The organism is Streptomyces sp. NPDC005784 (assembly GCF_042871525.1).
Lineage (GTDB): Bacteria > Actinomycetota > Actinomycetes > Streptomycetales > Streptomycetaceae > Streptomyces.
In genome coordinates, this window is record NZ_JBIAIQ010000005.1 from 1 (window position 1) to 56,686 (window position 56,686).

Here is a 56,686-nt window from a genome sequence, read left to right on the forward strand (position 1 = left end):
CGGCGTGCCCGGATCATCAACGCGGACGCGGAGTTGCAGGCGTCCAAGAAGCTGGCCCAGGCCGCCGAGGTGATGTCGGAACAGCCGGCCGCACTGCAACTGCGCCTGTTGCAGACGGTGGTGGCCGTCGCGGCCGAGAAGAACTCCACACTCGTCCTGCCCTTCCCGGTGGAACTGCTGCGCTTCCTGGAACGGGCGCAGTCGGGACAGCCGCCGGCCGTGCCCGAGCGGGCCCCCGATCCCCGGCAACCCGCCGTCCCCGGGCCGGTGCCGGATCCCCAACCTGCTGTTCCTGAGGGGGCGTTGGCTTCTCAACCCGCCGTTCCTGAGGGATCGTCGGCTCCTCAACAGGCATCCGTGCACCAGGAGTCGGCCGACCTTCAGCGGGCGGCCGGGCCCGAGCGGTCGGCCGCGCCCGAGTAGTCCGTCGGCCCGAGCAACCGGTGCGGGAGCAACCGCCGCCCAGGGAAACCTCCTCGAAGTCGACCCCATGGAGGGTCGATATCAAGACAGGCCCAGGCCTCGCGGGCCGCGATGGCGTGACGCGTGCGCGGTGTTTGCTGTGCGAATCCACGGGGCGTGACCACGCACAGTCAGGGCGTAGAGCACGTACGGCTGTTGTCGTATCCGCGTCCTGAAGTCGACCTTGTGTGTTCCCTGTGCGCCTCGGAATAGTGGGCGGGGAACAACTGGCATGGACGCGACGGTACGGACTTTTCCACCGTGCTCGGAGCCCATGTCCGGACGCCTTCCGGTCCCGGAGGTCCCCACAACCTCCCGGACCGACCCCCCCACAGGAGGACGTGAGTTGAAGCACCGACGTATATCCAAGAGGCGTGCCCTCGTGACGGGTGCGGGCATCACCGCACTGGTCGCCGCCGGAGTCACCTTCCAGACTGCGAACGCGAGCGAGGTTCCGAAGGGCTCCGCGCCGCACACCCTCTCCATCACGGCGGCCGGAAAGCTCGCCTCGACCCTCGGCGAGGCCCTGGGCGCCGACGCGGCGGGAACGTACTACGACGCGAAGTCCCGCCACCTCGTCGTCAACGTGCTCGACGAGACCGCGGCCGACGCCGTCAAGGCGGCCGGCGCCAGGGCCAGGCTCGTCGAGAACTCCCTCGCCGAGCTGACGAGCGCCCGCACCACGCTCAAGAAGGACGCGACCATCCCCGGTACGTCCTGGGCGAGCGACCCGGAGACCAACAAGGTCGTCGTCACCGCGGACCGCACGGTTTCCGGGACCGAGTGGGCCAGACTCACCAAGGTCGTCGACGGCCTCGGCGCCAAGGCGGAACTCCGGCGCGCGAAGGGGGAGTTCAAGCCCTTCATCGCCGGCGGTGACGCCATCAGCGGTTCCGGCGGGCGCTGTTCGCTCGGCTTCAACGTGGTCAAGGGCGGGCAGCCGTACTTCATCACCGCCGGGCACTGCACCGAGGCGATCTCCACCTGGTCGGACTCCAGCGGCAACCGGATCGGCACGAACGAGCAGTCCAGCTTCCCGGACAACGACTTCGGCCTGGTCAAGTACACGGCGACCGTGGACCACCCGAGCGAGGTCGATCTGTACAACGGCTCCACGCAACCCATCACCAAGGCCGGGGACGCCACCGTCGGCATGAAGGTGACCCGCAGCGGCTCCACGACCCATGTGCACGACGGCACGGTCACCGGCCTGGATGCCACGGTGAACTACGGCAACGGCGATGTCGTCAACGGACTCATCCAGACCGACGTCTGCGCCGAGCCCGGCGACAGCGGCGGCTCGCTCTTCTCCGGCGACACCGCGATCGGCCTCACCTCCGGTGGCAGCGGCGACTGCACCGCGGGCGGCGAGACCTTCTTCCAGCCGGTGCCCGAGGCGCTCTCGGCCTTCGGCGCCCAGATCGGCTGACAGCCTTCCCGGTCTGGCCTTCCCGGTCCAACCTTCCCGGTCCAACCTTCCCGGTCCGGCCTCCCCGGGAAATCGGAGCCCCGCCCCCACGTCCTCCGCGGGGGCGGGGCTCCCGGGCTTTCCCGGCCGTGGGAGTCGAACGCCGAAGGGGCGTCGACGTCGGCGGTCCGCGTCATGTCCCACGGTCCGGGCCGTCCGGTGTTTGCGCAGGTGGGACAGGTTCGAACGGACATCGCACAAGCGTTCGAGAATTGGTCTATGGTGGGGTTGAGGTAGCTGGGAACAAGTGTTCGAGAGCCGTAAAGGTTCACAGGTCGGGAGGTGTGTGTGCCGGGATTCACGCATCTGCACACCGCCTCCGGGTTCTCCCTGCGGTACGGGGCCTCGCACCCGGAGCGCCTCGCCGCGCGCGCCTCCGAACGGGGTATGGACGCCCTCGCGCTCACCGACCGGGACACCCTCGCGGGCTCGGTCCGGTTCGCCAAGGCCTGCGCGAAGGCGGGCATCCGCCCGCTGTTCGGCGTGGATCTGGCGGTCGGGGAGCCCGAGCCCGCACGGGGGGAGCGGCGCCGTACTCCGGTGCGCGGTGGTGCCTTCATCGATGAGTCGACACCCCGGGTGACCTTCCTTGCCCGGGACGGCGCGGCCGGCTGGGCCGACCTCTGCAGAATCGTCACGGCGACGCATGCGGGCGGCCGGGAGGGCGGCCCGCCGCTGCTGCCCTGGCCGGACAACCACGCCGAAGGCCTGACCGTGCTGCTCGGCCCCGACTCCGACGTCGGCCGCGCACTCGCCGCGGGCCGCCCCGACCGCGCGGCCGGGCTGCTCGCGCCCTGGCGGGAGGTCTACGGCGACGCCCTGCGCCTCGAAGCGGTCTGGCACGGCCGTCAGGGCACCGGCCCCGGCTCCCTGCGGCTGGCCGCCCGCATGGTCGGCTTCGCCGCCGAGCAGCGCGTGCGTCCCGTGCTCAGCAACGCCGTCCGGTACGCCGACGCGGGCCTCGGCCCGGTCGCCGACGTCCTGGACGCCGCCCGCCGGCTCGTTCCCGTCGACCCCCGGCGCGAGCTGGACTCCGGCGAGGCCTGGCTCAAGGACGAGGCCGCCATGCTGGGTGCCGCCGAACGGATCGTCGAGGCGGCGGGCTACCGCCGTGACACCGCGCACCGGCTGCTCGAACAGACGCGGGCCACCGCCGCCGCATGCCGTGTCGACCCCGAGGACGACCTCGGCATCGGTGGCGTCCACTTTCCCGAACCGCATCTCGTCGGCGCGGACCGACGCACCGCCCAGCGTGTCCTGACCTCCCGGGCGGCGGCGGGCATGGTGCTGCGCGGCTATACCGGCCGGCGCGCGTACTGGGAACGGATGCACCACGAACTGGACATCATCGCCCACCACAACTTCGCCACCTATTTCCTGACGGTCGCTCAAGTAGTGGACGACGTACGGGAGATGGGCATCCGGGTCGCGGCACGCGGTTCCGGGGCCGGTTCCCTGGTCAACCACCTCCTCGGCATCGCGCACGCCGACCCGGTCGAGCACCGGCTGCTGATGGAACGCTTCCTGTCCAAGCGCCGCCCGGTGCTGCCCGACATCGACATCGACGTGGAGTCCGCGCGCCGTCTGGAGGTCTACCGCGCGATCATCGGCCGGTTCGGCACCGAGCGGGTCGCGACCGTCTCCATGCCCGAGACCTACCGGGTCAGGCACGCCATCCGCGATGTGGGCGCCGCCCTCTCCCTGGACCCGGCCGAGATCGACCGGATCGCCAAGGCCTTCCCGCACATCCGCGCCCGGGACGCCCGCGCGGCCATGGCCGAACTCCCCGAACTGCGCGAACTGGCCGGGGAGAAGGACCGGTACGGCAAGCTGTGGGACCTGGTCGAGTCCCTCGACGCCCTCCCGCGGGGCATCGCGATGCACCCGTGCGGAGTGCTCCTCTCCGACGCCTCCCTGCTCGCCCGTACGCCGGTCATGCCGACCAGTGGCAAGGGTTTCCCCATGTCGCAGTTCGACAAGGAGGACGTCGAGGACCTCGGGCTGCTCAAGCTCGATGTGCTGGGCGTGCGGATGCAGTCCGCGATGGCGCACGCGGTGGCCGAGGTGGAGCGGGCCACGGGGGACCGGCCGGACATCGACGCGGTGGCGCCGGGCGACCAGGCGACGTACCGGCTCATCCAGTCCACCGAGACGCTGGGCTGCTTCCAGATCGAGTCGCCGGGCCAGCGGGACCTGGTCGGACGCCTGCAGCCCGCGACCTTCCACGACCTCGTCGTCGACATCTCGCTCTTCCGGCCGGGGCCGGTCGCCGCCGACATGGTGCGGCCGTTCATCGAGGCGCGGCACGGCCGGGCGCCGGTCCGCTATCCGCACCCGGACCTGGAGGGGCCGCTGAAGGAGACGTACGGAGTCGTCGTCTTCCACGAGCAGATCATCGACATCGTCGACATCATGACCGGCTGCGGGCGCGACGAGGCGGACCGGGTGCGGCGCGGGCTCTCCGACCCCGAGTCGCAGGGGCGGATCCGGTTCTGGTTCGCGCAGCACGCGGCGCTGAAGGGGTACGACGCCGAGACCGTCGCGCGCACCTGGGAGATCATCGAGGCCTTCGGGTCGTACGGCTTCTGCAAGGCGCACGCCGTCGCCTTCGCCGTCCCGACGTACCAGTCGGCGTGGCTGAAGGCCCATCACCCGGCTGCCTTCTACGCCGGGTTGCTCACGCACGACCCCGGGATGTACCCGAAGCGGCTGCTGCTGGCGGACGCGCGGCGGCGCGGGGTGCCGATCCTGCCGTTGGACGTGAACAGGTCGGCGGTCGGCCACCGTATCGAACTGGTGTCTGAATCGGTGTCTGTATCTGCTGCCGGTGACGGCTCTGGCGACTCCGCCGATTCTGATGGCTCCGCCGGCTCCGCAGACTCTCCCGGTCCCGGTCCCGGTCCCGGTTCCGCCGGTCGCTGGGGCGTCCGGCTGGCGCTCTCCGACGTGCACGGCATCAGCGAGGCCGAGGCCGCGCGGATCGCGGACGGGCAGCCGTACGCCTCACTGCTCGACTTCTGGGAACGGGCCCGGCCGAGCCGACCGCTCGCCCAGCGGCTCGCGCAGGTCGGCGCGTTGGACGCGTTCGGCGCCAACCGTCGTGATCTGCAACTGCACCTGACCGAACTGCACCGCGGCTCCCGGGGCGCGGGCGGCGGCCAACTCCCGCTGTCCGGCGGGCGGAACACCGCCTCCGCCGGGCTGCCCGACCTGTCCTCGGCGGAGCGGCTGAGCGCCGAACTGGGCGTGCTCTCGATGGACGCCTCACGCAATCTGATGGACGACCACCGCGCGTTCCTGGGGGAGTTGGGCGTGGTAACGGCGCGTCGGCTGCGCGAGGCGCGGCACGGTGAGACGGTTTTGGTCGCCGGCGCCAAGGCGGCCACCCAGACCCCGCCGATCCGCTCCGGCAAGCGGGTCATCTTCAGCACTCTGGACGACGGGACGGGCCTGGTCGACCTCGCCTTCTTCGACGACTCCCACGACGCCTGCGCCCACACCGTCTTCCACTCCTGGCTGCTGCTCGTGCGCGGAGTGGTGCAGCGCCGCGGACCGCGCAGCCTCAGTGTGGTGGGCGCGGCGGCCTGGAACCTCGCCGAACTGGTCGAGCTGCGCACCGAGGGCGGCCTCGACGTGGTGGCGGCGCGACTGGCCGAGCCCGCACCGGAGAGGCCGGAGAAGCCGGGGGAGTCGGGCCGCCCGGGGGAGCCGCGGCGGCCGGGAACGTCCGGTGCCGGTGATCCGGCCGGGGCCCGGACGATCCGGATGCCCACGGGGTACGAGATGCACCCCTGGGCCGATCTGCGCCCCGCGGGCGAGGGGCCCGCGGGAGGAAAGAAGTTGTGGCACCAGAGTCCGGGGAGTGCGGGATGACCATCCTCTGCGTACGTTTCCAGCTGCCTCCGCTGCACGAGGCGGCCCTGCCCCCGCTCCTCGGCGTTCTGGAGGAGTTCACCCCTGTCGTCGAGGCGCTGCCACCCGACGGCGCACTGCTCGATCTGCGGGGCGCCGAGCGGTACTTCGGGCGCGGTGCCGTCGGGTTCGCCTCGCTGATCCGGGTGCGGACACTCGCCCTGTACGGGATCGACTGCGCGATCGGCGCCGGGCCCGGACCGATGCTCGCGCGGATGGCGCTGCGGGACGCCGCACCCGGGGTGCCCCGAGTGGTGCCCGAAGAGCCGGACGCCGTAACGGAGTTCCTCGCCGGCCGGCCCGTCGCCGCGCTGCCCGGCGTCGGCGGGGCCACCGCCCGCACCCTGTGCGAGTACGGCCTCGACACCATCGGCAAGGTCGCGGCCGCGCCCCTGTCCACGCTCCAGCGCCTCACCGGCGTCCGGGCCGGCCGCGAACTGCACGAGAAGGCGTCCGGCATCGACCGGGGCCGGGTCGTACCGAACGCCGCCTCACGATCCCTTGCCACCGAACGCCCCTTTCAGCAGGACGAGTTGGACCCCTCCCGGCATCGCCACGCGCTGCTCTCCGCGACCGAGGAACTCGGCCACCGGCTGCGCGCCCTGGAACAGGTCTGCCGCACGCTGACCCTCACCGTGCGCTACGCCGACCGCTCCGCGACCACCCGCAGCCGTACCCTCAAGGAGCCGACCGCCCACTCCTCGACGCTGACCGACAGCGCGTACCGCATGTACGAGGCGCTCGGCCTCCAACGCGCCCGGGTGCGTGTGATCGCCCTGCGCGCCGAGGGCCTGACCCCCGCGGCGCAGGCCTCCCACCAGCTCACCTTCGACCCGGTCGACGAGAAGATCCGCCGCATCGAGCAGGTCGCGGACCGGGCGCGGGCGAAGTTCGGCCCACACGTGATCGGCCCGGGGACGCTGGCCGCCTGACATCTGCACGGGGGCGGGCGGCTCTGCCCGAAGGCGGTCTCCCGTCCCGCCTTCCCGGCGGACCCGTATCGCCCCTCCGGGGAGGCCTAGTTGGCCCAGGGCGGGGTGAGGACCGAGCCGTCGGCCAGTTCCGCCCGGAGGCCGATGGAGGTGGTGACCCAGGAGAGCGCGGTCTCCCGGGTCGGGTTCTCGATGCCGAGGGTCGCGCCCGGGGTGATGATCACGGTGTCGCCCGCGGTGATCCGCTCGGTGATGCCGTCGAGTGTGACCAGCAGCTCGCCGGAGAGGAGAAGAAGGATCTCCTCGCGGTTGACGGTGTGCACGGGGGCCTGATGCCCCGCGGGAATCTCCGCGCGCCAGGCGCACAGCTCCTTGCTGCCGCTGCGCGGAGCGGCGTACGAGACGAAACGGGCGCCGTGGATCTCATGGACGACGGCTTCGGACGAGCGGACGACGGGCACGGGTGCCTCCTGGGTCGACGATATTTGGTCAAGCAGCTTGACCAATGACTCAGGAATATAGTCAAGCAGGTTGACCAAATCGTCAAGGGTGTTTCAATGCATGCGTGCAGAACTCCGAGGCAATGGCCCTGTCCGCCGCCCTGCTCGCCACCGCCGGTGAGCTGACGCAACGTATCCACAACGGCGTGGTCGCCCGGGGATTCGAGGGGCTGCGGCCCGCGCACGGCTTCGCCTTCGCGCGGCTCGCGCCGGACGGGGCGACGGCCACCGACCTAGCCGCCCATCTCGGGGTGACCAAGCAGGCCGCGAGCCAGCTCGTCGAGGAACTCGTCCGCAAGGGGTATGTCGAGCGGCGGCCGCATCCCGACGACGCGCGGGCCAGGCTCGTCGTACTGACCGAGCTGGGGTGGGCGTGCACCCGTGCGGCGGAAGAGGCCGCCGCGGATGCCGTGCGGGCATGGGCCGATGTGCTGGGAGAGGGCGAAATGCGCGCGTTGTATACGCGTTTGGTGAGCATCGCGCCCTACGGTCCCATCAGGCCCGCCTGGTGACGGTCGGTCGACCAGGACAGTCGTTCCGGTTATCACTGCAAGTTTTTACTGACGCGTAACTTCACACTTCTGCTACTCGACCGTAACTTGACGAGTGAACAGCATCCTCGTGATCCGGATCACAGGGCGTACACCCCCACAACTCCCTTGAGCCGCAAGGAGATCACTCGATGCTGCCCTGGAAGCGAGTGCTCAGACCCCTGGCCGCGCTGCTCCTGACCGCCACCGTCGCGGTCATCCCCGCCGCCACAGCACACGCTGATTCCGCCCCCAGCAGTGGCTGGAACAACTACTCCTGCAAGCCGTCCGCCGCGCATCCCCGCCCCGTCGTCCTCGTCCACGGGACCTTCGGGAACTCCGTCGACAATTGGCTGGCCCTCGCGCCCTACCTGACCAGCCGCGGGTACTGCGTCTTCTCCCTCGACTACGGGCAGCTGCCCGGCGTCCCCCTCTTCAACGGCCTCGGCCCCATCGACCAGTCGGCCGCACAGCTCCAGGTCTTCGTCGACAAGGTGCTCGCCGCGACCGGCGCCGCCAAGGCCGACCTGGTGGGCCACTCGCAGGGCGGCATGATGCCCCGCTACTACCTCAAGTTCCTCGGCGGAGCCGCCAAGGTGAACGCCCTCGTCGGTATCGCCCCCGACAACCACGGCACGAACCTCAACGGACTCACCAACCTGCTCCCGTATTTCCCGGGTGCCGAGGACCTGCTGTCCACGGCGACTCCGGGACTCGCGGACCAGGTCGCCGGCTCCGCGTTCCTGACCAAGCTCAACGCGGGCGGTGACACCGTCCCCGGCGTCCACTACACGGTCATCGCCACCAAGTACGACGAGGTGGTCACGCCGTACGAGTCGGAGTTCCTGAGCGGATCCGACGTCCACAACGTCCTGTTGCAGAACCTGTGCGTGCTCGACCTCTCCGAGCACGTGGCCATCGGGATCTTCGACCGGATCGCGTACCACGAGGTGGCGAACGCGCTCGACCCGGCGCACGCCTCCGCCACCACCTGCGCGTCCGCGTTCAGCTGACCGGCTCGGCGGACCACTCGCCCCTGGTCGTCCGCCCGAGCATGTCGGCGTGATCGTTCGTCCGTCCGCGTTCCGGCGTATGCGGAACGCGGACGGACGAGCACGCCGCCGGGGGCTGTCCGGCCTGAGCCGCCGGTCAGCCCCCGGAGTCGTCCTTCCTAGCGCCCGCGCCGGCTGTCCGGCGTCGCGCGCCGCCGCACCGAGGCGAACAACGCCGCGGCACCGAGCGCCAGAGCGGCGGAACCGCCGATCGCGAGGTACGAGGTGGAGGAGTCGCCGCCGGTCTCGGCGAGACTCTCGGAGGAACCCGCGGCCTCCGGCAGGTTCCCCGCTGACTCCGAAGTGGCCTCGGCCGCCCTGGCGTCCGCAGTGGTCTCGGTGTCTCCGGAGACCCCGGCGGTTTCCGCGCTCGCGGTCGGCTCCGCCGACGTACCGGAGTCTTTGTCACCGTGGCCGTGGTGCTCCACGGTCGACTTGTCGCTGCCGTCCTCGATCTGTTTGTCGGACGGCGCGGAGGCGCTCGGCGCGGGAGCCGTGTTGCCACCCGCACCCTTGCCGCCACCCGCGTCGGCGCCGCTGCCGCCGAACGCGACATCGGAGCACGAATAGAAGGCCTCCGGGCTGTCCGAGCGCTGCCAGACCGCGTACAGGAGCTGCTTGCCGGAGCGCTCCGGGAGGGTGCCGGAGAAGGTGTAGAAGCCGCCCGAGGCCGCCGGGTCGGTGACCGTCGCGACCGGGTGCGCCAGGTCCAGATCGCCCCAGGCCGGCGGCTGCGACGGGTCGTACCCCGCCTTCGTGATGTAGACCTTGAACGTTCCCTTGTGCGGTGCGGTCACCCGGTACTTGAAGGTGTACGAGCCGCTGCTCACCCTCGTCGCGGGCCAGTCGGAGCGAGCCAGGTCGAGTCCCTTGAACTCGGCGTTGCCGGCGCTGCACAGCTTGCCGTCCGGGATCAGCTCCTGGTGCCGCCCGTTCGCGTCGCCGATGCGGATGCCGTTCCAGTCGTAGAGCGCCTGGGTGCCGCCTGCCGCGACGGCCGCCTTGCAGGCATTGGACCTGGGGTTCTCCGGACCCTCCGCGTAACACTGGGACACGCGGCTCACCGGGTCCCCCATCGAGCCGTGCGCCGAGGCGGGCGCGGCGGCCAGCGCGGACAGGGCGAGCGGGGCGATGCCGAGGACGGCGACGCCGGCGGCCTTGCGGCGTGCGGACATGGGGGAACTCCTCGAACGGTCCTGGCGCGTGGGGTGAGTCCCGCACGGCGTTCCGTGCAGGGATCCCATGCCGGGATCCCGTGGGGGGGGTGATCAGAAAGCTAGCCTCAAGAAGCCGTGGAATCGCCTGCTGGAGGCGGGTGATGGAGATCCTTATGGCGCTGTTAAGGGAGTGCTGAGACTGCGCTCAGGTAGGTAGCGTGCCGGACATGAACGAGACGTCCGAGGAGTTCGGGGAGACGCCCGAGGGGTTCGGAGTGCGGGTGGCCGTCGCTGCCGACGTGCCCGTCGTGAAGGCCGTGATCGACGCCGCGTTCCAGCCGTACGTCGAGCGCATCGGGCTCGTTCCGATGCCCATGGAGGCGGACCACGCGGCGAACGTGGCGGCGGAGCAGGTGTTCGTCACGGGGGATCCGGTGACGGGGCTCGTGGTCGTCGAGGAGCGCGCGGACCATCTGTATCTCGACACCATCGCGGTCCGGCCCGATGCCCATGGCCGGGGCATCGGGGGACGGCTGCTGCGATTCGTGGACGCTCACGCGCGTGCGCTCGGGCTGGACGAGATCAGGCTCTGCACGAACGCGTTGATGTGGGAGAACCAGAAGATCTACCCGAAGTACGGGTACGAGGTGACCGAGCGGCGCGCGGACGGGCCGTACGACCGGATCCACTACCGCAAGCGGCTGGCCTGACGGCGCTCACCGCAAGCCGTGTACGCCGTGGGGCGCGGCGGCTCAGCCGTCCGGCCACCAGGTGCGCGCGATGTCCTTTCGGACCTCCGGGCGCTCGGCGGGGCGCTCGTCGGGCTCGTCCCGTACACGGCGGGAGTCCGACTTCCTCAGGGGCTTCTGCACGGTCACACGGCGCATGGCTGCCTCCTTGCGTCTACCGGATTCCGCGGTTGTACGGAGGTAGACCCTTTCGGGGAGAGTTCCTCATCGGTCGCGATCTGTCTGTGGCGGCGGTCACCCGTCGGCTGTCCTTGGTGGGCACCCGTCGACTGTCAGTGGTGGGTGTCACTCTGGAGCGCATGGTGAGCAACAGTGGCATGAATCCGGGGTCGGGCGTCGACTGGGACGCGGAGTCCGCCACCTTCGACGAGGAACCCGACCACGGTCTGCGCGACCCCGTGGTCCGCGCCGCCTGGGCCGCCCGGCTGGGGAGCTGGCTGCCCGAGCGGGCCGGCGACGTGCTCGACGTCGGCTGCGGCACCGGCAGTCTGTCGCTCATCGCGTCCGAGCGGAGGCACCGGGTCACCGGGGTCGACCTCTCGCCCCGCATGATCGACCTCGCCCGCGCCAAGCTGGCCGGACGTGACGCGGTGTTCCTCGTCGGTGACGCGTTGGCACCGCCCGTCGGCGAGCAGCGCTTCGACGTCCTGCTCAGCCGCCATGTGCTGTGGGCGCTGCCCGATCCCGAGCGCGTGCTGCGGCACTGGCGCGGACTTCTGCGCCCGGGAGGGCGGCTGGTGCTCGTCGAGGGTGTGTGGGGGACCCTGAGCCCGGTCGGCATATCCGCCGAACGGCTGACCGGCCTGCTCCGGCCTCTGGTGTCCGATGTCGCCGATCTGCGCGTCGAGCCCTTGTCGGCCGACGCGCGGCTCTGGGGGCGGGACGTCGACGACGAGCGGTACGCCGTGGTGGCCGACTTCTGAGCGGGCGCTCCGAGCGGACGCTTCGGGGAGGGGGCGCCACTCTCTGGGAGCGGCGGCCCCGTGAGCGGGGCTCTGGAGGGGGCTCTGAGCGGGCGGCACCGCGGGCCGACGCCCGCCCGCGGTGGCGCCCGCCCGCGGTGGCGCCCGCCCGCGGTGCCGCCCGCCCGCGGTGCCGCCCGCCCGCGGTGCCGCCCGGGCCGACGCCGCCCGGGGCAAGGCCGCCCTTGCGGCAGCACAGGCCGGCGCCGCCCGCCGTGTCGGTACCTACGCCAGCAGTGCTTCGAAGCCGCCCTCGCGGGCCAGGTGTTCGAGTTCGTCCAGTGCCTTCTCGGCGGCGGCCGCGGCAGCCGGGTCGCTGGCAGCCAGGCCGCTCTCCGCGAACTCGTCCTCGTCCAGGCGCAGTACGTCCGTGCCGTCGGCCGAGAGCCACAGGTCCAGGTCGAGATCCTCGACGATCAGCCGGCCTGCGGTGACGGTGGCCGGGCGGGTGATGTCGCAGTACCAGCCCTTGCGTACGCCCGCGGCGTCCCGGACCTCCTTCACCGCGTACCAGCGGTCCCGCCAGTAGTACTCGGTGAAGACATCGCCCTTCTCGAACCGTACGAAGCCGAAGTCGCGGACGGTGTCGCCCGCCCACGGCGCGCGCACGACCACCCGGGTGCCGTCGTCGGCGAGCAGCTCGGCCGGGTAACTGATCTTCGTGCGGCCTGCCTTGACGAGTACGACCTCCAACGAGCCAGGCGTGTCAGCCGAGGTCACGGACATACTTCACCTCCGTTGCGCAGATTTCGTAACCGAACCACTTGTTGATCGCCAGCATCGGCCCGTTGCCGGCGTCGTTGCCCGTGAACGCGTCCGTGAACCCGGCCGCGCGGGCCCGGTGCAGGGAGTGGTTCTTGGCGAGTTTGGCGAGACCCCGGCCCCGGAAGGCGCGGCCGGTGCCGGTCATCACGGTGGCGTAGCGGCTGCCGCCGTCGGTACGGGCCGCACTGAACGCCGCCGGGCGGCCGCCGACCAGCGCGACGGAGGTGAGCTCATGGCTCAGCAGCGGGTGACGCCAGGTCTCCGCCAGCCAGGCCTCGTAGTCCGTGAACTCGCGGCCGAGGTCGCTCGGTTCGTCGAGGAGCGTCTCCGCGTCCAGCGTGAACAGTGGCCGCGGGTCGTCCCCGAAGTCCGCTCCGGTGCGCAACTCCACGCCGGGTGGCGGGGGTTGGAGCGGTGGCAGGGTGCCGTTCGCCAGATCGAGGCGGAGGAAGTGTGCGGAGCGGGCCGCACGGTAGCCCCGCTTCTCCGCGAAGGCGCGGTATGCGGGGGCGTCCGACACCCAGGCGTGCAGTCTGGTCGCGCCCAGCGCGGCGAGCTGTTCCTCGGCGGTGCGGGCCAGTAGCGAACCCGCGCCGCGCCCGGTCCGCTCCGGGTGCACATGGATGTTGACGCTCCCCTGGCCGGGCTCCGGGCTGTCGTGCACGAGGCCCACCTGCGCGGTGCCGATCAGCTCGCCGTCCTCCTCGGCCAGCAACGGCCGGTAGTGGGAGTCGGGATGGGCCTGTTCCACGTCGTAGGCGATGGACTCGGGGGTGAAGAGCATGAACGGGAGAGCCTGGTGACGGATGCGGGCGAAGCCCGCGGCGTCCACCGGGTCCCCGCGCCGCAGTTCGCGAACGATCACGGTCATGGCATCGCACGCTACGCGGGGCCCGCGTACGGATGCCTCTCATTTTCCGGCGGGTACGGAAGGAACGCTTTCCGCGGGTACGGGACAATCGCCGCGTGACCCTGAAGATCCGCATCGCAGAGGGGGCCGCGCCGTACGAGCAGGTGCGCGCCCAGATTTCCGAGCAGGCCCGGTCCGGCGCGCTGCCGGTCGGCTACAAGCTGCCCACGGTACGGGGGCTGGCCGAGTCGCTCGGCCTCGCGGCCAACACCGTCGCCAAGGCCTACCGGGCCCTCGAGTCCGACGGCGTGATCGAGACGCGGGGCCGCAACGGCACGTTCGTGGCCGCCGCGGGGGACGCCGCGTCACGCGAGGCCGCGTCCGCCGCGCAGGCCTACGCCGAGCGCGCACGCCGGCTCGGCCTGACCGAGAACGCCGCCCTTGACGCCGTACGCGACGCACTGAGGGCAGCCTACGAGGACGGTTCCTAGCCGCAGCCGCAGCCGCAGCCGCAGCCGCAGCCCGGCCCGGCCCGAGCAGCGGTCCTGGCGGCGGCCTCAAACTCCGGCCCGAGCCAGGCCGAAGTTCCGGCCCCAGCTCCAGCCCGAGCCCAAGCCATGACCCTCAGCTCCAGCCCGAGCCCCAGCCATGACCCCCAGCTCCAGCCCAGGACCCAACCCCGCCCGGGCTGAGCCCCACCTGAGCTGAGCCCCGCCCGGGCTCAGCCCCGAGCCCGGCTTCACTGCGAGCCCGGCTCGGGCCCCAGCCCCAGCCAGGCCCCTACAGATCCAGCCGGGCCCCTACAGATCCAGCCAGGCCCTTACAGATACAGCCCAGCGTCCGCGCCCTCCCGCTGGTCCGGTACCGACGTCGGGGTCGTTCCGCGGCGCAGTGCGTACAGCTCCGCGAGGGTCGCGCCCTCGCGGGAGACGCCTTCCTCGGTGCCCAGCCAGCCCACCGCCTCGCGGCGGGTCAGCGGTCCGACCTCGATCCGGGCGAGGCAGCGGCCGGGACGCACGACGGCCGGGTGCAGGCGCTCCAGGTCCTCGTTCGTCGTGACGCCCACGAGGACGTTGCGGCCCTGGCCGAGCAGGCCGTCGGTGAGGTTGAGCAGCCGGGAGAGCGCCTGACCCGCGGTGTGCTTCGCCTCGCCGCGGATCAGCTCGTCGCAGTCCTCCAGGAGCAGAAGCCGCCAGCGTCCCTTGCCGGTGCCGTCCTCCTCGCCGATCGCGATGTCCATCAGATAGCCGACGTCGGAGAAGAGCCGCTCGGGGTCCAGCACGCAGTCCACCTGGCACCAGTCGCGCCAGGAACGGGCCAGCGTGCGCAGGGCGGAGGTCTTGCCGGTGCCGGGCGGACCGTGGAGGAGGAGCAGCCGGCCCGCGATGTCCTCCGGGGTCGTCTTCATCAGGCGGTCCATGGCGTCGGCCACCGGTGCCGTGTAGTTGGCGCGGACCTCCTCCCACGTCCCCGCCGAGATCTGCCGGGTCGTGCGGTGTGGGCCCCGGCGCGGCGACACGTACCAGAAGCCCATCGTCACGTTCTCCGGCTGCGGTTCCGGCTCGTCCGCCGCGCCGTCCGTGGCCTGCTTCAGCACCTTCTCGGCCAGCTCGACGCTGGTCGCGGTCACCGTGACGTCGGCGCCCCGGTTCCAGCGGGACACCAGCAGGGTCCAGCCGTCGCCCTCGGCGAGGGTGGCGCTGCGGTCGTCGTCGCGCGCGGAGCGCAGCACCCGGGCGCCCGGCGGGAGCAGCGTGGCCCCGGACCGTACGCGGTCGATGTTCGCCGCGTGCGAGTGCGGCTGCTCGCCCGTCGCGAAGCGACCGAGGAACAGCGCGTCGACGACATCCGACGGCGAGTCGCTGTCGTCGACGTTGAGCCTGATCGGCAGAGCGTCGTGTGGGTTCGCAGACATGTCGCCATGATCTGTCACAAGGGCGCCCCGTGCACCCGGTTTCCGCGGTGCGTCGCGTGTGTCGTGCGCGGTCCCGCTCTTCCGGTGTATCGCCTCCGTCCTGTTACAGGGCTGTGGTGCGACGAGATCTGTCCCGCGTCGGATTCCCCCCGTTACTGTGGCCCATGATGGGACGTCATGGGTGGAATTCGGGGACGGGACGGTGGCGCCTCACCGCGCTGATCGGCGTGGGCGTGGCCGTGCTGGCCCTGGTGGTGACCTTGATCAACACCCTGCCGGGGGACGGCGGGAGCACCGCGGGCACGACCCGCGACGGAGACAAAGTGCACGGCACGCCGGTCACTCCGTCCCGGACACCCGGGCCCGAGGTCGGCTGGGGCTTCACCCACACCCAGTTCAGCGCCGACGAGGGAAGTGGCGCCGCCACCGAGCGGGTCGAGGGACTGCTCGGCAAGGACCAGGTGGCGTTGCCGCAGAACCAGCACATCATGGGCTGGGGAGCGGGCAACCCCGAGCCGTCCAAGGGGCGTTACGACTTCTCCGAGATGGACAGCCGCATCGACTTCGTCCGCAGGTCCGGCGGCACCCCGGTCGTCACGCTGTGCTGCTCGCCGGACTGGATGAAGGGCGGCAAGTCCGGTGCCGACAAGACGAACTGGAGTCAGTCGTCCCTGGAGACGGCCCCGGAACCTTCCCACTTCGCGGACTTCGCCGCGCTCGCCGCGACCGTCGCCAAACGCTATCCCGACGTACGGCACTTCATCGTCTGGAACGAGTTCAAGGGCTTCTGGAACGACAGCAAGGGCCGTTGGGACTACGAGGGTTACACCGAGCTCTACAACCTGGTCTACAAGGCGCTGAAGAAGGTGGACAAGGACATCATGGTGGGCGGCCCCTACCTGGTCATGGACAGCTTCGACCCGCGGCAGACCCAGGACGCGTCCCCGACCGTGCGGGGCACCTGGGGCGCCATGGACCAGCGGGTCCTCGACGCCTTCGACTACTGGAACGAGCACAAGGCGGGCGCCGACTTCGTGGTCGTGGACGGCTCCAGCTACACCAACGACGACGACACGCTGCCCAATGAGTTCGCGGCCACCGACAAGCTCACGGCCGTCGGCAAGTGGGTGCGCGAGCGGACGCGCGGACTGCCGCTGTGGTGGGCCGAGTACTACGTCGAACCCGCCGACGGCAACGACGAGCGCAAGGGCTGGTCCGAGACCCACCGGGTCGCCGTCCAGGCGAGCGGCCTGATCGCGATGGTCAGGGGCGGCGCCTCCTCCGGCTTCTACTGGAACCCGGAGAACGAGAAGGGCACAGCCTGCGCCGGCTGTCTGTGGACCCCGACCGACACAGCCGGCGGGGGGAAGGAACTCCCCATGTACGACCTGGTCTCCCGCTTCGGCAAGGCGTTCCCGCCGGGGACGGCGTACGAGAAGGTCTCCGTCGCCGCGGACGACGTGCCCAACGTGCGGGTCCTCGCCTCCGACAGGGCCGTCCTCGTGGTCAACACCCTGGACCGGCCGATCAGCGCGAAGGTCGAGGGGAAGCGGTTCGAGATGGCCGCGTACGAGGTGAAGTGGCTGAGCCGGTAGTCCCGTTGAGCCACTTCACCTCGCATGCGCAGCCCCGTGCCCGCCGCCCGGTCCGTCCGTCACTTCATTGTCAGGAACCGCTGCACCAGTGAGGCCAGCAGGACCGCCAGCAGGGGCAGCGAGAACCAGAAGCTGCTCTGCAGCCACTGCAACTGCCGTATGCCGGGCCGCACCGCGATCCGGACGATCTCCCGTGTCGTCAGCAGCACGATGAGGGCGACGGCCGCGAGGCCGCCGACGACCGACCAGGGTGTCCAGGTGACCTGCGGTCCGATCGGACCGGGATCGGCCTTCGGGACCCTGCCCTCGGGCTGCTTGCGCAGCGTGTACATCGTGACGTCGTCGTTGACCAGGACCTTCTTCAGCTCCTGCCGGCCGTCGAGGTTGGTGATCAGCCTCGATTCCCAGGTCGTCGAATAGCCCACGTCCATCTCGAGGTAGACGACCTGGCTGCGGTTGATCATCAGATACGAGTTCGGGCCCGCGTCCTTGAGCGCCTTGACCAGTCCGGACACCAGGACCGGGTCGACGGGCGCGAGGGTGGGCACGTACTGCACCTTCTCCATGTCCTTGGCGCCCCACGGCATCGCGGGTGTCACGTTGTCGACGGTGTCGTTGCTCATCCACAGCAGCCGGACCGTCGGATCGTCGTGCGCGTACACGTAGTTCATGGCCGTGACTTCGCCCGGCCTGATCCGCTCGAACGCCTCGTTGCCCCAACGGGCCACCAGGAAGCCGCCCATGAGGAGCAGGCCCGCCATCAGGGCGGCGACCGGGGCGAGGCTCACCCGGTCCTTCTCGCGCTCCTTCGCGGTGGCTCCGGTGCGCGGGAAGAGGGCGAGTCCGGCGAGCAGGGCCGCGCCCGGGACGGCGAACATGAAGACGCGCAGGGCCATTTCGCCGCCGTACGACTGCATGCCGAAGCCGAGGAACGGGACGAGGGTCAGCACGAGCAGCGACCGCTCGCGGTACTTGTGCTCACGCCGTCGCCACCAGCCCCAGCAGGCGAAGGCCATCAGTGAGCCGGCGAGCAGCACCCGGGTGTAGAGCACGAGCTTGTGGGTCGAACTGCCGCCCTGGATACGGCCGGAGACCGACGTCGACACATTGCTGCCGACGCCGCCGACTCCGCCGAACAGCTCGTTGAAGTGGCCCGACCAGTACGGCTCGGCCATGAAGCCGACCCAGGCGGCGACCAGGACGGCGAACAGGATGGGCAGACCGCGCAGTTCGGAGCGGCCGACGACGACGAGCACCGCGAGGACGCCCAGCATCACGAACGGGGTGAGCTGGTGCGCCGGGACGGTGGCCGCGAACAGCGCGATCAGGATCATGAGGAGCACGGCCCGCTGCCGGCGGTCAGCCGGTTCGACCTCGGCCTCGCCCGGCCGCCGCGCAGCCCACAGCACGCGCGGTGCCCGGAACCACACGAGCAGGATGGCCACGAACATCAGGTACAGCAGGTAGGTGAAGCCCTGCGGGGAGAAGTAGTCCTGGCCGACCCAGCCGCAGAGGGCGAAGAACCAGATGCCCGTCCACTTGGCCCGCCAGCTCGCCCGCATCGAGCGGACGAGCAGGAACATCGGTGCCAGATAGAGGAGTTGGATCGCGAGCGGCCACCAGCGGATGACCTCGGTGAGGTCGGTGACCCCGCAGGCCTTCGCGACGAACGCGGCCGCCGCGAAGAAGCCGGGCCAGCTCCAGCGGGCGTCCAGGTCCGGTACGGCGGACCCTGTTCGGTCGATGTAGTCCAGGAACCCGAGGTGCTGCCAGGCGGTCGCGAACCGTGGTTCGGTCTCGATGACGGCCGGCAGCGCGTGCAGGGACACGACCGTGGCGAGCAGGGTGATCAGCAGCAGGCCCCGGTGCTCGCTGTTCATCCAGAGCAGTGAGGCGAAGACCGTGACCAGCAGAGCCGCGCCGATGAGGGTGGGCAGCGGGAGCACGGAGATCAGGCCGAGGCCGCCCATGCGGGCCAGGGAGCCGTCGTTGAGGCTCAGCGCGGGCACCCAGTAGAGGAGCAGCGCGGAGAACAGGAGACAGCCGAGGACGACGCCGGGCTTCGACGGGTGCAGGACGCGTTGCCGCCAGGACAGCGGCGGGTCGCCCGGCCCCTGTCGGCTGTCCGTCGCAGGCAGTGCCTCGGCGGCCGGCCGTGCCTCCGCGGCGGACCGGGCCCCGGCGGGCGAGCCAGCGGCCGGCGCACCGCGCGTTCCGGTCGGAGCGCTCGCCGGCTCCCGCGCCTCGAACGGGGCGTCGACCTCCGGTGTCTCCGCCGGGCCGAGCGAGGCCTCGGAGCCCGGCTCGCGGGCCTCGACCGGCAGACCCACGGACGGCTGCCGCAGCGCCCACGTCGGGCGCCGCGCCGCGGGTGTCCCGCTCGGCGGGGTGCCGGGCCCCGGGCGTACGTCGGGCCTGCGTTCCTGGTGGTCGAAGTCGACGTGGACACCGAGGGCGAGGGTGTCGGAGTCGAGGGCCCAGGCGGGCCCGCGCTTCGGCTCGCGCGGCTCGGTGACGGCGACATCGCGCGCCCCCAGGTCGGCGAGGTCCCCGTCCGGCGCCGCGTCCTCGGGCCGCTCGGCGGGCGGGGCGGTGCGGACGATCCTGAACAGCCTGGGCGCGGCGATCGTCACGATCACCGCGAGGCTGGAGACCTCTGCGACGCCCGCGCCGGTCAGGCCCATACGGGGCAGCAGGAACACCGTGAGACCGAGCACGAGCACGCACAACAGGCCCTGCAGATAGGCGAGTCCGGAGGTCCGGCTCTGGGCGCGCAGGACGGCGAAGTACGTCTCCATGACCACCCGCAGCAGCGCGCCGACGGCGAACCAGCGCAGCAGCGGGGTCGCCGCGTGCGCGTAGCCGTCGCCGAACACGTGCAGGATGAACGGGGCACCGAGGAAGAGCAGTCCGCACATCGGCAGCATGATCCGGGCCATGCGCTTGAGCACGGCCCGGGTGTTGGCGGCCAGCCGTGCCGGTTCGTGCGACCCCTCGACGGTCAGTGAGGCGCCCATGTTGATGGCGAGCAGGTTGACCGTGCCGCCTATGGTCGTGGTGATGTAGAAGTACGCGTTGTCGGCGGAGCTGACCTGCGACGCCACGATCACCGGGACGAGATAGACGACGGCGAGCGAGAACAGCGAACCGGTGTAGTCACCGGCGAGGAAGCGGCCGATCTCCTCGAGCGACGGCGGCTTCGCGTGGTCCTTCGTCGCCTTTATGTGCCGGGGAACCAGCCGCCGGAACACCAGCAGTCCCAGCGGCACCACCGACAGGGCGATGGCGGCCACCCAGGAGACGAAGACGCCCGACGTCGGGATCGCGGCGGCGAGTCCGACCAGCAGCACCAGCTTCACCGCGGAGAACACGGTGTTGCCCACCGGCACCCACAGCGCGCTGCGCAGCCCCGTCAGCACGCCGTCCTGGAGCGTCAGCAGCGACCAGGCGATGACCGCGATGACGAACCCGAGCCCGTGGAGCGTGCCGTGCAGGAAGCGGTACGAGGGCCCCCACGCGTTCAGGGTGAGCAGGAAGATCCCGGCGGCGACCGCCACGACCACCGAACTGCCCGCGTACGTACGGAAGATGAGCCGCCCGGTGGCACGCCCCGCGACCGGGATGAAGCGGGCGAGCGCACCCGTCAGCGTCACCGCGGTCACGCCGGCGAGGAGCTTCATCGCGGCGATCGCGGCGGAGCCCTGACCGACCGCCGCGTCGGTGTAGTAGCGGGCGGCGAGCAGCCAGTACCCGAGCCCGAGCACCGCGGAGATCCCGGTGTTGAGCATCAGGGCGTAGGCGTTGCGGAACAGCTGGCTTCCCCCGTCGGCCCCCTTGCGGCCCCGGCCGGGCAGCCGCAGGCGGCGGCCCGGCCGCTGCTCGGGTGCCTCGGTCGTGGGCGTGGAAGCCTGGGTTGTGGTGGTCGTGTCAGACACGGGAACGGATGGCCTTCCGGCGGACCTGTCGTGCTCTTCGGACCATGGCGTACCCCTTGGTGAGGGCGCGGTCCCGGGCGAAGGTTCGGGTGATCGCGCGGCCCTCGACCAGCCGCTCGAACTCCTCGATACCGGTCGTACGACGCACGGTGACGCGCTGCAGGGCGTAGGGGCCCTGGCGTCGGCGTGAGAGACCGTTGCCGACGGCGAGCGACTGGGCGAACCCGGCCTCGCGCACCGTACGGCGCACCCGTGGGCTGGAGTAGCCGTACGGGTACGCGAACGACACCGGGCGGGCGCCCAGTTCGTCGGCGATGATTTCCTTGCAGCGCAGCAGCTCGAACCAGAGCGCGTCGTCGGCGATCTGGTCGAGCTGCGGATGGGTGTGGCTGTGCCCGCCGATCTCCATCTGTTCGCCCGCGAGCCTGCGCACCTGGTCCCAGCCGAGCATGACGTCGAGACCGCCCCCGGTGTCGGACGCGCCCCTGATCCACCCCGTCGAGACGAACAGGGTGGACGCGAAGCCGTACTTGGCGAGCGCGGGCAGTCCGTGCAGATGCACGCCCTCGTAGCCGTCGTCGAAGGTGATCAGCACGGGCCGCGCGGGCAGCGGTCCGCCCGAGCGCCAACTCGACGCCAGCCGGGCGGTGTCGAGGGGCGTGAACCCGCGGTCGTCGAGCAGTGCCATCTGCTCGGCGAACGCCTCGGGGGAGACGGACAGCGCGCGGGTCGCGTCGTTGGGCGACCGCGCGATGGAGTGGTACATCAGGATCGGTACCGGTTCGGTCATGCCGCCGCCCCCTCGTCGTCCGGGACCCCCTCGACCGCCGTGACGGAGACCACGGAGAACGTGGCGCCGCTCCGGCGGGCCCGGATGCTCCCGAGTACGTACCCCCCGGCCGCTGTCAGTACCCCGGTGACGATCGCGCCCGCGCGGCCCGCGCCGCCCGGCCGGGCCAGCGCCGCGTCCCGCAGGCCGCGCAGCACGCCGGCCGGCAGCACCCGGGTCGAATAGCGGCGTTCCGACTCAAGTCCCTTGTCGGCGCCGACACTTCGGGCGACCAGGGCTTTGGACAGGCCTTCGGCGTAGGCGCGGGTACGGAAGTAGCCGAAGTGCTCGCGGGCCTCGGGCACCCGGTGGTGGATGACCGCGCGGTCGTCGATCAGCAGGATCGCGTCGGGCCGGGCACGGGTGAGGCGGATGCACAGCTCCGTCTCCTCGCACCCCAGTGGGCGCTTGTCGCCGTCGCGGCCGATGCCGGTCGCGAAGCCGCCCGCCGCGTCGAACGCCGTTCGACGGAAGGAGGCGTTGCCGCCGAGGACATTGCGGACCCGTACGCGGCCGGGCGGCAGTCCCTTGTACGTGCAGCCCACCACCCAGTCGAACTCCTCGGGGAACCAGGTCGGACGGCGGCCGGACGCCCAGATCGGCATCGTCCGGCCGCCGACGGCCATGACCCGTGGATCGGTGTAGCCCTCGGCGAAGTGCAGCAGCCAGTCCCGTTCGGCGACGGCGTCGTCGTCGAGGAACGCGATGACGGCTCCGTGCGAGGCGGCGATCCCGGTGTTGCGGCCGGCGGACAGACCGCGGGGGCCCGCGTTGGCGAGCACCCGCACCCCGTCGGTCTCCTTGTACTCCCTGCTCAGCCGCTCCAGGAGGACGGCGTTGTGGTCCACGACCAGCAGCGTCTCCAGGGCGGGCAGGGACTGCGCCCGCACCGAGGAGACCGCCGCGAGGATGTCCTCCCAGCGGTCCTCGGTGTAGACGCAGATCACCACGGAGATGTCCTGCGTGCTCAAGACACCTCTCCCTGGCCGGAGTCGAGCTGGGCGGCGTGCGGCCTGCGGCGCAGCGCACGCCGGTTGGACCGTTCCTTGAGGATCACCTTGAGCACCCGCAGCCCGTCGCGCACGGCGCGCAGATTGCTGGTGCCGTGGATGCGGAGGTACTCGTGGCTGGGTATCTCCTGCACCTTGAGACCTGCCTTGACCACCCGGATGTTCATCAGGGTCTCGACCTCGAAGCCCGTGCAGTCGAGCTCGATCTTGTCGAGGCAGTGCCGCCAGAACGCGTTGTATCCGTAGCAGAGATCGGTGTAGCGGGCGCCGAACTTGGCGTTGACGGTCGCGCAGAGCACGCGGTTGCCGAGCTTGCGGATCGGCGTCATGTCGGACGTGCCGCCGCCGTTCGCGAATCGCGAGCCCTTGGCGAAGTCGGCTCCGGACACCAGCGCGGAGACGTACGACACGATCTCGTGCCCGTCGGCCGAACCGTCCGCGTCGACCATCACGATGATGTCGCCGGTGCACGCCTCGAACCCGGTGATCAGGGCGTCGCCCTTGCCTTTTCCGCGCTGTTCGACGACCTTGACGTCCGGCCACAGGTCACGGGCCACTTCGACGGTGTTGTCGGTGGAGTTGCCGTCGACCAGGACCACTTCGTGGATCCACGAGGGAAGGGTCTTGAAGACGTAGGGGAGATTCTCCGCCTCGTTCATGGCGGGAATCACGACACTCACCGGCGGCGCGATGGCCAGGTGAGATGAGATGGGCCGGTACTTGGCGGCCACTAACGGATCATCGCCCGAGATGGCTGGGCGCAGGACTGAGCTCATGAGTCTGGTCCCTCTCGTCCGGTGGACCGCCCGCCCCTGGGCGGTCCGGCTCTTTGTCCGGTTCGAAAGGGGGGTTCTCACTGACGGCATGCTGAAATGGATCTCCGTGCATGCCGGGTGAGCTGGCAAAGCTGGCCGGCTCCGAGAAGAGGAGCCGGTCGCGCGGCACGACTCGGCACAGGTCCGGTCACCGAGTACGGCACCCCCCAACCGCGCCCCGCGCCGGAAACCATCGCGGTCCTTGAGCCCTCCCCTAGAGCCGCTGATGATGGACCGATGCGGGTGAGATGTACGACGGTATTGATGATTGAGTCTGTATGGCAAGACCTGGAACGAGGCCTCACGTTTTTGTTGGTTTGACCGTTACTCAGCGCCTCGAACGGATTTATCCCATCCGTTTGAGGATCCCGCAGGCCGGCTCGAACGGCTCCGACCGGGTGTCACCACCCACCCCTCGGGCACGCCGATGTGCCGTGTCCGAGGGGAATCCTTTGTCTTTTCTGCCCCTGTGCATCAGGGGGTCCGTCGGCCCGTCGTGCGGTCGCGCCGTCGCCGCACCGAGGCCGACAGGAGGATCAGCGAGCTGAGCGCGGCCACCGCCACGATCCCGCCGGGAACCGACCACCGGTGCACGGCGAGCATGCCCTGGGCCACCAGCATGTCGAGGGTGACCGCACCGGCGAGGGACGCGAGGACGCGTCCGAAGGGCTCCAGCCCGCGCAGTGCGGCCGCGATGGCGGCGGACGGCGCCGCGAGCAGAAAGAAGAGGGTGAACGGGCCGCGCAGGGGTGAGTCCACATCGGCGAGAGCCAGAAGCGCGCCGACGCCCCCGACCACGGTCGCGACACCCGCGAGCAGCGGCAGCAGGTCCCTCCCCGGACCCTTCCGCGACCGCTCCGCGGTGTCGGATGAAGATGTCTTGACGCGTATGGCCTGCATTGGCGACTTTGCCCCCTGAAGCGCCGGATGCCGGGCTTCAATGTGGCGCAGCGGTCCCGCGGACGTCAAGACGCGCACGGCGTTCCCGGGATTTCTGGCCGTCTTTTGAACGCGCGCTTCCGGAGTTGACGCCTTCCTTCGTAACTGCTGTACGGATCAGCAGAGTTGACGGCCGCGAACGGCGTCGCCGCGCCATGCGCGGGACGTGTGGTCGGCCCTCTGGGGAGTTGACGGGGTGCCGTCCCGTGTCATCCGGCCGTCATCCGACTGTCATGGATATGTAGCGAAATATGTGATGAACGGGGGCAGATCTGGCGGTTGATACCTAAGAGTCTTGGCATGGACACTTCCTGTCAACACGCGTAGCTGCTACCAAAGTTGTGGCAGAGATCCTGCTAAAGGGAGGTTCCATGAAACGTCCCAGATTCTCGGCATCCGTGACCTCACTCCTCCTCGCCGTCGGCCTCGCCCTCACCGGGGCAGCCGCGGCGCAGGCGCAAACCGCGGCGGCCACCGGCTACGTGGCCCTCGGTGACTCCTATTCCTCCGGTGTCGGCGCAGGGAGCTACATCAGCTCCAGCGGCTCCTGCGATCGCAGCACGAAGGCGTACCCCTACCTATGGAACGCCGCACATTCACCGTCGTCGTTCAACTTCACCGCCTGCTCAGGCGCTCGTACGGGTGATGTCACGGCGAATCAGCTCGGCCCGCTCAGCTCCTCCACGGGCCTCGTCTCGATCACCATCGGCGGCAACGACGCCGGCTTCTCCGACGTCATGACGACCTGTGTTCTGCAGTCCGAGAGCACCTGTCTCGCACGCATCGCCACGGCGAAGGCGTACGTCGACTCCACGCTCCCCGGCAACCTCGACTCCGTCTACTCGGCGATCAGCGCGAAGGCACCGGCCGCCCATGTGGTCGTCATCGGCTACCCCCGCTTCTACAAGATCAACGGCAGCTGCCTGACCGGACTTTCGGACACCGAACGGTCCGCGATCAACGGCGCTGCCGACTATCTGGACAGCGCGATCGCCCAGCGTGCCGCCGCCCATGGCTTCACCTTCGCCGATGTCAGGGGCAACTTCACCGGCCACGAGATCTGCTCCGGTGACGCCTGGCTGCACAGCCTGAACTGGCTGGACATCGGCGAGTCGTACCACCCGACCGCGACCGGCCACTCCGGTGGCTATCTGCCGGCCTTCTCCGGAGCCGTCTGACCTCCGGGCCCCCACCCCGGAACCCTTCGAGAAAGCACCTGTCCCCGCCAGGGAGCACGTCCGCCCTGCCGAGGGACACCGTCAGCCCCGCAGCCCCCGTCAAGGGGATGCGGATACGGATGCGGAGGCCCCGTCCGTCGGGGTCTCCGTCGCACAAGTGATCGTGAACGGAACGGAGTTGGAGGTCGCGCGGACCGGGCTGCGCACCTCCACACTGATCGCGTTGGCGAACTCCCCGCTCGTGTCGTACGTCGTCGCCACGACCGTCTTCTGCTGCGTCCTGCCGCCGCCCGCGGGGAACGAGAGCGTCTTCCAGGCCGGATCGGTCACGTCACCGGTCTTCGTCACCCAGCGGTACGCGACATCCACCGGTACGCGGCCCACCGTGAAGGTCACCGTGAACGAGGGAGCCTCCGTGCCGGGCGGCGGACAGACACCCTTGTAGTCGGTGTGATGACCCGCGACCGTCACCTGTACCGACTGCGCGGGCGGAGCGCTGGTCGAATTTCCGCCTCCGGAAGCGCTGTTGGAGGGACTCCCGCCGCCGGTCGCACCGGCCGTGGCACTCTCGCTCTTGTGGCCGCCCGAGGTCCCACCGCTGCCGGTGGTGCTGCCGGTGCGGTTCCCCTGCCCGCTGTTCCCGGCGTTTCCGTTGTCGCGGTTCAGCAGGGCGTACGTCAGCCCGCCGAGGGCGAGCGCCAGCGCGACCAGGCCCGCGATCAGGGCGACGGCCGCGCGGCGATTGCGGTCGGGCTCCGCCGTGCGGGTGGCCGCGGGCACGGTCGGAGGAGGCGGGCCGAACCCCTGGGGCGGGGTCGGCGAGGACGGCGGGGGCTGGTTGAACGCCGCGATCGTCGGCTGGTCGGAGGAGACCCGAGGCGCGGCGCCCATGGGCCGCGTGGGGGCCGTGCCGCCCGCCGCGACCACGCGCAGCTGGTGTTCGGCCGACTCCGCGCCCATCCGCTCGGCCGGGTCCTTGGCGAGCAGCCCCTCGATGACGGGGGCGAGCTGACCGGCACGACGGGGCACCGGCAGCGGTTCGTCGACGATGGCCCGCAGGGTGCTCAGCGGAGTGTTCTGCCGGAAGGGCGAGTTTCCCTCGACAGCCGCGTACAGCAGCACCCCGAGCGACCACAGATCCGACTCGGGCCCGGGGGTGCGCCCCAACGCCCGCTCCGGGGCCAGGAATTCGGGCGATCCGATGACCTCGCCCGTCATGGTCAGGGCGGAGCTGCCCTCGACCGTCGCGATCCCGAAGTCCGTCAGGACGACCCGACCGTCGTTCGCCATCAGGACGTTGCCCGGCTTCACGTCCCGGTGCAGCACCCCCGCCTCGTGCGCGGCACGCAGCGCGGCGAGCACCTCGGCGCCGATGTGGGCGGCGCGCTGCGGAGCCAACGGCCCCTCGGCGTCCAGCAGATCGGAGAGCGCGATGCCGCGGATCAGCTCCATCACGATCCAGGGCCGGCCGTCCTGCATGGCCACGTCGTACACCGTCACCACATTGCGGTTGGAGATACGGGCGGCCGCCCATGCCTCCCGCTCCAGGCGCGCGTACATCCGCTCGACCTCGGACGTCGGAAGTCCGGCCGGGGCGCGGACCTCCTTCACGGCGACCTCGCGTTGCAGCACTTCGTCGCGGGCGCGCCACACCGTTCCCATACCGCCTTCGCCCAAGGGCGAGAGCAGCCGGTAGCGCCCCGCGATCACACGTTCACTGCCCGGATCTTCGGACACGTGCGTCCCCCATTCGCATCCGCGCGTTTTCTCCCCAAAAGTAGCTCAGCCGAGTACGGATGCCGCCCCCTTGAGCACCAATCCAGCCCCAAGGGCTACGACGATCAACGCCGATCCCAGGGGTGCGGTCCTGCGGACCAGGAGCACGACGCGCCCCTCGGCCCACCGCCGGCGCCCGGCCAGGGCCCGGTTCATGCCGGTCCCGAGCTTGACGACGGCGAACCCGGCCGCCGTCAGCGTCAGGGCGAGACCGACGCCGTACGCGAGAACGAGAAGAAGGCCGAACCAGGCCTGTCCGAGCGCCGCGGCGCCCACGAGCACGACGACCGCCGACGGACTGGGAACCAGCCCTCCGGCGAAGCCGAGCAGGATCGTCCCACGGAGGGTGGGGGCAATCTCGTGGGTGTGGCTGAAGCCGCCGTGGGTGTGTTCGAGGGCGGGGGAGCGGGGGGTTTTGCCCGAGCGGTGGTCGTGCTCGTGGTCGTGCGGGTGCGGGTGCGGGTGCGGGTGCGGGTGCGGGTGGTCGTGGAGTTGGGTTGCGGTTGCGGGTGCGGTCGCGGTGGGAGCGCTGGTCGTCACGGACGCGGTGGCGTGAGCGAGCACCAGGGGGCGCACGGGCTGGTCGGCGTGCCGGTGCGGGGCGTCCACGTGATCGTGATCGTGGTCATGCCCGTGATCGTGATCGTGTGTGTGTTGGGGGGCGGGAGTGTCCTCGTGGTCGTGCGTGTGGCCCGGTCCGTGTTCGTGCGTGTGGTCATGGGCCGGGGCAGCCCGGTCCTGGCCGTGTTCGTGCGCGTGGTCGTGCCCGTGAGCGGATTCATGGGCGTGGTCGTGCGTGTGGCCCGTGTCGTGCGGATGTCCGTGTTCGTGCGTGTGCCCGTGGTCGTGCCCGAGTCCGGAGGGCCGGTTGCGCCAGGCCCTCCGTAGGAGAGTGGTGCCCGCCGCGGTGACCAGGACACCGCTGGACACGCCGAGCCAGGCGATCACGGAGGGGGTGGCCGCCGAGCCCGCGGTGACCAGCAGGCCGAGCGCGACGACCCCGAGGGTGTGGGTGACCGTCACCGACGCGGCCAGGGGCAGCACGTCCTTCAGCCGGGCCCGGCCTCCGCGTGCCGCCGCCGTCGCTGCCATCAGGGTCTTGCCGTGGCCCGGCGCGAGCGCGTGCATCGCGCCCAGGCCGACGGCGATCACCAGGGCCAGTGCGGCGAAGCCGAACGTGAGGTCGTGCCGGGCCACCAGGTTGTTCAGGGCCTGGGTCCAGCGGTCGGCGCCGCGCGGGAGTACGGAGGCGGCCGGAGCGTCGCGCCGCTCCTCGACGAGGGCGGGGCCGCCGGGGCGGATCCGCAGCGACGCGGTGGCGGTGTCGGCGGGCGAGGAGAGCAGCGCCTTGGGGTAGTTGGTCAGCTCCGCCGACACCGACTTCTTCGGCACGTCCGAGGAGGTGAGCGTCATCCGGTCACCGCGGGCGGTGATCTCGCGCCACCCGGGGCCCCGGTCGGCGCCCGCGCTGTGGAATCCCACGGTGACCGTGCCCTTGCTCGGCAGGGGCGCCGTCAGCCGGCACTCCACGCGCAGGGTGTTGAGTCCGGCCTGCCCCGGCCGCAGGCGTGCCCGGCTCGCACCCGCGGTGAGCGCCACCGTCCGTCCGCCGACGGTGACCTTGCTGCCGCTCGCCGCGGTCTCGCACCGCTGCCGGGCCCAGTCGGTCATACCGAACCTTTTGATGTCCGGCTTGGCCTGGGTGGCGGGGATCTCCGCCAGGTCCTCGACGTGATCGACCCGCAACTGCCCCGGGGCGGCCACGAGTCCGTCGTACCGGTTGACGGTGAAGTTGCCGAGCGGATGCGCGCTCGCCTGCCCGGAGGGGACGACCACGAGTGCGCAGGCCGCGGTCAGGATCGTGCCGCAGAGGGCGAGGAACCGCGGCGCCCTCACTGCGCGGCCTTCAGCGCCGTACGGGCTTTGGCGGCGCCCAGCGGCGAGAATCCCGGGTTCAGGTCCAGGGCCGCCTTCAGGGCGGTGCGGGCCTTGTCGGTGTGACCGTTGGCCTGCTCGATGACGCCGAGGTGGTAGAGGAAGGACGCGTTGCGGTAGCCCGTCGCCGTGGCCCTGCGGGCGTACGGCAGGGCCTCCGTGTCGTGGCCCGACACGTGGAGCGCCCAGCCGAGAGCGTCCGCGGTGTGCACGGTGTGCCGACGGGCCCACTCGGCGCGGGCCGCCTGCAGCGCGGCCTTGTGATCGCCGTGGTCGGCGGCGGCCAGCGCGGTGTCGAGGTCGGCGTTGACGCCGTAGGCATGGGCGAGAGAGATCCAGGCGTTCACGAGGGTGTACTGGTCGTGGGCCTTCTGCACGTCGCCGGCCGCGCCACGGGCCTCGTACAACTCGCCGAGTTCGACCAGGGGTTGCGGAAGCGGGTAGCGCTGTACGACCTGCTCCATGCCCTTGATCGCCGCCGCGCGGTCGCCCAGCGCGGCCTGGGTGCGGGCCCGGCCTTCGAGGGCGGGGAGATAGCTGTCGTCGGCGGCGAGCGCCCGCGCGTAGTACGTGAGGGCGGAGTGGTACTCGCCCTGGCTCCAGGCCAGTTGGCCGAGCGCGCTCGTCACGTACGAGATGTCGCCGCGGCTGGTCGCCGTCGTGAGCGCCTGCCGCAGGACCCGGCGCGCGGTCTTCACGTCGCCGCGCAGCTCGTGGACATAGGCGTACCGGGTGAAGACGGGGACGCCCGGCCGCCGGGAGTCCGCCAGGTCGGCCGCCTTCGACGCCTCGTCGTAACGGCCGAGTTCGACGAGCGCGTCGATACGGGAGGACAGCGCGCGCTCGCTGTAGGGGTTCTGCTTCAGCGCGAGGTCCGCGTACTTCAGGGCGCCGGCGAAGTCGTGCCGGGCGGCGGCGAGGGCGGCCCGCCCGGCGAGCGCGGGGTCGTAGTCGGGGCGCAGCTTCAGGGAGCGGTCGAGGGCTTCCTGTGCCTGCGGATAGCGCGAGGGGTCGCCCTTGGTGCGGGCCTGTTCGACGTAGGCGAGGCCGAGCGTCGCCCAGCCGCTGAAGTCCTTCGGCTGAGAGCGGAGTTGGGCCTGGAGGGAGAGGATGCTCGCGTCGAGGTCGCCGCTCGCGAGCAACTGCGGTGACACGCCGTTGGACACGGCCGCGACGGCGGGAGTCGTCGCGCCGTCCCGCAGGGCCCCGAACACCACCGCGCCGGCCGTCATGGCGACGGCCAACGCGGCCGCGCAGAAGCCGAGTTGAGCGGCCCGCCAGCGGCGCTGCGACTGCGACAGCCGCCGCACGGCGGCCACCCGCTCGTCGGCCACCTCCGTGACGCCCGCTGTGCCCTCGTCGGCGGTGGTTGTCGCGGTGTCCTCGCCGGATGCGATTTCCGCGGCGTTCTCGCCGGATGCGACGGTCGCGGCGTCCTCGGCGGACGCGGCCGTCGCGGTGTCCCGGGCGGACGCGGCTTCGCCGGTGTCCTCGGCGGGCGTTGCTTCCGAGGTGCCCGTGTCGTGCGCCGGCACCTCGATGTCTTCGATGTCTTCGATGTCGGCGTCGGTGTCCTCACGGGGCAGGGTGCCCGTGGTGTCCTCGTCCGGCGTTGCTTCCGCGGTGTTCTCGGCGGGCGTGGCCCCCACGGTGCTCTCGTCGGGCGTGGCCTCTTCGGCGTCCGGCGTCGCGTTGTCGTTCGTACGCGGGGACATGCCCTCTCCTCAAAGTCCTTGGCGGAACGGTCGTTGTGGGGGGTGGGGGCGGCGCGGCCCGCACCGTGGGGGGTGAACTGCGTGCGGGCCGCGCCAGTCGGTGAGCCGGGTCAGTAGGCCCGGTTGTACGTCCGTCGGCGCCACCACAGCAGACCCGAACCGATGAGCAGGATGCCGGCCGCGCCCGCCGCGGCGGAGCCCGCGATCAGCACGGTGTCGGTCCCGCCCCCGGAGGCCCCGGCGGGCTGCAGCGCGTCGCCGAGCTGGCTGCGTACGTCGGTCCCGCTGGTCGTGCCCTTGGCGAGCGCGCCGCGCGAACCCGAGGTCGGCTCGGCCACGTACGGGAAGGACTTCTCGAAGCCCTTGTCGTTCTTGTCGACCGCGTCGCCCAAGTCGTTCTTGGAACCGACCAGTTCACCCTCGACGACCTGGAGCGAGGCGTCGATCACGTCGTCGGTGAGCCGGCGTCCGTTCGGGAAGCCCGCGTTGTCGCCGTCGAGCACACCGAGCCGCTTGGGGTGCATGGACGGCTTGATCGAGGTGTTGAGGCGCAGTTCCTCCGCCGGACGCACGTGGGGCGGCTGGTTGAGGCCCTTGACACCCTTCAGGAACACGTCGACCAGGTCGTTGCGGGGCTCGGCCGGGGCCTTGATCTTGTAGATCGACTCGATGAGCTTCGGCAGCTCCGGGTTGGTCACGTTCTTCAGGAACTGGCCGTCGTCCCAGGGCGCGGACGCGTTGAACTTGTCCTTGTCCTTCTGCGGGTTGACGACCTCGTTGACCAGCGGCATGCCGAGGCGGGAGACCTGCCGGTAGTGGCCGCGGGCGTCCTTGCGCTGCGTGGTGGACCAGATGCCGACGATCGGCTGTCCGGCCGACTCGCGGATCATGTCGTTCGGGACCTGCAGGGCTATGGAGTTGACGTTGTAGCCCTTGAGGGTGTCCCGGCCGACCTCGGTCAGGTTCCCGCCGTACAGCAGGTCGAAGACGCGCAGGTCCAGGAAGAACGGGTCGTCCGCCTGGCCGGCGAACGTCGTCGAGCCGCCCGCGAGCTTGGACACCGCCTGGTAGCGCAGCTTGGCGTAGTCCGGCATCGACGCCTTGCCGACGTTGGACGGAGCGACCGGAACGTCGTCCGCGATCTTGGTCCGCGACACCAGCCTCTGGTTGTGCAGTCGCAGCACGTCGATGTCGTACGTCTGCGTGATGTTCAGGTCGGGGTCGTCGAGACTGGTGACCGGACCCGTGTTGTAGAGGAAGGTGTTGCCGTTCTTGCGGTGCGTCTTGAAGGTGTAGCGGTAGATCAACTCGCCCTGTGCGTCACCGTTGTTGTCGATGTGGATGTCGTACTGGGCGTCGTCGGCGAACGTGTAGAAGTTCGGGCCGCCGGCGGGCTCCTCGAAGGGAATCCAGTTCGCCACGATCGTCGTCGTGTTGGGCTTGTCCGGGCTGACGAACGCGTACACGTCCGTGTTGTCGTACTGCGGAGTGCCCGAGATGAGCGGGGCCTCCCGGTGACTGGAGGCGGAGGCCGCCCCCGGTACCAGCGCGGTCATGCCGGCGGCTGCGAGCCCCCCGGCGGCCAGCGCACCACATACGAGGGTCGCGAGCGTCCTGCGTCCCACGCCGCTCCTGGAGATAGGTGTCATGCCGTCCGTCCTCTGTCCAACTTGCCTGACGCACGCCATTCGGAGCGGTCGCCGGGGTGGATTGGTCGAATCCCAAACGTGTTTACGGCGGTTCTCTCCGCTTGTTTCATCGGCGGGCCCGTTTCTTCTGCGACGGCCCGCGAACCTGTCGGTCCGCGACTCGGGAAACCGGTGCGCGGCGGCCTCGGGAACCGGTCGGGCGCGGGCCCGCGAACCGGTCGGCCTCGGCCACCTGAACTGAGCGGCGGCGGACACGCGTTTTCGGCTCGCTGATCCGTAACCCATCCGTAGACAGGTTCGCTGCGAAGACGTAGGGGAAAGGACGGGCCGTGCACGGCCGGAGAGGGGGACGGGTGGAGGCTGACGAACTACTGGTGCTGGTGGCCGGAGGCGACCAGCAGGCGTTCGAGGAGCTGTACGGACTGGTGTCCGGGCCGGTGTTCGGACTGGTGCGCCGCGTGGTGCGGGACCCCGCACAGTCGGAGGAGGTGTCGCAGGAGGTCCTGCTCGAACTCTGGCGCTCCGCCGCGCGGTTCGACCCCGGACGCGGCAGCGCCCTGTCCTGGGTCCTCACCCTCGCGCACCGCCGTGCCGTCGACCGGGTGCGCAGTGCCCGCGCGGCCACCGAACGCGAGCAGCGCGAGGGACAGCGCAACCACCACCCCGCTTTCGACCAGGTCGCCGAGGAGGTCGAGGCCGGGCTCGAACGCGAGTGGGTCCGCCGCTGCCTCGACCGGCTCACCGCCCTGCAACGCCAGTCCGTCACCCTCGCCTACTACGACGGCTACACCTACCGTGAAGTGGCCGAGCGGCTCTCCCTGCCCCTCGGCACCGTCAAGACCCGTATGCGCGACGGGCTCACCCGCCTGCGTGAATGCCTGGGGGGAGTCGCGTGAACGTCGACGACTGCCCGCCCGGCCACGATCCGCACGGAAGAGAGAGGGGTGCCGTATGAGCGTCCTCGACCGACTGCTGGGCCGCGATCTGCACTCCCTCGCCGCTCCCTACGCCCTCGACGCGCTGGAAAGCGACGAGCGGCGCCGTTTCGAACGCCATCTGAAGGGTTGTGACCGCTGTGCCGACGAGGTGCGGGCGTTGACCGAGGACGCGGTACGGCTCGCCTGGTCCACGGCGGCGTCCCCGCCGGCCGCGCTGCGCGAGCGGGTGCTGGCCGCCGTACGGACGACACCTCAGGAACCGGCCGCCCGGGACCTGCCCCGCGCACGGGCGGTCCATCAGCCCACGCGGGAGCGTGCCCCCCGGCTCCGCCCGTTCTTCGCCCCGCTCGCCACAACCACGGCCGCCGCGGCCCTCGTCGTCGCCTCCCTGTTCGCCGTGCAGGCGACCCAGGCGCGGGACGACCTGAACCGGGAGCGCGCCCAGGCGCGTGAGATCGCCCACGTTCTCGCGGCGCCCGACGCGCGGGCGACCGCTGACCGGGACGCACGGGGACGCGGAATCGGAGTGGTGGCCTCCGCATCGGAGCGGAGCGCCGTCGTGACGCTGAGCGGACTCGGCACTCCCCCGGGAGGGCGCGTCCATCAACTGTGGCTCATGCGCCCCAACGAGAAACCGCGTTCCCTCGGCCTCTTCGAGGGCGACACGCCCCTCGTCGCCGACGGACTGAATACGAACGCGACGTCACTTGCAGTGACCGTCGAGCCTCACGGGGGCTCAGGGCAGCCCACTACCACGCCGGTTGTCCAACTCGCCCTGGAAACGCTTGGATTCGGAGAGTAATCGTCAACCCCCTTATGGGGAAGGTGAATCCTTTGTCCGAGATACACGCGCGCCACGAGGGGGCGATAGGGTTAGTCTGCCCGGGCCGGGTGGACTTGTACGGGTGGGGAGTGACATGGAACAGATAACAGTGCGCAGCAGGGCACGCGTCCCTGCGATCACGTGCGGGAGCAGCGCGACCAGTTCGCGCCTCGACCGTCATCTCGCGGTGCTCGGTGGCCCTGCCATACCGCAGCGCGAGACGCTCGAGGCGACGTCACTGATGCGTGAGCTCACGGCGCGTGACACCGCGCACGACAGCGACTCCCGGGGTGCGCGGATGCGGCGGGTTTCGCTCTTCGCGCCGCTCAGGCGGCTGCGCCGTTCGCTGTTCGGCGACCGCTGAGCGGCTCTCGGCACCGGCCTTTCCCGACCCGCGCTCCGGTGACTCCACCGACCCGGCGCAGCGCTGCCCTTCGCGTCCGTCATCCCCACGGCGGGCAGCGGCGCCCGGTGGTCACCACAGCCGGAGCGCGGGTCACCCCCTTCGCTGAGCTGTGAGGCTCAGCGCACCACTCCGTCCCGCCGCAGCTCGGCGACGTCCGCGTCCGTCATGCCCAGCGCCCGCAACACCACCCCTGTGTGCTCGCCGAGCCGCGGGACGGCCCCCATACGCGCCTCCTCCCCGCCCGGCAGCGTGATCGGAGGCAGCAGCGCCCGCAGCGGCCCGACGGGTGAGCCCACCTCGCGCCAGCGGTTCCTGGCCGCCAGCTGCGGATGCTCCGCCACCTCCCGTACGTCCCGCAGCCGTGCGCAGGCGATGCCCGCGGCCTCCAGGCGGGCCACCGCCTCGTCGGTGCCGAGCGTGCCCAGCGCCTTGGCCACCAGCGTGTCCACGCGCTCCCGGTTGGCCACTCGTGCCGGATTCGTCGCGAACTCCGGACCTTTCGCCAACTCGGGTTGTCCCAGAACCTGTTGGGCGAGCCGCCGCCACTCCCGGTCGTTCTGCACCGACAACAGCACCCGCCCGCCGTCCGCCGTCGAATATACGTCGTAGGGAACGATGACGGCATGGGCGAGGCCGGTGCGTTCCGGTGGGGTCCCGCCGTGCATCGCGTGGTGCAGCGGATGTCCCATCCACTCCGCGAGCGCGTCCAGTATCGACACCTCCACCGGGCCCCCGCGTCCGGTCGTGCCGCGCCGCACCAGTGCCGCGAGGACCCCCGAGAACGCGTACATGGCCGCCGCGATGTCCGCGGCCGGGATGCCCGCCTTCACCGGCTGCTCGGGCGTCCCCGTCACCGACACGAGCCCCGCCTCGCACTGTACGAGCATGTCGTACGCGCGTTTGCCGGCGTACGGCCCGGACGGCCCGTACCCCGAGATGTCCACGGCGATCAGCCGCGGATGCTCGGCACACAGGGTCACCGCGTCCAGGCCCAGCCGGGCCGCCGCCCCCTGGGCGAGGTTCTGCACGAACACGTCCGCGTCCGCGACGAGCCGGCGTACGACATCCAGCCCGCGCGGGTCCTTCAGGTCGAGGGCGACGGACTCCTTGCCCCGGTTGCACCACACGAAATGCGAGGCCAGTCCCCCGGCCGCGGTGTCGTAGCCGCGGGCGAAGTCCCCGCCGTCGATCCGCTCGACCTTGACGACCCGGGCACCGAGATCGGCGAGCTGCCGGGTGGCGAAGGGCGCGGCGACGGCTTGTTCGACGGCGACGACGGTGATGCCTTCGAGCGGCAGAGGCTGTGGCTGCATGCCGTGGATCATGACCCCTCGGCAATAGTTTTGTCATGCATGAATGTCGGCGGGGTGATCCCGTGTTCCTCGCCGGGCAGCCCTAGATCAACGCGAACTGGCCCTCCGGGCCCTCTTCGTGGTGGTCGAGCACCGAGGCCGGACGGCGTGCCGTGTCCGGGACCGGGAGGACCCCGGCCGTGTGCAGTTCGGCCCGGGTGATCGGTGACCGAAGGTCCAACTCGGCCTGCTGGGGGCGCAGTTCCGCGAGCAGTGCGAGCACCGTGATGAGTTCGAGGAGTTCGGACGTCCACGCCTGCGGCCAGCCGGCCGGGCCGATCGCCTCCAGAGTCCCCGGCTCGGGCGCCCCGGTCCTGGCGGCGAACCACTGTTCGAGCACGCGCACGCCACCTACCTCGAAGTCCCAGGCCTCGGGCGGCACGGGCGAGATCCGGCCCTCGCCGAGATGAAGGGACTCCTCGGCGCGGTCGTAGTACGGGTCGGTGAGGAGGGGGCCCGCGGCCGGGCGGGGCCCGTGGGGGAGAGTGGTCAGCGGCGCGCGGACGTACGGGCGCCGCCCGCCGGGGAGCTTGGGGCGCTCGCCGTCGCGACGCATCAGCCACAGGGCCCGGCGGCCCAACTCGACGCCGTACGCCCACACTTCGGGGTCGGCGGTGAGCGGGACCACACAGCCGTCCCGGCCGTGCCGGGCGACCGCCATCGTCCAGGCGAGGACGTCCACAGGGGCGGGGGAGTGGCCGAGACGGGTGCCGAGGAACTCCAACAGGCCCGGTGCCAGGTTCGGTTCACGGCCGCCGGGACGCCGGTAGAGGGGACGCACCCGGCCGCCGCGGCCGGCGCTCAGCGGCAGCACGGACGCGGCCAGCAGGACCGGACCGGACGTCTCGGGCCCGGAGGTCTGCTCGACCGCGAACACCTGGTCCTCGCCGGCCACCCGCCACAACTCGGGTCGCGCCGCGTCGATCAGCCGGTGGTCGGGAATCAGCCACTGCTCGTCGAAGGGGGCACTCAGCACGCGTACCGGGTCGGGGCACGGGTCCGACGCCCGCGCGAGGCGGCCCGTCCCGCTGGACTGGCCCGGCAGCTGGGCGACCGCGGAGCGCGTCGTGCGCGTCCGCGTCGGCCCGAACAGTGCCTCGCGGTCCGCCCCTTCGGCCCGTACGAGAGCGTCCCAGCGCGCCTTCAGGGAGGCCGCGTCGGGGGCCGTCGGCCACCTCCGGCCCAGCCTCGGCGGTGCGACGGACCACGGCATGAGGTCCTCGAGCAGCGGAGCGGCGTCGGGCGTCACGCTCGGCATCGTACGACGCGGGCGCCGCGCGCCGTCCCCGTACGGCATCGTCAGTGGGCGTCGAGGGTGACCGTGAACGAGAAGCGGTCGCCCCGGTAGTGGATGACCGCCACGTCCAGCGCCTGCCCGTCCTTGCCGTAGATGATGCCCGTGTAGCGCAGGATCGGGCTGAGCAGCGGCACTTGCAGCAGGCGAGCCGTCTCCGGGTCCGCGAGCCGGGCCTCCACCGTGTCGGTGATCCGGCTGATGCCGACTCCGAGCACGTCCCGCAGTACCTTGGTCATCGGCCAGCGGATCAGATCCTCCCGGTCGATGCGGTCGGCCAGCTCCGGCCGGAGGTAGTTGCGCGCGTGGTTCGTCGGCTCGCCCGTGCTCTCGTCGCTGCGCAGCCGGTGGTACGTCGCCACCTCGTCCACATCCGGGAAGAATTCCGCCAGTTCACCCGGAACCGGCGCCTTCCCCTGGTCCAGGAGCTCGGTCGTCATGCCCGACTGCTGGGCCACGATCGCGTCCACCGAGCCGAGCAGCCGCACGGGCGCGCTCCGCCGCGCACTCGGCTCGATGAAGGTGCCCCGCCGTCGGTGCCGGGTGATGAGCCCCTCGACCTCCAGCTCCTTGAGGGCCTGCCGCATGGTCAGCACGCTCACCCCGTAGTGCCCCGCGAGCTGCTCCTCGGTGGGCAGCCGCAGGGGGTCCTGGGAGGAGCGCCCGAGTATCGAGGCGCGCAGGGACTGCGACACCTGATACCAGAGCGGCAGCTTGCGGTTCAGGACGATCGAGTCCGGAGCGAAGGAGGTCACGAGGTATCCGTACAGGTCGCGGGCGTGGAAGGCAACGGCCGGTGAATCCTCAGTCGACCGGGCGGAAGTGCCGTCCAAGGCCCTGCCACACGTCGTCGTACCCGCGCTGGAGATGCTCCGCCCCTGCCGCCTGGGCCGTCGCGGTCACCGGCCAGCGCGTCTCGAACATGAAGGCGAGCCCGTCGTCGATCTTCTGCGGCTTCAGCTCGGCGGCGCTGGCGCGGTCGAAGGTCTCCTGGTCCGGTCCGTGCGCCGACATCATGTTGTGCAGCGAGCCGCCCCCCGGCACGAACCCCTCCGCCTTCGCGTCGTACGCGCCCTCGATGAGCCCCATGTACTCGCTCATCACGTTCCGGTGGAAGTACGGCGGCCGGAACGTGTCCTCGCCCACCAGCCAGCGCGGCGCGAAGACGACGAAGTCGACGCCGGCCAGACCCGGGGTGTCGGACGGCGACGTCAGCACCGTGAAGATCGAGGGGTCCGGGTGGTCGTAGCTGATGGAGCCGAGCACATTGAAACGGTGCAGGTCGTAGATGTACGGCACATGGTTGCCGTGCCAGGCGACCACGTCCAGCGGCGAGTGGTCGTACGTCGCCGTCCAGAGGTTGCCGCAGAACTTGTTCACCACCTCGACCGGGCCCTCGACGTCCTCGTACGCGGCGACCGGGGCGAGGAAGTCGCGGGCGTTGGCGAGACCGTTGGCGCCGATCGGGCCGAGGTCGGGCAGCTGGAACGGGGCCCCGTAGTTCTCGCACACATAGCCCCGGGCGCCGCGGCTCCGGCCGCCCTCCGGCGCCATGTCCAGCAGCTCCACCCGGAAGCGCACCCCCCGGGGGACCAGTGCCATCTGCCCCGGCTCCACATGCAGCAGCCCGAACTCGGTGCGCAGCAGCAGGCCACCGCGCTCCGGGACGATGAGCAGCTCGCCGTCGGCGTCGCTGAACACCCGCTCCATCGACGAATTGGCGTGATACAGGTGCACGGCGATCCCGGTGCGCTGGGCCGCGTCGCCGTTGCCGCCGAGGGTCCACAGGCCCGCGAGGAAGTCCGTCCCGGCGGGCGGCTCGGGCAGCGGGTTCCAGCGCAGCCGGTTCGGGTCGGGCACCGACTCCGTGAAGGGCGCCGTCCGCAGGGTGCCGTTGTCGGTGCGGGTGAACGCGGGGTGCGCGGCCGACGGCCGGATCCGGTACAGCCACGAACGCCGGTTGGACGCCCTCGGCTCGGTGAACGCCGAGCCGCTCAGCTGCTCCGCGTACAGGCCGAGCGGTGCGCGCTGCGGCGCGTTGCGGCCGTGCGGCAGGGCCCCCGGGACCGCCTCCGAGCTGTGTTCGTTGCCGAATCCGGAGAGGTAGGCCAGCCCCTCGGCCGTCTTCCTCGCGTCCCCGCTCATGATCGCTCCCTCGCGCCTGATTCCTATGCATCACCGTAGGATTCAGTGGTGTCCCGCGCAAGGGGTAGCCCGAGCGCACCGGCCGGGATCGGCCACGAGCCGTGCGCGGATGTCCGCTTGGCCGGGCCCGTGGGCCGGTCCGGAGGCGCGTGCGGGGGCGGGCTCGGGGCGGGCTCGGGGCCGGCTCGGGACGGTCCGGGGCCGGCTCCGGGGATGGCCGGAATTCCCGCAGGAGTAGTACTCAGGGGTGTCCCGACGGCCCAAGAAGCCGACTCCAGGGGGATCCGGCCGCAAGGGGCCTTGTTCTACGCTCCCGGACATGCGAGGGACGCGTGGACTGCTCGTCGCGCTCGCGGTCTGCGCCCTGCTCGGCGGCGCCACGGGCTGCGGCGCCGGTGACGCGCACGAGCGGGGGGTCGCCGTCTCGGCCTCGCCCGTGGGCACACTGCTCGACGAGATGGACGAGGAGGGGCGGCTCTACCGCGAGGTGGGCAAGACGGGGGCGCCCGAGGTCGCGATCGAGATCCAGCCGGACTCCGCCGGCAGCTGGGACGTGCGGCTGACCGTCCGCCACTTCCGCTTCTCGCCCGCCGGCGCGCGAGCCGTGCCGGTCGCCGGGCGCGGCATCGCCCACCTCTACGTCGACGGCCGCACCGTCGCCCGGCTGCGCTCCGCCGAGTACCAGCTGGCCGGGCATCTCGTACCGCGCGGCACCCACCACGTCACCGCGCGGCTGTACGCCGACGACGGCACCGTGTGGGCCGTCCACGGCAAGCCCGTCGAGAGCACCGCCGACATCACGGCGTCGGATTCCGGTTCGGCGCCCGGCCCGGCATCGGCGACACCCGGGACGCCCGCCCCGGGGGCTGCCACCTCGGCGGTGCCGCCCCCGGAGGCGTCGCCGTCGCAGGCCTCAGGGGCTGCGTCGCAGGCCACACCGCGGGCGGTGGTCCCCAACGCGAGATGAGTGGTCACGGCACCGAGGTGCGTACTGAGGGGGGAGGTTCACCGGACCCCGGCGGAAAGGCATCATGAAGACCGTGCCCCATGCGACCTCGCTGCGCAGAGCGCCCGTACAGCGGCGCAGCGCAGAACGACTGACCAGAATCCTCGACGCCTGCGCCGACCTCCTCGACGAGGTGGGCTACGACGGACTGAGCACGCGGGCCGTGGCTCAGCGGGCCGGTGTGCCCATCGGCTCCGTCTACCGCTTCTTCGGCAACAAGCGCGCGATGGCCGACGCGCTCGCCCAGCGCAACCTGGAGATCTACGCCGAGCGCGTCACCCTGAGCCTGCGGGAGACGGACGGGGGAGGCTGGCGGGCCGCGATGGACGCGGTGCTCGACGAGTACCTCGCCATGAAGCGCACCGCGCCGGGCTTCTCCCTCGTCGACTTCGGCAACCAGATACCCGTCGGCGCCCGCTACGCCGAGCCCAACACCCGGGTCGCCGACCGGCTCACCGACCTGCTCTCCGGCTATCTCGACCGCGACCCGGACGACGATCTCCGCCGCTCGTTCCTGGTCGCCGTGGAAACCGCCGACACCCTGGTCCATCTGGCCTTCCGGGTCTCCCCCGAGGGCGACGAGCGGATCATCGAGGAGACCCGCGAGCTGCTGCGGGCGTATCTGGCGAGGGTCCTCGACTGACGGGTCGCCTCCCGGGACTCGGGGCGCGGAATTCCGACGTGACCCCCTGCGGGCCCTCCCCACCATGCGTACCGGTCGGTATGCTCGGTCGCGTCCGTGTGCCACCGAAGCCACCGCCCTCCGGGAGGACCCCGTGTCCCGCACCTCCGGCACCATCCCCGACTCCCGGACCGCCCTGCGCGTCTGCCCGCTGTGCGAAGCCACCTGCGGGCTGACGCTGACCATCGAGGGCACCCGGGTGACCGGCGCCCGGGGTGACCGCGACGACGTGTTCAGCAAGGGCTTCATCTGCCCGAAGGGCGCCTCCTTCGGGGCCTCCGACGGCGACCCCGACCGACTGCGCACCCCTCTCGTCCGCGAGAACGGCGAACTGCGCGAGGCCACCTGGGAGGAGGCCTTCGACGCGGTGGCCGCCGGACTGCGCTCCGTCGTCGAGCGGTACGGACCGCACGCCCTCGGCGTCGTCCTCGGCAACCCGAACGTGCACACCATGGCCGGCGCCCTCTACCCGCAGGTCCTGCTCGGCGCCCTGCGCACCCACAGCGTCTTCACCGCCTCCACGGTCGACCAGATGCCCAAGCATGTGTCGAGCGGCCTGCTGTACGGCGACGCCAACGCGATCCCCGTGCCGGACCTGGACCACACCGACCACCTGCTGCTCATCGGCGCCAACCCGCTGGAATCCAACGGGAGTCTGTGCACTGCGCCCGACTTCCCCGGCAAGCTCCGGGCGCTGCGGGCCCGCGGCGGCACGCTGACCGTCATCGACCCGCGCCGGACCCGCACGGCCAAACTCGCCGACCGCCATGTGGCCATCCGCCCCGGCACCGACGCGAGCCTCCTCGCGGCGATGGCCTACGTCCTCTTCGAGGAGAAACTCGTCGACCTCGGCGCGCTCGCCCCGCACGTCCAGGGAGTCGACGAACTCCCGGACGCCCTGCGGGACTTCACCCCCGAGGCGGCGAGCGCGGCCTGCGACGTGGACGCCGGCACCATCCGGGAGCTGGCGCGCGAGCTGGCCGCGGCGCCCACCGCCGCCGTCTACGGCCGCATCGGCAGCTGCACCGTCCCGCACGGCACCCTGGCCAGCTGGCTCGTGGACGTGCTCAACATCCTCACCGGCAACCTCGACCGGCCCGGCGGCGCCCTCTTCCCGACGGCCGCCACCGACCGGACGCCCCGTCCGGCGGGCCCCGGTCACGGCTTCGCGCTCGGCCGCTGGCACAGCCGGGTGAGCCGGCACCCGGAGGCGAAGGGTGAACTGCCGCTCGCCGCCCTGGCGGAGGAGATCGACACCGCGACCCCCGACGGCAGCCCGGTCCGTGCCGTCATCGCCGTCGCCGCCAACCCCGTTCTCTCCGCACCCGACGGCCTCCGCCTCGACAAGGCGCTCGAATCGCTGGACTTCATGGTCAGCGTCGACCCGTACCTGAACGAGACCTCGCGCCACGCCCACGTCGTGCTGCCGCCGCCCCCGCCCTCCCGGAGCGCGCACCACGACTTCGCGTTCAACACCCTCGCCGTCCGCAACCAGGTCCGCTACAACCGCCCCGCCGTCCCCCTGGAGGAGGGCCGGATGGCGGAGACCGAGATCCTCGCCCGGCTCGTCCTCGCCGCGACCGGCATGCACGGCGCCGACCCGTCCGCCGTGGACACGATGGTCATCGAGGGCACCCTCGGCAAGGCGGTCGGGGACACCGCGTCGCCGGTGCACGGGCGCGACCCGCGCGAACTCGCCGCCGCCCTCACCGGCGAGAACGGCCCCGAGCGCCGGCTCGACATGATGCTGCGCCTCGGCCCGTACGGCGACGGCTTCGGCGCGCGCCCCGACGGACTGACCCTCGACAAACTGCTCGCGCACCCGCACGGAATCGACCTCGGACCGCTCGCCTCCTGCCTGCCGCGGCGGCTGAAGACCCGCAGCGGGAAGATCGAGCTGCTCCCCGAACCGATCGCAGGCGATCTGCCGCGACTGCGGGACGCGCTCCGCGAACGCCCGTCGGCCATCGTCCTCGTCGGCCGACGTCATCTGCGCTCCAACAACAGCTGGATGCACAACGTTCCGGCGCTCACCGGTGGTTCCAACCGCTGCACCCTGCACATCCACCCCGACGACGCGGCCCGGCTCGGGCTCGCCGACGGGTCGGCCGTACGCGTCAAGGGTGCCGGAGGTGAGGTGATCGCCCCCGTGGAGGTCACCGACACCGTTCGGCGCGGCGTGGTGAGCCTTCCGCACGGCTGGGGGCACGACCGCCCCGGCACCCGGTTGAGCCACGCGGCCCTGGACCCCGGCGTCAACGTCAACCAGCTCCTCGACGGCTCGCTGCTCGACCCGCTGTCCGGAACGGCGGTCCTCAACGGAGTGCCCGTGGACCTGGCGGCCTGCCCCTGAGCCGTCACCCTGGCCCGAGGCCGCGGCGGGTGCGCGACGTGCCGCCGCGGCCAGGGGTTTCCTTGCGCCGGAAGAGCGATACCTGACGGGGGATCGGGCGCCGTTGCGTCCCTTTCCGGGCAATATGTGAAAAGTAGTCAGATGAAGTGAGATTTGTATGAAAATCATCTGACTCGGAGGAACTCGCATGTCCACCTCGTCCCTCTCGTACCGCTCCGTGCCACGTCGCGGCGCCGGTGCCCTCGTGGCCCTCGCGGTCGCGGGCACCACCCTCCTCGGCGCTCCGGCCGCCGTCGCCGCCCCCGGTGACAACGGCGACGTCAAGGTCCACGACGAGAACACCGCGGTCGACGACCAGCGGGACGATCCGAAGGTCTGCGTCTTCTACCTCGACGGCTTCAACTTCGACGGGGCGCAGCAGGTCACCTGGTCCATCGTGACCCAGCCCCCTGTTGCCGACGGTGCCACCCTCGCGGGCAACCTGATCGTGCCCGCGTCCGGGCACGGCTGGACAGGGGACCTCACGCTGCCCGACGGCCAGTACAAGATGACCTGGAATTTCCAGGGCGAGAACGGCGCGGGCAAGAGCAAGGTCTTCAAGGTCGACTGCCCCTCCGGCAGTCCGTCCCCGTCCCCGACCCCGTCCACGACCCCGACCCCGACGCCGACGCCGACGCCGACCCCGACCCCGACGCACACCCACCCGGGCGGATACCCCGGCGGCCCCAACGGAGGACCCCCCGCGGGCGGTGGCGGTCTCGCCCATCCGCAGAACTTCTTGCCGGCTGCCGGTGCGGCGGCCGCGGGTCTCGTCGTGGCCGGTGGAGTCGTGTTCCTGCGGCTGCGCCGACGCCCCGATGGCGCCGCGTAGACGACGGAGGCCCTGGTACCGGACGCGCGCCTACCGCCTGACGCGGACCCTGGTGGTCGCCGTCGCGCTGGTGGTGGGCGGCGTCTGGTGGGTGGGGGACGGCGAGCCCGCCGGGACGGTGGCGTCCGGTTACGTACGCGACGACGGCGCCGCCTCCCCCGCCCCGGCCGGGGCGGCGGGCGCCGGGCACGGGCCCGACGCCCACCGCGGCGGCGACGCGCGCGGCCCGCGGCAGCACCGCTCCCGGGTCGTCCGCCCGGCCCGGCCCGCAGCCTCGCCCGCACCGCTGCCGCGCTCCCGGGCCACCTCCCTGCGCATTCCCTCCCTCGACCTCGACGCGCCGGTCGTCGGCCTCCGGCTCGACCGCGAGCGAAAGCTCACCGCGCCGCCCGTGGACGATCCGAAACCCGTCGGCTGGTACACGGACGGTCCCACGCCGGGCGAACGCGGCACGGCCCTCGTCGTCGGCCATCGCGACACCCGGAAGGGACCCGCCGTCTTCGCCCCGCTCGAACGGATCCGGCCCGGCGCACGCGTCGAAGCCCGGCGCGTGGACGGGCGGACCGCCGTCTATACGGTCGACGCCGTACGCACGTACGCGAAGGCCCAGTTCCCCGACCAGGAGGTGTACGGCGACCGGGGGCGCCCCGAACTGCGTCTGATCACCTGCGGTGGCGCCTATGACCGCAGGACCGGATACGCCGCGAACCTCATCGCCTTCGCCCACCTCACGGCGGTCAGGGGGCGGGCCGGCACCTCCTGACGCGAGTCGTCGGGCGCCGGACCGGAGCGGCCGCCGGAGCCCGCGTCCGGCCCCGGCGCGACCGGTATCCGATCGTCCGTTTCCGCCCGTACCGAACCCGACCGTCCGATACCGCCAGGTGTCTTCCCCCGGGCGTGTGCGGTCCGTTAGCTTCCGTGACTCAAGGTCCCGTACGACCCGTGCGGGACGACCGGCCGCGGAGCACCAGCGCCTTGCACGCCCCCGGGGGCACACGTCATGACACGCGCCATCTCCCTGCACCACGTCAGCAAGTCGTACACCCGCGGGGCCCGTGTGGTGGAACGGCTGTCGCTGGACATCCGGCCCGGCGAATTCCTCGTACTGCTCGGCCCCTCCGGCTGCGGCAAGTCGACCGTGCTGAGGATGATCGCGGGGCTGGAGGAGGTCACCGAGGGCGAGGTGCGGCTCGACGGGGAGTACGCCAACGACCTGCCGCCGTCCGAGCGGAACATGGCGATGGTGTTCCAGAACTTCGCCCTCTACCCGAGCATGACCAGCCGCGACAACATCGGCTTCCCGCTGCGCATCGAGACACCCGGCGAGGACCCCCGGGCGCGGGTGGACGCCACCGCCCGCATGCTCGGCATCCAGGACCTCCTCGACCGCTTCCCCAGCCAGCTCTCCGGCGGCGAGCGGCAGCGCGTCGCGATGGGACGGGCGATAGCGCGCCACCCCTCCGCCTTCCTGATGGACGAGCCGCTGTCCAACCTCGACGCCAAACTCCGCAACCACCTGCGGGCCGAAATCTCCCGGCTCACCAGGGAGTTGGGCGCCACCACGGTCTACGTCACCCACGACCAGGCCGAGGCCATGTCGCTCGGCGACAGGGTCGCCGTGCTGCGCGGCGGAGTCCTCCAGCAACTGGGCGCGCCCCGCACCGTCTACGGGCTGCCCGCGAACGTCTTCGTCGCCGCCTTCATCGGCACCCCGCGGATCAACCTGCTGCGCGGGCTCGTCCGGGCCCCGCTCGACGGCGCCATGACGATCAGCCTCGGCAAGCAGTATCTGCGCCTGCCCGAACCCCTTTGCCTGGACCACCAGTTGCTCCGGGTGCAGCAGGGCCGTGAGGTGATCGTCGGGCTGCGCTCCGAGGCCGTACGGCTCGCCAAGCCGTCCGACGCCCGGCCGGGCGAAGTGGCGATCACTGGTCTGGTCGAGCATGTCGAGTTCCAGGGGCACGAGGTGCTCGTCCACTTCAACACCGGCTCGCGGCCCGCCTTCGTACCGGAGCTGGAGTCGCCGCGCCCGGTCCGTGCGACGCGTCGCAGGCGCCGTGACGGTACCGTCCTGGACCGGCTGCGCGGGCGCGCCGGGACGCTGCGGGCCGGACCGGTCGTCGTCCTCGACCATCCCTCGGACGCGGAGACCGATCTTCCCGGGCAGACACCGCCCGAGGGCAGGCTGCCCGGCGATCTCGTCGTACGGACCACGCCCGACATCGAACTCCGCCACGGCATGCAGATCCCGCTCCTCGTGGACATCGCCCACCTGTTCGTCTTCGACCGGAACGGCGAACGGATCTGTCCGGCACCGGCGCGGCTGCCGGATCTGGACGAGTGAATCCCGGGGGTTGCGTGGCACAGCCTTCCCCGGGTGCCGGGTGCCGGGTGCCGGGTGCCGCGTCCCCGGGGGCGGCCGGCCGTGGACCGGAGCCGGGGCCTACTCGCGGCGGGTCCCCCTGGCGCCAAAAAACTATCATCGCTAGTTTAGGGCGTGGACGACGCTGCCCAGCCCGGGAGGAACACGATGAAGGCACGTGACGGCATGTACATCGACGGGGCGTGGCGCCCCGCCGTGGGACGGGACACGATCGAGGTCGTGAACCCCGTCGACGAGCAGGTGATCGGCCACGTCCCGGCGGGCACGGCCGAGGACGTCGACGCCGCCGTACGGGCCGCCCGTGCCGCGTTCCCCGGCTGGGCCGCGACCGCGCCCGCCGAACGGGCTGCCCGTCTGGCCGCACTGAGGGACGTCCTGGCCGCCCGCAAGGACGAGATCGCCGAGACCGTCACCGCCGAGCTCGGATCGCCGCTCGCGTTCTCCCAGGCGGTGCACGCGGGCGTTCCGTTGCTGGTCGCCGGTTCCTACGCCGAACTGGCGGCGACGTACGCCTTCGAGGAGAAGGTCGGCAACTCGACCGTCTACCAGGAGCCCGTCGGTGTCGTGGGCGCGATCACGCCCTGGAACTACCCGCTCCACCAGATCGTCGCCAAGGTCGCCCCCGCGCTCGCCGCGGGCTGCACGGTCGTCCTGAAGCCCGCCGAGGACACCCCGCTCACCGCCCAGCTCTTCGCCGAGGCCGTGGCCGAGGCGGGCGTCCCGGCCGGTGTCTTCAACCTGGTCACCGGCCTCGGACCGGTCGCGGGCCAGGCCCTCGCCGAACACCCGGACGTCGACCTGGTCTCCTTCACCGGCTCCACGGCGGTCGGCAGGCGGATCGGCGCGACCGCGGGCGCCGCCGTCAAGCGCGTCGCCCTCGAACTCGGCGGGAAGTCCGCCAATGTCATCCTGCCGAGCGCCGACCTCGCCAAGGCCGTGAACGTCGGCGTCGCCAACGTGATGTCCAACTCCGGCCAGACGTGCAGCGCCTGGACCCGCATGCTGGTCCCCGCCGACCGCTACGACGAGGCGGTCGAGCTGGCCGCGACCGCCGCCGCGAAGTACGGCGACCGGATCGGCCCCGTCGTCAACGCCAAGCAGCGGGGCCGGGTGCGCGGTTACATCGAGAAGGGCGTCGCCGAGGGCGCGCGGCTCGTCGCGGGCGGCCCCGAATCCCCGCGCGAGCAGGGTTACTTCATCAGCCCCACCGTCTTCGCCGACGTCACCCCGCAGATGACGATCGCGCAGGAGGAGATTTTCGGCCCGGTCCTCTCCATCCTGCGCTACGAGGACGAGGAGGACGCCCTGCGGATCGCCAACGGCACCGTGTACGGGCTCGCGGGCGCGGTGTGGGCGGGCGAGGAGTCCGAGGCGGTCGCCTTCGCGCGGCGGCTCGACACCGGCCAGGTCGACATCAACGGGGGGCGCTTCAATCCCCTGGCCCCCTTCGGCGGCTACAAGCAGTCGGGCGTGGGGCGCGAACTCGGCGCCCACGGCCTGTCCGAGTACCTCCAGACCAAGTCCCTCCAGTTCTAGGAGCGTTCACGTGATTCGCGCCGCTGTCCTGCCCGCCGTGGGTGCCCCGCTGGAGATCGCCGAGATCGAACTCCCCGACCCGGGGCCGGGCCAGGTCCGGGTGAGACTGGCCGCCGCCGGGGTCTGCCACTCCGACCTCTCCCTGTCCAACGGCACCATGCGGGTGCCGGTGCCGGCCGTCCTCGGCCATGAGGGCGCCGGTACCGTCGTCGCGGTCGGCGAGGGCGTCACCCAGGTCGCCCCCGGCTCCCGTGTCGTCCTCAACTGGGCTCCCTCCTGCGGGAGTTGTCACGCCTGCTCGCTCGGCGAGGTGTGGCTGTGCGCCGACGCGCTGACCGGCGCGGGAAAGGTGTACGCCCGTCGCGCCTCCGACGGGAGCGATCTGTACCCCGGCCTGAACGTCGCCGCCTTCGCGGAGGAGACGGTGGTGCCGGTGTCCTGCCTGCTGCCCGCCCCGGACGGCATCCCGCTCACCGAGGCCGCCCTGCTCGGCTGCGCGGTCCTCACCGGATACGGCGCGGTCCACAACTCCGCGAAGGTCCGGCCCGGCGAGACCGTCGCCGTGTTCGGGGTCGGCGGGGTCGGACTCGCCGCCCTGCAGGCCGCCCGGATCGCGGGCGCCTCGAAGATCGTCGCGATCGACGTGTCGCCCGAGAAGGAGTCGCTCGCCCGCGAGGCGGGGGCCACCGACTACGTCGTCGCCTCCGACACCACCGCCCGCGAGATCCGCGCCCTGACCGGCAAACAGGGCGTCGACGTCGCCGTCGAGTGCGTCGGCCGCGCCGTCACCATCCGTACCGCCTGGGAGTCGACGCGGCGCGGCGGCCGCACCACGGTCGTCGGCATCGGCGGCAAGGACCAGCAGGTCACCTTCAACGCCCTGGAGATCTTCCACTGGGGCAGGACCCTCGCGGGCTGTGTGTACGGCAACTCCGACCCGGCCCGCGATCTCCCGGTGATCGCGGAGCACGTCCGCGCGGGCCGCCTCGACCTCGGCGGCCTGGTCACCGACCGCATCGCCCTGGACGGCATCCCGGCGGCCTTCGACAACATGCTCGCGGGCAAGGGCGGCCGGGCGCTGGTGGTGTTCTAGACACCCAGGGCTTTGGGGGCGAGAGAGCCCCAAGGCGGCCCGGCGTCAGACCTGTTCCGCCCGGGACTTGGATTCCGGCGCGGTCGTGGACACCGGAGCCCCGGCCCCGGCAGGAGCAGTGGCCGTCGCTGTGGTGGGGGCCGGTGCGGGTGTGGGTACCTGTCCGGGTGCCGGTGCCGGTGCCGGTGCCGCAGTCGGCGCGGAAGGCGGTCCGGCGACGGCATCCGGGACCGGCGTCTCCGGCGATGCCGGTCCCCGACGCGGACGGGAGCGCGACACCGCCACGCCCGCCAGGCACAGCGCCCCGCCCGCCAGCGTCATCAGCCCCGGGACCTCGTCGAGGAAGAGCCAGGACATCAGTACCACCAGCGCGGGCACCGCGTACGTCGTCGCGCCCATGCGGCTCGCGCTCGTCCTGGCGAGGGCGTACGCCCAGGTCGTGAATGCCAGCGCGGTCGGGAAGACACCCAGGTAGACCATGTTGAGCGTCGCCGAGACAGGGGCGTCGGCCGCGTCGTGGACGAGCTGACCCGCGAACGGCAGACACACCACGGCCCCGATCAGACAGCCGAAGGTCGTCACCTGGAGCACACTCGCGCGCCCGAGCGCCGGCTTCTGCGCGACGACTCCTCCGGCGTACGCGACGGCGGCGAGCAGGCACAGCACGACCCCGAGCACCGAGGAACCGCCGCCACCGGACATCGACAGCCCCACGGCGGCCGCTCCCGCGAACGACACCGCCATGCCCGCCAGCAGCCGCGGCGGCACCGCGTCACCCAGCAGCCGGGCGCCGAGCAGGGCGATCAGGATCGGACCGATGTTCACCACGAGCGCGGCCGTACCGGCGTCCACCTGCTGCTCGCCCCAGTTCAGGGCCACCATGTAGAAGCCGAACCACAGCACTCCGGATATCGCGATGCCGCGCCAGGCGCCGCGCGGCGGCAGCCCCTCGCGGCGCACGACACAGAGGACACCGAGCACCAGGGTTCCCGCCAGCAATCGTCCGAGCGCCAGCGCGCCGGGTGAGTAGGCGGCGCCCGCGCTGCGGATCGCGACGAACGCGGAGGCCCACAGCCCGACGGTGACGGTCGCCGCACCCGCGGCGAGCAACTGCGCACGCCGGTCGGGCGGCGCGTTGCGGGAGGTGTTCATCATTCTCCTGAGGCTAGGCGGGGCACAGCGATCGGTCTCGCGGATTTCGGACGCGCAGGTCGGCGCGGGTCCGGGACCGGGAGCCGGGGTCGGCCCCGGGTCCCCAGGGTGGCGTCGGGGGTCGGGCCCGGACCTTGAGGGCGGAGTCCGGGGTCGGCCCGGATCCCGAGGGTGGCGTCGGGGGTCGGGCCCGGACCTTGAGGGCGGAGTCCGGGACGGCCCGGATTCCGTGCGCGGGGTCGGGGCGGCGACGGGGCCGTGGCTCAGCGCAGCGCCGTCGCCTCGATTCCGAGGAGGTCCGCGAAGGCGCGCTCGCCGTCCGGGGTCACCTTGACCGCCCGGTCAGAGCCGATGCGCACGCACCACCGGGCGTCCAGGGCATGACGGCACAGCGCCGCGCCGGCGGTGCCCGCCAGGTGTGGACGCCGTTCGGTCCAGTCGAGACAGGCACGGGTCAGAGGACGGCGTCCAGTGCGTTCCAGCGTGATGCCCGCGGCCTCGAACCATCGCAGTCCGGCGTCGGTGAGCGCGAACCCGGTGTCCTGGCGGAGCAGTCCGCGGCCGGTCAGCGCGTCGGTGAGGGCGATGCCGAGCCGTCCGGCGAGATGGTCGTAGCAGGTACGGCCGCGCGCCATCGCCGAACCCGTGCCGACCTCCCGCAGCGTCCGGGGGCGCTCGGCGGCACCGGGCGCCACCTGGGCGGCGAGGTCCTCGACGAGCTGGGCCACACCGGCGCCGGCCAGCCGCACGTAACGGTGCCGTCCCTGGCGCTCCTCGGTGAGCAGGCCGCCCGCGACGAGCTTGCCGAGGTGCTCGCTGGCGGTCGACGGGGCGACACCGCCCTGTCGCGCCAGTTCACCGGCGGTCCACGCCCGCCCGTCGAGCAGCGCCAGCAGAAAACCGGCCCGCGTGTCGTCCGCCAGCAGTCCGGCCAGCGCCGCGAGCCCCGGCCCGACCGGATCCTTCGGCCTTGTCATGCCGTCCAGCATGCGCCACGGACACTTCGGCGCTCACCGAAGGATCGCGAGCGGCCGCGCAGGCCCGCCGCGGAAAGCCTGAAGGGACACGCGCGGGCCCGCTCAGGCCTCCCGCACCAGGCCCGCGTACTGCACCGCGAGGCCGTCCAACAGCGCGCCGAGCCCCGTCTCGAAGGCCCGCTCGTCGATCTTCTCCTGCTGTTCGGCGAGGAGGTGAGCCTGCCCCAGATGCGGATAGTCGGCCGGGTCGTACGCACTCTCGTCGTCCACGAAGCCCCCGGCGAACGACCCCAGCGCGGACCCCATGACGAAGTACCGCATCAGCGCCCCGATCGAGGTGGCCTGCGCGGGCGGCCAGCCCGCGTCGACCATGGCCCCGAAGACGGCGTCGGCGAGCCGGAGTCCGGCCGGCCTGCGGCCCGGTCCGCGCGCGAGGACCGGGACGATGTTCGGGTGGTCGCGCAGGGCGGCGCGGTAGGAGACGGCCCAGTCGCGCAGCGCGGTCCGCCAGTCGCGGCCGCCCTTGAACATCGACAGGTCGACCTGCGCGCTCACCGAGTCCGCGACCGCCTCCAGGATCTGGTCCTTGGTGCGGAAGTGGTTGTAGAGGGAGGGCCCGCTCACCCCGAGTTCCGCGGCGAGCCGGCGTGTCGAGACGGCCGCCAGGCCCTCGGCATCCACCAGGGCCCGTGCCGTCGCGACGATGCGGTCGGTGCTGAGGAGGGGCTTGCGCGGTCGGGCCATGGCGCACATAGTAGGGCTGGACCAGTAAACTAGCAGTGCTAATTTAAATGTACGGCTTTCAATGTACGGCTTTCAAAGTCGGCTATCTGTGGGGTGACCCGGCATGAACCTTGGGCTCAGCGATGAGCAGACCGCCGTCCGGCAGCTCGCCAAGGACTTCGTGCACCGCGAGATCGCCCCGCACGTCGTCGAGTGGGACCGCGCGGAAGACGTCGACCGGTCCATCGTGAAGAAGCTCGGCGAGGTCGGCTTCCTGGGCCTGACCATCGACGAGGAGTACGGCGGCAGCGGCGGCGACCACCTCGCGTACTGCCTGGTCACCGAGGAGCTGGGGCGCGGCGACTCCTCCGTGCGCGGGATCGTCTCCGTCTCGCTCGGGCTCGTCGCCAAGACGATCGCGCACTGGGGGAGCGAGGAGCAGAAGCGGCAGTGGCTGCCGGGGCTGACGTCCGGCGAGTACGTCGGCTGTTTCGGGCTCACCGAGCCGGGCACCGGCTCCGACGCGGGCCAGTTGTCGACGAGGGCCGTGCGCGACGATGGGGGTACCTCCCGCTCGAGCGGAGCCGAGAGCGGGGGAGACTACGTCATCAACGGCTCCAAGATGTTCATCACGAACGGCACCTGGGCCGACGTCGTGCTGCTCTTCGCCCGCTCCACCGACGCCCCGGGCCACAAGGGCGTCTCCGCCTTCCTGGTGCCGGCCGACACCCCCGGTCTGACCCGCCGCGCCATCCACGGCAAGCTCGGACTGCGCGGCCAGGCCACCGCCGAACTCGCCTTCGAGGATGTGCGGGTACCGGCGAGCGCCATGCTGGCGGCCGAGGGCAAGGGCTTCGCGGTGGCGATGTCGGCGCTGGCCAAGGGGCGGATGTCGGTGGCGGCCGGCTGCGTCGGCATCGCCCAGGCGGCACTGGACGCGGCGGTGACGTACGCGACCGAGCGGGAGCAGTTCGGCAAGACGATCGCGCACCACCAGCTCGTCCAGGAACTGCTCAGCGACATCGCCGTCGACGTGGACGCGGCGCGGCTGCTGACCTGGCGGGTCGCCGATCTCATAGACCGCGGGCTGCCGTTCGCCACCGAGTCCTCGAAGGCCAAACTCTTCGCCTCCGAGGCCGCCGTGCGCGCCGCGAACAACGCCCTCCAGGTCTTCGGCGGCTACGGCTACATCGACGAGTACCCGGTCGGCAAACTGCTCCGCGACGCCCGCGTGATGACCCTCTACGAAGGCACCAGCCAGATCCAGAAACTGGTCATCGGGCGCGCGTTGACGGGTGTCTCGGCGTTCTGACCGGCTTTCGGCGTTCTGACCCTGAGTACGTCTCTGAGTACCTGAGTACGACGGCGGATGTGGCGGCGGCCACATCCGCCGATCCTTGTCCCATGAGCGAGACACCTGTCAAACAGCAGAACACGGCCGCCTTCTACGGCCAGGCCGTGGCGTCCTTCTCCGTGGCGATGGCCGCGACCGCCGTCGGTATCTTCAAGCTCCAGGCCGACGCGTGGGTCCGGGCCTTCCTCGCCGTCGCCGTCCTCTATCTCGTGACGTCGTCCTTCACGCTGGCCAAGGTGATCCGCGACCGGCAGGACGGCGGCCGCCCCGGTGGCCGTGTGTATGACCCCTTCGAGAAGCTCTGACCCCGTTGCGGCCATGACCTGGCCGAAGACGCTAAGCGCTCGCTCAGGTTCGGGGGTATGGTGTTCACCCTGTCAGTCGAGAAGGGGCGAACAGCGATGAGTGCGGCGCAGGAGACGCCCGGCGGCGAGATGCAGCCGTGGGCCGAGGTGACCCCGGACGCGGCACGGCGGCTGCTCGTCGCCGCGGTGGAGGCCTTCGCCGAGCGCGGGTACCACGCGACGACGACCCGGGACATCGCGGGCCGCGCGGGCATGAGCCCGGCCGCGCTGTACATCCATTACAAGACCAAGGAAGAGCTGCTCCACCGGATCAGCCGGATCGGCCACGACAAGGCGCTGGACATCGTGCGCACCGCGGCCGCCGGTGAGGGCACGGCCGCGGAGCGGCTCTCCGACGCCGTACGGTCATTCGTGCGGTGGCACGCGGGCCAGCACACCACCGCCCGTGTGGTCCAGTACGAACTCGACGCCCTCGGGCCCGACGCGCGCGCCGAGATCATCGCGCTGCGCCGCCAGGTGAACGCGGAGGTCCGCAGCATCATCGAGGACGGCGTCGCGACCGGCGACTTCGACGTCCCGGACGTCCCCGGCACCACGCTCGCCGTGCTGTCCCTGTGCATCGACGTCGCCCGCTGGTTCAACGTCGACGGCCCCCGCACGCCGGACGAGGTCGGTGCGCTCTATGCCGACCTGGTCCGGCGGATGGTGGGGTACAAGGAGTAGGCCCCGGTCCGAACGCGAACTTGTCCTGTCCTGTCCTGGACGTGAACCCCTCCGGTCTCTCCCGGAGGGGGACGGCGGCGTCGGGCCTCAGCGGTGATTCACAGGTAGTAGCGCGAGACCGACTCCGCGACGCAGACCGGCTTGTCGCCGCCCTCGCGCTCCACGGTGAAGGCCACGGAGACCTGGACACCGCCGGGTACGTCGTCGACCGCGGTGATCGCCGCGGTGGCGCGCAGCCGGGAGCCGACCGGCACGGGGGCGGGGAAGCGAACCTTGTTCGTCCCGTAGTTGACGCCCATCTTCACGCCCTCGACGCTGATCAGCTGCGGGCCGAAGAGCGGCAGCAGCGACAGGGTCAGATAGCCGTGCGCGATCGTGGTGCCGAACGGACCCGCCGCGGCCTTCTCGGGATCGACGTGGATCCACTGGTGATCGCCGGTGGCCTCCGCGAAGAGGTCGATCCGCTTCTGCTCGATCTCGACCCAGTCCGTGTATCCCAGCTGTTCGCCCACGGCGCCCCGCAGTTCGTCGACCGTCGCGAACGTCCTCGGCTCTGCCATGTCCCTGGCCTCCCGCATCTCATAGTCTAAGCGACTGCTTAGCATGGTCGGCCTGGAGGCGCATGTCAACGGACCGGACGTGTGACGCGGTGGGTAGGTTGGAGGCGTGCCCCAGATCCCTGAGACGATCCACGAGCTGACCGTCGGACAGTTGTCGGCCCGCAGTGGCGCGGCCGTCTCCGCTCTCCATTTCTACGAGTCCAAGGGCCTGATCAGCAGTCGCCGCACCTCGGGCAACCAGCGCCGCTATCACCGCGACGCGCTGCGCCGGGTCGCCTTCGTCCGGGCCGCCCAGCGGGTCGGCATCCCACTCGCCACCATCCGGCAGGCGCTCGCCGAACTCCCCGAGGAGCGCACCCCGACGCGCGAGGACTGGGCCAGGCTGTCCGAGACCTGGCGCTCCGAACTCGACGAGCGGATCAAGCAACTCGCCCGGCTGCGCGACCACCTCACGGACTGCATCGGCTGCGGCTGCCTCTCCCTGGAGACCTGTGTGCTCTCCAACCCCGACGACATCCTCGGCGAGCGCCGGGCCGGCTCCCGGCTCATGGTGGAGCGGACCGGCACACAGCCGGCGCCGCAGGAGCGGAGGCGGACGGGGCCGTGCGAACCCGGGCCGCGTCAGGAGCCGGCGGTGGGGGACTGCCGCTGACACGCCGTCCCCACCGTCCCGCACGCCCGACGCGTCGCCCGCCCCCACCTGTCCGCCCTGTCCGCCCTGTCCGCCCTGTCCGCCCGGTCCGCGCGGCATCCGTCCCGGCGGTCCGTCCGGCCGTGCGCGCCCCGCCCGGTCCGCGCCTGCCTCCGCCGCCCGGCCCGGCCTGTTTTCTCCCCGTCCCCGGTCCACCCGTACTCCGCGTCCCCCGCCTACTCGTACTCCGTGCCGCCCTTGCGGGTCAGATATGCCGGGCTGACCGCCTTCGCTATGGCGCGTCCGCCCGTCACCGGGCTGTACCGCTCGGCGGCCACGAACGTTCCCTCCGGTCCGTCGGGAGCGGCGGGGCGGATCACGACGCCCTCGCGCAGATGCAGCTCGCGACCGGACACCGTCTCCCGGCCGGAGGCGATCTCCAGGACGCGCTCGACGTCGTACGGTCCCTCGTACAGCCTTGGCACCAGCGGGAGTTCGCCCGTCAGCAGCTCCTGCGGGTCCAGCCAGCGGACCTCGCCGTCGATCTCCGCGGACACGTCGAACACGGCGTAGCCGATCGTCTCGCGGCGCCCGTCGGCGCCGTACGACAGGTCCTGCACGCCCGCCCCGTACACCTCGCCGAAGATGCCGACGCGACGCGCGCCGAGGCGTCCGGCGATCCGGGCGGCGGCCTCCGCGACCCCGTGTCCGTGCACCGCGCGCCAGTACAGATTGCGCGGATCCTCCTT

Annotated in this window: 49 protein-coding genes and 1 pseudogene (1 of these 50 cut by a window edge); 26 read left to right on the forward strand and 24 right to left on the reverse strand. The window is 71.5% G+C overall.

All coding sequences use genetic code 11. The features are described 5' to 3' along the window. The 4 genes and pseudogenes from ACFYR3_RS10390 to ACFYR3_RS10405 form a co-directional block, all read left to right on the forward strand. Positions 1–423, forward strand: a pseudogene (locus ACFYR3_RS10390) (slipin family protein); the annotation flags it as partial. A 385-nt stretch (positions 424–808) separates the two neighbouring features. After that, positions 809–1,891 (forward strand): S1 family peptidase, encoded by a 1,083-nt coding sequence (locus tag ACFYR3_RS10395; protein WP_355858563.1) that lies wholly within the window; start codon positions 809–811, stop codon positions 1,889–1,891. A gap of 327 nt (positions 1,892–2,218) precedes the next feature. Then, positions 2,219–5,803 carry a DNA polymerase III subunit alpha gene (locus tag ACFYR3_RS10400; protein ID WP_389282412.1) on the forward strand — a complete coding sequence of 1,195 codons (3,585 nt, stop codon included), beginning with the start codon at positions 2,219–2,221 and terminating at the stop codon, positions 5,801–5,803. Next, positions 5,800–6,774, forward strand: coding sequence for a hypothetical protein (locus ACFYR3_RS10405; RefSeq protein ID WP_355858557.1), 975 nt, complete (start codon positions 5,800–5,802; stop codon positions 6,772–6,774). Before ACFYR3_RS10400 ends, ACFYR3_RS10405 begins: the two co-directional genes overlap by 4 nt. Positions 6,775–6,860: 86 nt before the next feature. On the opposite strand, the gene ACFYR3_RS10410 is transcribed toward ACFYR3_RS10405, so the two are convergent. Beyond that, positions 6,861–7,235 (reverse strand): cupin domain-containing protein, encoded by a 375-nt coding sequence (locus ACFYR3_RS10410; protein ID WP_355858554.1) that lies wholly within the window; start codon positions 7,233–7,235, stop codon positions 6,861–6,863. A 104-nt stretch (positions 7,236–7,339) separates the two neighbouring features. Between ACFYR3_RS10410 and ACFYR3_RS10415 the strand changes: the two genes are divergently transcribed. Both ACFYR3_RS10415 and ACFYR3_RS10420 read left to right on the forward strand, forming a co-directional pair. Next, entirely contained in the window at positions 7,340–7,786 is a 447-nt protein-coding gene (locus ACFYR3_RS10415) for a MarR family winged helix-turn-helix transcriptional regulator (protein WP_355858551.1), read from the forward strand. A 170-nt stretch (positions 7,787–7,956) separates the two neighbouring features. Further along, positions 7,957–8,817 (forward strand): alpha/beta fold hydrolase, encoded by an 861-nt coding sequence (locus tag ACFYR3_RS10420; RefSeq protein ID WP_355858548.1) that lies wholly within the window; start codon positions 7,957–7,959, stop codon positions 8,815–8,817. Between the two features lie 158 nt (positions 8,818–8,975). Here ACFYR3_RS10420 and ACFYR3_RS10425 read toward each other — a convergent pair whose 3' ends face one another. Further along, complete coding sequence (locus ACFYR3_RS10425; RefSeq protein WP_356785730.1) at positions 8,976–10,031, reverse strand: lytic polysaccharide monooxygenase; 1,056 nt, start codon at positions 10,029–10,031, stop codon at positions 8,976–8,978. A gap of 209 nt (positions 10,032–10,240) precedes the next feature. Between ACFYR3_RS10425 and ACFYR3_RS10430 the strand changes: the two genes are divergently transcribed. Continuing rightward, positions 10,241–10,723, forward strand: a complete 483-nt coding sequence (locus ACFYR3_RS10430; RefSeq protein WP_355858542.1) for a GNAT family N-acetyltransferase — start codon at positions 10,241–10,243, stop codon at positions 10,721–10,723. A 42-nt stretch (positions 10,724–10,765) separates the two neighbouring features. Here the strand turns inward: ACFYR3_RS10430 and ACFYR3_RS10435 are convergent, their stop codons facing one another. Next, positions 10,766–10,900: a hypothetical protein gene (locus ACFYR3_RS10435; protein WP_263974428.1), complete on the reverse strand. Its 135-nt coding sequence runs from the start codon at positions 10,898–10,900 to the stop codon at positions 10,766–10,768. A 161-nt stretch (positions 10,901–11,061) separates the two neighbouring features. On the opposite strand from ACFYR3_RS10435, the gene ACFYR3_RS10440 reads away from it, so the two are divergent. Then, a complete protein-coding gene (locus ACFYR3_RS10440) occupies positions 11,062–11,685 on the forward strand; it encodes a class I SAM-dependent methyltransferase (RefSeq protein WP_355858539.1) in 624 nt (207 codons plus the stop codon). Positions 11,686–11,949: 264 nt separating this feature from the next. Here the strand turns inward: ACFYR3_RS10440 and ACFYR3_RS10445 are convergent, their stop codons facing one another. Both ACFYR3_RS10445 and ACFYR3_RS10450 read right to left on the reverse strand, forming a co-directional pair. After that, positions 11,950–12,450 (reverse strand): DUF402 domain-containing protein, encoded by a 501-nt coding sequence (locus tag ACFYR3_RS10445; RefSeq protein WP_355857137.1) that lies wholly within the window; start codon positions 12,448–12,450, stop codon positions 11,950–11,952. Next, complete coding sequence (locus ACFYR3_RS10450) at positions 12,431–13,360, reverse strand: GNAT family N-acetyltransferase (protein WP_389282416.1); 930 nt, start codon at positions 13,358–13,360, stop codon at positions 12,431–12,433. The genes ACFYR3_RS10445 and ACFYR3_RS10450 overlap by 20 nt, the downstream gene beginning before the upstream one ends. Before the next feature lie 95 nt (positions 13,361–13,455). On the opposite strand from ACFYR3_RS10450, the gene ACFYR3_RS10455 reads away from it, so the two are divergent. Beyond that, a complete protein-coding gene (locus ACFYR3_RS10455) occupies positions 13,456–13,830 on the forward strand; it encodes a GntR family transcriptional regulator (RefSeq protein WP_356785725.1) in 375 nt (124 codons plus the stop codon). Between the two features lie 329 nt (positions 13,831–14,159). Here the strand turns inward: ACFYR3_RS10455 and ACFYR3_RS10460 are convergent, their stop codons facing one another. Beyond that, positions 14,160–15,254 (reverse strand): DUF5925 domain-containing protein, encoded by a 1,095-nt coding sequence (locus ACFYR3_RS10460; RefSeq protein ID WP_355857146.1) that lies wholly within the window; start codon positions 15,252–15,254, stop codon positions 14,160–14,162. Positions 15,255–15,421: 167 nt separating this feature from the next. Here ACFYR3_RS10460 and ACFYR3_RS10465 point away from each other — a divergent pair, with 167 nt between their 5' ends. After that, on the forward strand, positions 15,422–16,849 hold the full coding sequence (locus ACFYR3_RS10465; protein ID WP_389282702.1) for a xylan 1,4-beta-xylosidase: 1,428 nt from the start codon (positions 15,422–15,424) through the stop codon (positions 16,847–16,849). Positions 16,850–16,908: 59 nt separating this feature from the next. Here ACFYR3_RS10465 and ACFYR3_RS10470 read toward each other — a convergent pair whose 3' ends face one another. The 5 genes from ACFYR3_RS10470 to ACFYR3_RS10490 all read right to left on the reverse strand — a co-directional run bounded on the left by ACFYR3_RS10470 (position 16,909) and on the right by ACFYR3_RS10490 (position 24,338). Continuing rightward, the gene (locus ACFYR3_RS10470) at positions 16,909–20,784 is read right to left on the reverse strand and encodes a lipopolysaccharide biosynthesis protein (protein ID WP_389282419.1); all 3,876 of its coding nucleotides are present in this window, start codon (positions 20,782–20,784) and stop codon (positions 16,909–16,911) included. After that, on the reverse strand, positions 20,777–21,574 hold the full coding sequence (locus tag ACFYR3_RS10475; RefSeq protein ID WP_389282421.1) for a polysaccharide deacetylase family protein: 798 nt from the start codon (positions 21,572–21,574) through the stop codon (positions 20,777–20,779). Before ACFYR3_RS10475 ends, ACFYR3_RS10470 begins: the two co-directional genes overlap by 8 nt. Continuing rightward, positions 21,571–22,584 carry a glycosyltransferase family 2 protein gene (locus ACFYR3_RS10480; protein ID WP_355857155.1) on the reverse strand — a complete coding sequence of 338 codons (1,014 nt, stop codon included), beginning with the start codon at positions 22,582–22,584 and terminating at the stop codon, positions 21,571–21,573. The genes ACFYR3_RS10475 and ACFYR3_RS10480 overlap by 4 nt, the downstream gene beginning before the upstream one ends. Further along, positions 22,581–23,399, reverse strand: coding sequence for a glycosyltransferase family 2 protein (locus ACFYR3_RS10485; protein WP_355857158.1), 819 nt, complete (start codon positions 23,397–23,399; stop codon positions 22,581–22,583). The genes ACFYR3_RS10480 and ACFYR3_RS10485 overlap by 4 nt, the downstream gene beginning before the upstream one ends. 513 nt (positions 23,400–23,912) lie before the next feature. Further along, entirely contained in the window at positions 23,913–24,338 is a 426-nt protein-coding gene (locus ACFYR3_RS10490) for a hypothetical protein (RefSeq protein WP_356781465.1), read from the reverse strand. A gap of 410 nt (positions 24,339–24,748) precedes the next feature. Here ACFYR3_RS10490 and ACFYR3_RS10495 point away from each other — a divergent pair, with 410 nt between their 5' ends. Then, positions 24,749–25,555 (forward strand): SGNH/GDSL hydrolase family protein, encoded by an 807-nt coding sequence (locus ACFYR3_RS10495; protein ID WP_355857164.1) that lies wholly within the window; start codon positions 24,749–24,751, stop codon positions 25,553–25,555. A 99-nt stretch (positions 25,556–25,654) separates the two neighbouring features. Here ACFYR3_RS10495 and ACFYR3_RS10500 read toward each other — a convergent pair whose 3' ends face one another. From ACFYR3_RS10500 to ACFYR3_RS10515, 4 genes are all read right to left on the reverse strand, one after another. Then, positions 25,655–27,292 (reverse strand): serine/threonine-protein kinase, encoded by a 1,638-nt coding sequence (locus ACFYR3_RS10500; protein WP_355857167.1) that lies wholly within the window; start codon positions 27,290–27,292, stop codon positions 25,655–25,657. Positions 27,293–27,337: 45 nt separating this feature from the next. Further along, positions 27,338–29,227 (reverse strand): sulfite exporter TauE/SafE family protein, encoded by a 1,890-nt coding sequence (locus ACFYR3_RS10505; RefSeq protein ID WP_389282425.1) that lies wholly within the window; start codon positions 29,225–29,227, stop codon positions 27,338–27,340. Next, on the reverse strand, positions 29,224–30,981 hold the full coding sequence (locus ACFYR3_RS10510; RefSeq protein ID WP_389282427.1) for a tetratricopeptide repeat protein: 1,758 nt from the start codon (positions 30,979–30,981) through the stop codon (positions 29,224–29,226). Before ACFYR3_RS10510 ends, ACFYR3_RS10505 begins: the two co-directional genes overlap by 4 nt. A 110-nt stretch (positions 30,982–31,091) precedes the next feature. Further along, positions 31,092–32,630 carry a DUF4331 domain-containing protein gene (locus ACFYR3_RS10515; protein ID WP_389282429.1) on the reverse strand — a complete coding sequence of 513 codons (1,539 nt, stop codon included), beginning with the start codon at positions 32,628–32,630 and terminating at the stop codon, positions 31,092–31,094. A gap of 353 nt (positions 32,631–32,983) precedes the next feature. On the opposite strand from ACFYR3_RS10515, the gene ACFYR3_RS10520 reads away from it, so the two are divergent. From ACFYR3_RS10520 to ACFYR3_RS10530, 3 genes are all read left to right on the forward strand, one after another. Then, the gene (locus ACFYR3_RS10520; RefSeq protein WP_355857179.1) at positions 32,984–33,526 is read left to right on the forward strand and encodes a sigma-70 family RNA polymerase sigma factor; all 543 of its coding nucleotides are present in this window, start codon (positions 32,984–32,986) and stop codon (positions 33,524–33,526) included. A 55-nt stretch (positions 33,527–33,581) separates the two neighbouring features. Beyond that, positions 33,582–34,370 carry an anti-sigma factor gene (locus ACFYR3_RS10525; RefSeq protein ID WP_355857182.1) on the forward strand — a complete coding sequence of 263 codons (789 nt, stop codon included), beginning with the start codon at positions 33,582–33,584 and terminating at the stop codon, positions 34,368–34,370. Positions 34,371–34,485: 115 nt separating this feature from the next. Further along, on the forward strand, positions 34,486–34,755 hold the full coding sequence (locus ACFYR3_RS10530) for a hypothetical protein (protein ID WP_355857185.1): 270 nt from the start codon (positions 34,486–34,488) through the stop codon (positions 34,753–34,755). Positions 34,756–34,913: 158 nt separating this feature from the next. Here ACFYR3_RS10530 and ACFYR3_RS10535 read toward each other — a convergent pair whose 3' ends face one another. The 4 genes from ACFYR3_RS10535 to hmgA form a co-directional block, all read right to left on the reverse strand. Next, positions 34,914–36,122, reverse strand: a complete 1,209-nt coding sequence (locus tag ACFYR3_RS10535) for a CaiB/BaiF CoA transferase family protein (protein WP_389282432.1) — start codon at positions 36,120–36,122, stop codon at positions 34,914–34,916. 70 nt (positions 36,123–36,192) lie between these two features. After that, a complete protein-coding gene (locus ACFYR3_RS10540) occupies positions 36,193–37,407 on the reverse strand; it encodes a type ISP restriction/modification enzyme (protein ID WP_389282434.1) in 1,215 nt (404 codons plus the stop codon). A gap of 41 nt (positions 37,408–37,448) precedes the next feature. Then, positions 37,449–38,198, reverse strand: coding sequence for a GntR family transcriptional regulator (locus ACFYR3_RS10545; RefSeq protein WP_355857194.1), 750 nt, complete (start codon positions 38,196–38,198; stop codon positions 37,449–37,451). Positions 38,199–38,247: 49 nt separating this feature from the next. After that, the gene (gene hmgA / locus ACFYR3_RS10550) at positions 38,248–39,588 is read right to left on the reverse strand and encodes a homogentisate 1,2-dioxygenase (RefSeq protein ID WP_389282436.1); all 1,341 of its coding nucleotides are present in this window, start codon (positions 39,586–39,588) and stop codon (positions 38,248–38,250) included. A gap of 319 nt (positions 39,589–39,907) precedes the next feature. Here hmgA and ACFYR3_RS10555 point away from each other — a divergent pair, with 319 nt between their 5' ends. From ACFYR3_RS10555 to ACFYR3_RS10590, 8 genes are all read left to right on the forward strand, one after another. Continuing rightward, positions 39,908–40,555, forward strand: coding sequence for a nuclear transport factor 2 family protein (locus ACFYR3_RS10555; RefSeq protein WP_389282438.1), 648 nt, complete (start codon positions 39,908–39,910; stop codon positions 40,553–40,555). 64 nt (positions 40,556–40,619) lie between these two features. Then, positions 40,620–41,237 (forward strand): TetR/AcrR family transcriptional regulator, encoded by a 618-nt coding sequence (locus ACFYR3_RS10560; protein ID WP_355857203.1) that lies wholly within the window; start codon positions 40,620–40,622, stop codon positions 41,235–41,237. A 133-nt stretch (positions 41,238–41,370) separates the two neighbouring features. Then, positions 41,371–43,629 (forward strand): molybdopterin oxidoreductase family protein, encoded by a 2,259-nt coding sequence (locus tag ACFYR3_RS10565; RefSeq protein WP_389282440.1) that lies wholly within the window; start codon positions 41,371–41,373, stop codon positions 43,627–43,629. 187 nt (positions 43,630–43,816) lie between these two features. Next, the gene (locus ACFYR3_RS10570; RefSeq protein ID WP_355857209.1) at positions 43,817–44,500 is read left to right on the forward strand and encodes a hypothetical protein; all 684 of its coding nucleotides are present in this window, start codon (positions 43,817–43,819) and stop codon (positions 44,498–44,500) included. Then, positions 44,487–45,263: a class F sortase gene (locus ACFYR3_RS10575; protein ID WP_389282442.1), complete on the forward strand. Its 777-nt coding sequence runs from the start codon at positions 44,487–44,489 to the stop codon at positions 45,261–45,263. The genes ACFYR3_RS10570 and ACFYR3_RS10575 overlap by 14 nt, the downstream gene beginning before the upstream one ends. Before the next feature lie 237 nt (positions 45,264–45,500). Continuing rightward, positions 45,501–46,844 (forward strand): ABC transporter ATP-binding protein, encoded by a 1,344-nt coding sequence (locus ACFYR3_RS10580; protein ID WP_355839968.1) that lies wholly within the window; start codon positions 45,501–45,503, stop codon positions 46,842–46,844. A 186-nt stretch (positions 46,845–47,030) separates the two neighbouring features. Beyond that, a complete protein-coding gene (locus tag ACFYR3_RS10585; RefSeq protein ID WP_389282444.1) occupies positions 47,031–48,419 on the forward strand; it encodes an aldehyde dehydrogenase family protein in 1,389 nt (462 codons plus the stop codon). Between the two features lie 10 nt (positions 48,420–48,429). After that, positions 48,430–49,512, forward strand: coding sequence for a Zn-dependent alcohol dehydrogenase (locus tag ACFYR3_RS10590; RefSeq protein ID WP_389282446.1), 1,083 nt, complete (start codon positions 48,430–48,432; stop codon positions 49,510–49,512). Positions 49,513–49,557: 45 nt separating this feature from the next. Here ACFYR3_RS10590 and ACFYR3_RS10595 read toward each other — a convergent pair whose 3' ends face one another. From ACFYR3_RS10595 to ACFYR3_RS10605, 3 genes are all read right to left on the reverse strand, one after another. Beyond that, the gene (locus tag ACFYR3_RS10595; RefSeq protein ID WP_389282448.1) at positions 49,558–50,667 is read right to left on the reverse strand and encodes a DMT family transporter; all 1,110 of its coding nucleotides are present in this window, start codon (positions 50,665–50,667) and stop codon (positions 49,558–49,560) included. Between the two features lie 260 nt (positions 50,668–50,927). After that, on the reverse strand, positions 50,928–51,653 hold the full coding sequence (locus ACFYR3_RS10600) for an ArsR/SmtB family transcription factor (protein WP_389282450.1): 726 nt from the start codon (positions 51,651–51,653) through the stop codon (positions 50,928–50,930). Between the two features lie 90 nt (positions 51,654–51,743). Further along, positions 51,744–52,385: a TetR/AcrR family transcriptional regulator gene (locus ACFYR3_RS10605; protein ID WP_355839958.1), complete on the reverse strand. Its 642-nt coding sequence runs from the start codon at positions 52,383–52,385 to the stop codon at positions 51,744–51,746. Positions 52,386–52,488: 103 nt separating this feature from the next. On the opposite strand from ACFYR3_RS10605, the gene ACFYR3_RS10610 reads away from it, so the two are divergent. The 3 genes from ACFYR3_RS10610 to ACFYR3_RS10620 all read left to right on the forward strand — a co-directional run bounded on the left by ACFYR3_RS10610 (position 52,489) and on the right by ACFYR3_RS10620 (position 54,746). Beyond that, on the forward strand, positions 52,489–53,676 hold the full coding sequence (locus ACFYR3_RS10610) for an acyl-CoA dehydrogenase family protein (protein ID WP_389282452.1): 1,188 nt from the start codon (positions 52,489–52,491) through the stop codon (positions 53,674–53,676). Positions 53,677–53,768: 92 nt separating this feature from the next. Next, complete coding sequence (locus ACFYR3_RS10615; protein WP_355839954.1) at positions 53,769–54,023, forward strand: YiaA/YiaB family inner membrane protein; 255 nt, start codon at positions 53,769–53,771, stop codon at positions 54,021–54,023. A gap of 96 nt (positions 54,024–54,119) precedes the next feature. Further along, on the forward strand, positions 54,120–54,746 hold the full coding sequence (locus tag ACFYR3_RS10620) for a TetR/AcrR family transcriptional regulator (protein ID WP_355839952.1): 627 nt from the start codon (positions 54,120–54,122) through the stop codon (positions 54,744–54,746). 98 nt (positions 54,747–54,844) lie between these two features. Here ACFYR3_RS10620 and ACFYR3_RS10625 read toward each other — a convergent pair whose 3' ends face one another. Next, entirely contained in the window at positions 54,845–55,306 is a 462-nt protein-coding gene (locus ACFYR3_RS10625; protein WP_351129724.1) for a MaoC family dehydratase, read from the reverse strand. A 106-nt stretch (positions 55,307–55,412) separates the two neighbouring features. Between ACFYR3_RS10625 and soxR the strand changes: the two genes are divergently transcribed. Then, on the forward strand, positions 55,413–55,958 hold the full coding sequence (gene soxR / locus ACFYR3_RS10630; protein WP_355839950.1) for a redox-sensitive transcriptional activator SoxR: 546 nt from the start codon (positions 55,413–55,415) through the stop codon (positions 55,956–55,958). A gap of 215 nt (positions 55,959–56,173) precedes the next feature. Here the strand turns inward: soxR and ACFYR3_RS10635 are convergent, their stop codons facing one another. Beyond that, positions 56,174–56,686, reverse strand: partial view of an RNA ligase (ATP) gene (locus tag ACFYR3_RS10635; RefSeq protein ID WP_389282455.1) — the final stretch only. 588 nt of this gene lie beyond the right edge of the window; only the last 513 of its 1,101 coding nucleotides appear in the window; its start codon lies off the right edge, out of view; it ends in the stop codon at positions 56,174–56,176.

Coding starts and splice junctions, on each gene's coding strand:
- ACFYR3_RS10405 (WP_355858557.1), top strand. CDS start 5,800: ATGACCATCCTCTGCGTACGTTTCCAGCTGCCTCCGCTGCACGAGGCG.
- ACFYR3_RS10420 (WP_355858548.1), top strand. CDS start 7,957: ATGCTGCCCTGGAAGCGAGTGCTCAGACCCCTGGCCGCGCTGCTCCTG.
- ACFYR3_RS10425 (WP_356785730.1), bottom strand. CDS start 10,031: ATGTCCGCACGCCGCAAGGCCGCCGGCGTCGCCGTCCTCGGCATCGCC.
- ACFYR3_RS10430 (WP_355858542.1), top strand. CDS start 10,241: ATGAACGAGACGTCCGAGGAGTTCGGGGAGACGCCCGAGGGGTTCGGA.
- ACFYR3_RS10435 (WP_263974428.1), bottom strand. CDS start 10,900: ATGCGCCGTGTGACCGTGCAGAAGCCCCTGAGGAAGTCGGACTCCCGC.
- ACFYR3_RS10440 (WP_355858539.1), top strand. CDS start 11,062: ATGGTGAGCAACAGTGGCATGAATCCGGGGTCGGGCGTCGACTGGGAC.
- ACFYR3_RS10445 (WP_355857137.1), bottom strand. CDS start 12,450: ATGTCCGTGACCTCGGCTGACACGCCTGGCTCGTTGGAGGTCGTACTC.
- ACFYR3_RS10450 (WP_389282416.1), bottom strand. CDS start 13,360: ATGACCGTGATCGTTCGCGAACTGCGGCGCGGGGACCCGGTGGACGCC.
- ACFYR3_RS10460 (WP_355857146.1), bottom strand. CDS start 15,254: ATGTCTGCGAACCCACACGACGCTCTGCCGATCAGGCTCAACGTCGAC.
- ACFYR3_RS10465 (WP_389282702.1), top strand. CDS start 15,422: ATGGGACGTCATGGGTGGAATTCGGGGACGGGACGGTGGCGCCTCACC.
- ACFYR3_RS10475 (WP_389282421.1), bottom strand. CDS start 21,574: ATGACCGAACCGGTACCGATCCTGATGTACCACTCCATCGCGCGGTCG.
- ACFYR3_RS10485 (WP_355857158.1), bottom strand. CDS start 23,399: ATGAGCTCAGTCCTGCGCCCAGCCATCTCGGGCGATGATCCGTTAGTG.
- ACFYR3_RS10490 (WP_356781465.1), bottom strand. CDS start 24,338: ATGCAGGCCATACGCGTCAAGACATCTTCATCCGACACCGCGGAGCGG.
- ACFYR3_RS10495 (WP_355857164.1), top strand. CDS start 24,749: ATGAAACGTCCCAGATTCTCGGCATCCGTGACCTCACTCCTCCTCGCC.
- ACFYR3_RS10510 (WP_389282427.1), bottom strand. CDS start 30,981: ATGTCCCCGCGTACGAACGACAACGCGACGCCGGACGCCGAAGAGGCC.
- ACFYR3_RS10515 (WP_389282429.1), bottom strand. CDS start 32,630: ATGACACCTATCTCCAGGAGCGGCGTGGGACGCAGGACGCTCGCGACC.
- ACFYR3_RS10525 (WP_355857182.1), top strand. CDS start 33,582: ATGAGCGTCCTCGACCGACTGCTGGGCCGCGATCTGCACTCCCTCGCC.
- ACFYR3_RS10530 (WP_355857185.1), top strand. CDS start 34,486: ATGGAACAGATAACAGTGCGCAGCAGGGCACGCGTCCCTGCGATCACG.
- ACFYR3_RS10535 (WP_389282432.1), bottom strand. CDS start 36,122: ATGATCCACGGCATGCAGCCACAGCCTCTGCCGCTCGAAGGCATCACC.
- ACFYR3_RS10540 (WP_389282434.1), bottom strand. CDS start 37,407: ATGCCGAGCGTGACGCCCGACGCCGCTCCGCTGCTCGAGGACCTCATG.
- hmgA (WP_389282436.1), bottom strand. CDS start 39,588: ATGAGCGGGGACGCGAGGAAGACGGCCGAGGGGCTGGCCTACCTCTCC.
- ACFYR3_RS10555 (WP_389282438.1), top strand. CDS start 39,908: ATGCGAGGGACGCGTGGACTGCTCGTCGCGCTCGCGGTCTGCGCCCTG.
- ACFYR3_RS10560 (WP_355857203.1), top strand. CDS start 40,620: ATGAAGACCGTGCCCCATGCGACCTCGCTGCGCAGAGCGCCCGTACAG.
- ACFYR3_RS10570 (WP_355857209.1), top strand. CDS start 43,817: ATGTCCACCTCGTCCCTCTCGTACCGCTCCGTGCCACGTCGCGGCGCC.
- ACFYR3_RS10575 (WP_389282442.1), top strand. CDS start 44,487: ATGGCGCCGCGTAGACGACGGAGGCCCTGGTACCGGACGCGCGCCTAC.
- ACFYR3_RS10580 (WP_355839968.1), top strand. CDS start 45,501: ATGACACGCGCCATCTCCCTGCACCACGTCAGCAAGTCGTACACCCGC.
- ACFYR3_RS10585 (WP_389282444.1), top strand. CDS start 47,031: ATGAAGGCACGTGACGGCATGTACATCGACGGGGCGTGGCGCCCCGCC.
- ACFYR3_RS10595 (WP_389282448.1), bottom strand. CDS start 50,667: ATGATGAACACCTCCCGCAACGCGCCGCCCGACCGGCGTGCGCAGTTG.
- ACFYR3_RS10600 (WP_389282450.1), bottom strand. CDS start 51,653: ATGCTGGACGGCATGACAAGGCCGAAGGATCCGGTCGGGCCGGGGCTC.
- ACFYR3_RS10605 (WP_355839958.1), bottom strand. CDS start 52,385: ATGGCCCGACCGCGCAAGCCCCTCCTCAGCACCGACCGCATCGTCGCG.
- ACFYR3_RS10610 (WP_389282452.1), top strand. CDS start 52,489: ATGAACCTTGGGCTCAGCGATGAGCAGACCGCCGTCCGGCAGCTCGCC.
- ACFYR3_RS10615 (WP_355839954.1), top strand. CDS start 53,769: ATGAGCGAGACACCTGTCAAACAGCAGAACACGGCCGCCTTCTACGGC.
- ACFYR3_RS10620 (WP_355839952.1), top strand. CDS start 54,120: ATGAGTGCGGCGCAGGAGACGCCCGGCGGCGAGATGCAGCCGTGGGCC.
- ACFYR3_RS10625 (WP_351129724.1), bottom strand. CDS start 55,306: ATGGCAGAGCCGAGGACGTTCGCGACGGTCGACGAACTGCGGGGCGCC.